The organism is Flavobacterium psychraerolatum (assembly GCF_025960985.1).
GTDB lineage: Bacteria > Bacteroidota > Bacteroidia > Flavobacteriales > Flavobacteriaceae > Flavobacterium.
In genome coordinates this window covers 1-46,754 of record NZ_JAOQMX010000037.1, presented here as the reverse complement: position 1 = coordinate 46,754, position 46,754 = coordinate 1, and the positions used below count along the sequence as shown (strand labels likewise).

34 protein-coding genes are annotated in these 46,754 nt (G+C 35.1%); 10 read left to right on the top strand and 24 right to left on the bottom strand.

Annotated features, from left to right (window positions below; translation table 11 throughout):
• Positions 1 to 270: 270 nt before the first annotated feature.
• The 8 genes from M2326_RS13330 to M2326_RS13295 all read right to left on the bottom strand — a co-directional run bounded on the left by M2326_RS13330 (position 271) and on the right by M2326_RS13295 (position 9,823).
• On the bottom strand, positions 271 to 1,671 hold the full coding sequence (locus M2326_RS13330; protein ID WP_264620049.1) for a DUF5723 family protein: 1,401 nt from the start codon (positions 1,669 to 1,671) through the stop codon (positions 271 to 273).
• A complete protein-coding gene (locus M2326_RS13325) occupies positions 1,668 to 2,222 on the bottom strand; it encodes a hypothetical protein (RefSeq protein ID WP_264620048.1) in 555 nt (184 codons plus the stop codon). Before M2326_RS13325 ends, M2326_RS13330 begins: the two co-directional genes overlap by 4 nt.
• A 30-nt stretch (positions 2,223 to 2,252) precedes the next feature.
• Positions 2,253 to 3,116 (bottom strand): hydroxymethylglutaryl-CoA lyase, encoded by an 864-nt coding sequence (locus tag M2326_RS13320; RefSeq protein ID WP_264620047.1) that lies wholly within the window; start codon positions 3,114 to 3,116, stop codon positions 2,253 to 2,255.
• 146 nt (positions 3,117 to 3,262) lie between these two features.
• On the bottom strand, positions 3,263 to 4,195 hold the full coding sequence (locus tag M2326_RS13315; protein WP_264620046.1) for a peptidylprolyl isomerase: 933 nt from the start codon (positions 4,193 to 4,195) through the stop codon (positions 3,263 to 3,265).
• A gap of 208 nt (positions 4,196 to 4,403) precedes the next feature.
• Positions 4,404 to 5,585 (bottom strand): MFS transporter, encoded by a 1,182-nt coding sequence (locus M2326_RS13310; RefSeq protein ID WP_264620045.1) that lies wholly within the window; start codon positions 5,583 to 5,585, stop codon positions 4,404 to 4,406.
• Between the two features lie 138 nt (positions 5,586 to 5,723).
• Positions 5,724 to 6,392 carry a peroxiredoxin-like family protein gene (locus tag M2326_RS13305; protein WP_264620044.1) on the bottom strand — a complete coding sequence of 223 codons (669 nt, stop codon included), beginning with the start codon at positions 6,390 to 6,392 and terminating at the stop codon, positions 5,724 to 5,726.
• A 109-nt stretch (positions 6,393 to 6,501) separates the two neighbouring features.
• Positions 6,502 to 7,497 (bottom strand): alpha/beta fold hydrolase, encoded by a 996-nt coding sequence (locus M2326_RS13300; protein WP_264620043.1) that lies wholly within the window; start codon positions 7,495 to 7,497, stop codon positions 6,502 to 6,504.
• A gap of 247 nt (positions 7,498 to 7,744) precedes the next feature.
• Positions 7,745 to 9,823, bottom strand: coding sequence for a M3 family metallopeptidase (locus tag M2326_RS13295; RefSeq protein WP_463671345.1), 2,079 nt, complete (start codon positions 9,821 to 9,823; stop codon positions 7,745 to 7,747).
• Positions 9,824 to 10,046: 223 nt separating this feature from the next.
• On the opposite strand from M2326_RS13295, the gene trmD reads away from it, so the two are divergent.
• The 6 genes from trmD (at position 10,047) to M2326_RS13265 (ending at position 15,982) form a co-directional block, all read left to right on the top strand.
• Positions 10,047 to 10,724, top strand: coding sequence for a tRNA (guanosine(37)-N1)-methyltransferase TrmD (gene trmD, locus M2326_RS13290; RefSeq protein ID WP_264620050.1), 678 nt, complete (start codon positions 10,047 to 10,049; stop codon positions 10,722 to 10,724).
• A gap of 209 nt (positions 10,725 to 10,933) precedes the next feature.
• Positions 10,934 to 11,284, top strand: a complete 351-nt coding sequence (gene rplS / locus M2326_RS13285; RefSeq protein ID WP_264620041.1) for a 50S ribosomal protein L19 — start codon at positions 10,934 to 10,936, stop codon at positions 11,282 to 11,284.
• Between the two features lie 513 nt (positions 11,285 to 11,797).
• Positions 11,798 to 13,726: a vWA domain-containing protein gene (locus tag M2326_RS13280; RefSeq protein ID WP_264620040.1), complete on the top strand. Its 1,929-nt coding sequence runs from the start codon at positions 11,798 to 11,800 to the stop codon at positions 13,724 to 13,726.
• 17 nt (positions 13,727 to 13,743) lie between these two features.
• Positions 13,744 to 15,000 carry a dihydroorotase gene (locus M2326_RS13275; RefSeq protein WP_264620039.1) on the top strand — a complete coding sequence of 419 codons (1,257 nt, stop codon included), beginning with the start codon at positions 13,744 to 13,746 and terminating at the stop codon, positions 14,998 to 15,000.
• Positions 15,001 to 15,327 (top strand): hypothetical protein, encoded by a 327-nt coding sequence (locus M2326_RS13270; protein WP_264620038.1) that lies wholly within the window; start codon positions 15,001 to 15,003, stop codon positions 15,325 to 15,327.
• Between the two features lie 4 nt (positions 15,328 to 15,331).
• A complete protein-coding gene (locus tag M2326_RS13265) occupies positions 15,332 to 15,982 on the top strand; it encodes an alpha/beta hydrolase (protein ID WP_264620037.1) in 651 nt (216 codons plus the stop codon).
• Positions 15,983 to 16,293: 311 nt separating this feature from the next.
• Here the strand turns inward: M2326_RS13265 and M2326_RS13260 are convergent, their stop codons facing one another.
• The 4 genes from M2326_RS13260 to M2326_RS13235 all read right to left on the bottom strand — a co-directional run bounded on the left by M2326_RS13260 (position 16,294) and on the right by M2326_RS13235 (position 19,380).
• Positions 16,294 to 16,650, bottom strand: coding sequence for a helix-turn-helix domain-containing protein (locus M2326_RS13260; protein WP_264620036.1), 357 nt, complete (start codon positions 16,648 to 16,650; stop codon positions 16,294 to 16,296).
• Between the two features lie 97 nt (positions 16,651 to 16,747).
• Positions 16,748 to 17,065 (bottom strand): type II toxin-antitoxin system RelE/ParE family toxin, encoded by a 318-nt coding sequence (locus tag M2326_RS13250; RefSeq protein ID WP_264620035.1) that lies wholly within the window; start codon positions 17,063 to 17,065, stop codon positions 16,748 to 16,750.
• Positions 17,056 to 17,298: a hypothetical protein gene (locus M2326_RS13245; RefSeq protein ID WP_264620034.1), complete on the bottom strand. Its 243-nt coding sequence runs from the start codon at positions 17,296 to 17,298 to the stop codon at positions 17,056 to 17,058. The genes M2326_RS13250 and M2326_RS13245 overlap by 10 nt, the downstream gene beginning before the upstream one ends.
• A 765-nt stretch (positions 17,299 to 18,063) precedes the next feature.
• Positions 18,064 to 19,380, bottom strand: a complete 1,317-nt coding sequence (locus tag M2326_RS13235) for a caspase family protein (RefSeq protein ID WP_264620033.1) — start codon at positions 19,378 to 19,380, stop codon at positions 18,064 to 18,066.
• Positions 19,381 to 19,797: 417 nt separating this feature from the next.
• On the opposite strand from M2326_RS13235, the gene M2326_RS13230 reads away from it, so the two are divergent.
• Positions 19,798 to 21,906 carry a thioredoxin domain-containing protein gene (locus tag M2326_RS13230; RefSeq protein WP_264620032.1) on the top strand — a complete coding sequence of 703 codons (2,109 nt, stop codon included), beginning with the start codon at positions 19,798 to 19,800 and terminating at the stop codon, positions 21,904 to 21,906.
• A gap of 87 nt (positions 21,907 to 21,993) precedes the next feature.
• Here M2326_RS13230 and M2326_RS13225 read toward each other — a convergent pair whose 3' ends face one another.
• The 12 genes from M2326_RS13225 to M2326_RS13170 all read right to left on the bottom strand — a co-directional run bounded on the left by M2326_RS13225 (position 21,994) and on the right by M2326_RS13170 (position 43,289).
• On the bottom strand, positions 21,994 to 22,509 hold the full coding sequence (locus M2326_RS13225; protein ID WP_264620031.1) for a GNAT family N-acetyltransferase: 516 nt from the start codon (positions 22,507 to 22,509) through the stop codon (positions 21,994 to 21,996).
• Positions 22,510 to 22,613: 104 nt separating this feature from the next.
• Positions 22,614 to 23,192 carry a hypothetical protein gene (locus M2326_RS13220; protein ID WP_264620030.1) on the bottom strand — a complete coding sequence of 193 codons (579 nt, stop codon included), beginning with the start codon at positions 23,190 to 23,192 and terminating at the stop codon, positions 22,614 to 22,616.
• A 644-nt stretch (positions 23,193 to 23,836) separates the two neighbouring features.
• A complete protein-coding gene (locus M2326_RS13215) occupies positions 23,837 to 24,424 on the bottom strand; it encodes a hypothetical protein (RefSeq protein WP_264620029.1) in 588 nt (195 codons plus the stop codon).
• Between the two features lie 432 nt (positions 24,425 to 24,856).
• A complete protein-coding gene (locus tag M2326_RS13210; RefSeq protein ID WP_264620028.1) occupies positions 24,857 to 26,140 on the bottom strand; it encodes an APC family permease in 1,284 nt (427 codons plus the stop codon).
• Between the two features lie 1,233 nt (positions 26,141 to 27,373).
• The gene (locus M2326_RS13205; RefSeq protein WP_264620027.1) at positions 27,374 to 28,345 is read right to left on the bottom strand and encodes a hypothetical protein; all 972 of its coding nucleotides are present in this window, start codon (positions 28,343 to 28,345) and stop codon (positions 27,374 to 27,376) included.
• A gap of 303 nt (positions 28,346 to 28,648) precedes the next feature.
• Positions 28,649 to 30,103, bottom strand: a complete 1,455-nt coding sequence (locus tag M2326_RS13200) for a RagB/SusD family nutrient uptake outer membrane protein (protein ID WP_264620026.1) — start codon at positions 30,101 to 30,103, stop codon at positions 28,649 to 28,651.
• Positions 30,104 to 30,125: 22 nt separating this feature from the next.
• Positions 30,126 to 33,302 (bottom strand): SusC/RagA family TonB-linked outer membrane protein, encoded by a 3,177-nt coding sequence (locus tag M2326_RS13195; protein WP_264620025.1) that lies wholly within the window; start codon positions 33,300 to 33,302, stop codon positions 30,126 to 30,128.
• A 108-nt stretch (positions 33,303 to 33,410) separates the two neighbouring features.
• Entirely contained in the window at positions 33,411 to 36,743 is a 3,333-nt protein-coding gene (locus M2326_RS13190; protein ID WP_264620024.1) for a VCBS repeat-containing protein, read from the bottom strand.
• Between the two features lie 134 nt (positions 36,744 to 36,877).
• Positions 36,878 to 38,515 carry a RagB/SusD family nutrient uptake outer membrane protein gene (locus tag M2326_RS13185; protein ID WP_264620023.1) on the bottom strand — a complete coding sequence of 546 codons (1,638 nt, stop codon included), beginning with the start codon at positions 38,513 to 38,515 and terminating at the stop codon, positions 36,878 to 36,880.
• Between the two features lie 33 nt (positions 38,516 to 38,548).
• Positions 38,549 to 41,584: a SusC/RagA family TonB-linked outer membrane protein gene (locus M2326_RS13180; RefSeq protein WP_264620022.1), complete on the bottom strand. Its 3,036-nt coding sequence runs from the start codon at positions 41,582 to 41,584 to the stop codon at positions 38,549 to 38,551.
• Between the two features lie 427 nt (positions 41,585 to 42,011).
• Entirely contained in the window at positions 42,012 to 42,512 is a 501-nt protein-coding gene (locus M2326_RS13175) for a hypothetical protein (protein WP_264620021.1), read from the bottom strand.
• A gap of 12 nt (positions 42,513 to 42,524) precedes the next feature.
• The gene (locus tag M2326_RS13170; protein ID WP_264620020.1) at positions 42,525 to 43,289 is read right to left on the bottom strand and encodes an MBL fold metallo-hydrolase; all 765 of its coding nucleotides are present in this window, start codon (positions 43,287 to 43,289) and stop codon (positions 42,525 to 42,527) included.
• Between the two features lie 98 nt (positions 43,290 to 43,387).
• Here M2326_RS13170 and M2326_RS13165 point away from each other — a divergent pair, with 98 nt between their 5' ends.
• The 3 genes from M2326_RS13165 (at position 43,388) to M2326_RS13155 (ending at position 46,483) form a co-directional block, all read left to right on the top strand.
• Positions 43,388 to 44,848: a TonB-dependent receptor gene (locus M2326_RS13165; RefSeq protein ID WP_264620019.1), complete on the top strand. Its 1,461-nt coding sequence runs from the start codon at positions 43,388 to 43,390 to the stop codon at positions 44,846 to 44,848.
• A gap of 64 nt (positions 44,849 to 44,912) precedes the next feature.
• The gene (locus M2326_RS13160) at positions 44,913 to 45,869 is read left to right on the top strand and encodes a hypothetical protein (protein WP_264620018.1); all 957 of its coding nucleotides are present in this window, start codon (positions 44,913 to 44,915) and stop codon (positions 45,867 to 45,869) included.
• Complete coding sequence (locus M2326_RS13155) at positions 45,866 to 46,483, top strand: hypothetical protein (RefSeq protein ID WP_264620017.1); 618 nt, start codon at positions 45,866 to 45,868, stop codon at positions 46,481 to 46,483. The genes M2326_RS13160 and M2326_RS13155 overlap by 4 nt, the downstream gene beginning before the upstream one ends.
• The last annotated feature ends 271 nt before the right edge of the window (positions 46,484 to 46,754 follow it).

Sequence of the window (46,754 nt, the reverse complement as noted above, 5' to 3'; positions counted from 1 at the left end):
TTACTCTTTGAAAATCCATATCTCAAAAGTACATTTTTAGAAGCTAAAAGCGAAATGCACTAAAGTACATAGTTTTAACTATTTTTGGGACCAATGAAGAAAACTTCCTCAGATGACCTAGTCCAGATGGAAATGGAAAGCCCGGAGCCAATAGCACTACTTTTTTCTTGCCCAAAATGAGCGACTGAAAGAAGCTCCTTTTTGGGCTTAGAAAAAGGGTGCTAGTGGTGAGGACTTGTAATGTACAGCTGGGAATAACTCCTAAAATTATTATTCATCTTTGCCTTTGAAAACAAAATTAATTCCGAATTGAAACGACAACGTTTTGGCTTTGGAGAGGTCTCGATAAGCCAGTAAGTTATCGCCCATAAGGTACATGTTGAATGCACCGATGTTTGCTGCGAACCCCAAACCGATATTGGAATAGGAGAAGGAATCAATGGTGTAAGTCGCCTTCATGTTGAGGCCTGTAAAAATGCGACGTTGGTAAAACCCTGTGAGTGCCACCATAGGAGTTTTGGGTGTTGTCATCATGAAGAGCTGTGCTCCTAGCCCATTTTGATAGTCTTTGTTACTTTTGCCTAGGCAGTCACAAGGAGCATTACTACGATGGTCGTTCCATGAATATTTGTAGGAGGCATTCATTTTTACAGGTCTCCAAGTTCTATATTTGATTCGTGTGGTATCTAATGGAATGGCATCTTGAAATTCTTGGTATGTACTACCCGAATTGTTGATATCGGTAAAATCTGGATTTACTCCTTGATAATCGTACACTCCTTTGTAGGTGTATGTTTTTGCATCTTTGCTGTGTGTTATAAAACCGATATCTAGAATACTACCGGTCCACTGAATGTTTTTCTTTGGGTTGTAGGTAAACCCAAGGTCTAAACCTAATCCCAAATCGGGACCCAAAAAGGCTTTTTGGGCAGTTTTTCGGCCGCCTTCGAATTTCGCGTCATTATCGATATAATTGGATAATCCTGAACTTTGTAGTTGTAAATTAGAGTTTACTTTCTGATCATATACCGCGGTATTTGAAGGAGCCGTATAAATATACCCTGAATTATTGATGGAATTAACATTGAAGCCACTGGTGTAGATTTTCCCTCTAACACCCAAAATAAGTTTCTCATTGATGTTTTTATGAAATCCAAGATGCAGTACTGAAATAGCTTCGGCACGTGCATTAATATCGCCTAGATTGAAGGATTTTCCAGGATATTTTTGATTTCCGTCTAAGGCCAACTGCAGCGGATCTTTGGGAACAAATACAAAAGCATCAAACTCTTGGTACATTCCGAACGAAACATAAGTATAATTATCTTGTTCTCCTATTCGGAATCCTCCGTTAAAGACCTCCAATTGCTCGTTGACCACTAATTTATCTTTGCTAGTGGTAGCGTTAACAACATCTCTAAGTTTGGTATTAAAATTCACACCATTGGCAGCAAATAAATCGTAGGCAGAGAAACCTGTTGAACCTAGATTTGCAGAAATCCCCGAAAGAAATGGGACTCCAAAATAAAACTTGTATGATACATCGGCTCCAGGATTGGTCATCATAGATTGTGGTACTGCAGTGAAATTGTAAAGAATTTGTTTGTTTTGTGCTGCCAGATCCAAAGAAGCTAAAATAAATAAACAATAAAGTGTTACTAACTTTCTCATTTTATGTCCATATAAAGGGTTGCACTTGATTTTAATTTTAAACTTCCAGTACTGTTTTCTGTTAGTGGGGTTCCTGGCATCATCTTAATTTCAAATTCCATTTTTTCAGTTTGTTTCAATAACACTAACTCATCTTCACTAAACATCACTGTTCGGGAGACAATTTGTGGAGTTCCATCTGAGGCAAGAACATTTAGTTTAATACGATATACTACATTATCTTCTTTATCATATAAAACAAAATTAACATCATATATTCTATTGATGGTATTAGTGATTTCAAAAAAGAAAGTAACTTGCTTTAAATTGTCTCGGAGAAATGGATCACGAAAAACATCAAAATTTTGCATTTCATCAGCTTCAATAGTTTCGACACCATCGGTAACAAAATCAGCTGCAGGTATGTCAAAATAGGTTAAATTGGCCTCAATTACAGGCTTTAAAACCAAATCACTAGTTTGATTAAAATCTAAATTACTGGAACATGACCAAGAGAGGGATACTAATAGAAATATGGGAATTATTTTTTGAATCGCAATTGATTTTTTCATTTATAATCTAATGGTTTAACGCTGTTACAATTATTTAAAGGCACCAAACAATTTTGAAGCTTCATTGTAGGATGACTCAAAACTTAACGGATTTAAATTGGTATTTATTTTATTACTTGTAAAATAAGAAAGTAATTTTTCGGTTGGCATATTACCAGTAAGTTCATCTTTGGCCATAGGACAACCACCAAAACCTTGAATAGCACCATCAAAACGAGTACATCCTCCTTGTGTAGCTGCCTCAATTTTCTCAAACCATTTATCATAAGTAGTATGAAAATGAGCACCAAATTCAATTTGAGGATATTTGGGTACCAAATGAGAATACAAATAATCAATAACCTCTGGCGTAGAACTACCAACGGTATCTGATAGGGAAAGAATTTTAACTCCCATTTTTGCCATCTTCTCTGTCCATTGAGCAACAATTTCTAGACTCCATGGATCACCATATGGATTTCCAAAACCCATTGACAAATAAGCCACGACCTCTTTGTTGCTTTGGTCGGCAATGTTAAGGATTTCTTCTAAAGTTATTAGTGATTCGGCAATGGTTTTATGGGTGTTTCTCATTTGAAAATTCTCTGATATAGAGAAAGGAAAGCCCAAATAGTCTATTTGAGAATGTTTAGAAGCGATTTCGGCACCTTTGGTATTAGCTATAATTGCAAGAAGTTTACTCGAAGTTTTGGATAAATCCAATAAATCTAGAACAGCAGCTGTATCTTGCATTTGCGGAATGGCACGAGGAGAAACAAAACTCCCAAAGTCAATGGTATCAAACCCTACGCGCAATAGTGCCTGTATGTAAGCTGCTTTTTGTGCGGTAGGAATAAATGTTTTGATGCCTTGCATGGCATCTCTTGGACATTCTATGATTTTGACTGTTCTCATAGTAACCAAAGATATAAAAACTTAGTTTGAAACCGATTTACTTTTAAAAAGATTTAGTGGATTTTATTACTTCTAATAAGCAAAAATCCCGATTACCAAAAGGTAATAGGGATTTTTTATGGTGTATTTAAAATAAGATTTGATCCTTATTTTACTTCCATTAATTCTACATCAAAAATCAAAGTAGCATTTGGTGGAATTACTCCTCCAGCTCCTGCTGGTCCGTAACCTAAATCAGATGGAATTACAAAACGAGCTTTGTCACCAACTTTTAATAAGGCGATACCTTCGTCCCATCCTTCGATTACTTGTCCTTGCCCCAAACGGAATTCGATTGGTTTTTTTCTTGGGTAAGAAGAGTCAAAAACTTTTCCAGACTCTAATGAACCTTCGTAGTGAACAGAAACTGTTTTACCCGCTTCAGCTTGTTTCCCATCTCCTCTTTGAATGAATTGGTAACGCAATCCGCTATCTGTTTTCTCAAAACCTGCTGCCAATGCTTCCATTTTTGCTTCAGATTCTGCTTTCAAAGCTGCTTGTTTTTTTAAACGAGCTCCTTTTAATCCTACAAATGCTTCGATAGCATTCCATTTTTGAGCTTCTTCACCTACTCTAACAATTTCTAGCGTATCCAATTTGTCTCCTTGCTCAACAGCATCAACAATATCTTGCCCTTCTACAACATGACCAAAAACAGTATGTTTCCCGTCTAACCATGAAGTTGGTACGTGAGTAATATAAAACTGAGAACCGTTTGAACCTGGTCCTGAGTTTGCCATTGCTAAGATTCCTGGTTTGTCATGTTTCAAACTTGGGTGAAATTCATCATCAAATTTGTACCCTGGATCTCCAGTTCCTGTTCCTTGAGGACATCCTCCTTGAATCATGAAATCTGGAATAACTCTATGAAAATTTAAACCATCATAGAATTTTTGTCCTTGAGGTTTGATTTTATTTTCCATATTTCCTTCAGCAAGAGCAACAAAGTTACCAACTGTACCAGGTGTTAATTCATGCTCTAATTTTACTAAAATAGCACCTTTAGAGGTGTTGAATTTAGCGTATATTCCGTTTTCCATCTTTTTTTATTTTTATTGAAGTGCAAATTTACAAATTAATTTTTAGAATCGAGTGAAACGTTAAAATCACACGTTTATTTTTCGACACGAATCACTCAAATTTCAACTAAAAATGTGAATTTAAATTAAAGTACTACATCATTAATCTGATGATTACTTTGTTTATAAGTCGTCATTGGAGGGATTCTTTTTGTTTAGTTTTTAAAACTTAAGCATTAGCGCTGCGTAGTTTTCTTTTTGATTTATAAGTAAGCCCGTAAACGGTGAATGCTAAGGCTGATAAAAACAAGCCCCCAAGACTTACAGCCTGCCAACCCCCAAATTGCCACATAAATAGACCGAAAGCGGTACCAACTGCGGTACCCAAAAAGCTAAAAGACATGAAGACCGTATTCATTCGGTTTCGGGCTTCTGGCAAAATAGAATACACTCTTGTTTGATTGGAAATATGTACGGATTGCAAACCAATATCTATCAACACAATTCCGCAAATAACTCCATACACATTTGTACTTGAGAAGTAAAAAACCACAAAACTAATCGCTATAAACAAACAACCATACCCAACGGCAACCCTTGAACCACCTCTGTCACTTAATTTTCCTAACAGAGGTGCTGCAAGTGCTCCCGATGCTCCAACAATTCCGAACAATCCAATAGTAGCACTATTGTAGTGAAAAGGGGAACCAGAAAGCAACAAAACCATTGTAGTCCAGAAAGCTCCAAACTGAGCAAAACTGAAAACATTGATTAATGTTGCTTCTCGTAACAAGGGTTGTTCCTTGATTAATGTAAAAAGTGAACCAATCAACTGCCCATAAGAGCCCTTAAAGACAGGTTTGTTATTCGGAAATTGTTTCTTGATAACAAAAAACAATAGCGTGCAAAGTGCTGCTGCAATCCAAAACATAGCGCGCCAGCCTAAAACATTTCCAACAAAGCCGCTTAAAGTTCTTGAAAGTAAAATTCCGACCAAAAGTCCGCTCATGATTGTTCCTACTACTTTACCCCGATTTTCGGGTGCGCTCAATGCTGCCGCAAGTGGCAAAATAAGTTGTGGAACAATAGAGGTAATCCCGATTAAAAGTGATGCGATTTCTAAGACAAAATAACTCTGTGCCGTTGCGGCAAGTATCAGCGCAATTATAGAAGCAAAGGTTGTATACAAAATTTGTTTTTTGCGTTCTAACTTGTCTCCTAACGGAACCATTAAAAATAAGCCGATTGCATAACCCGCTTGTGTGAGGTAGGCAATAGTTCCAGCTTCTGCAGGTGGGATCTTAAATTCCGCCGCAATCAAAACAATTAACGGTTGGCAATAATATAGATTTGCAACTATAATTCCTGTTGCAATGGCCATAAACAGGACATTTTTTTTGGATAAATTCATCGCGCAAAAGTACGTTGAGATTAAAGAATAAAGTTCTAAACAAAAGCTAAATTTTCAGTTAAAAAATAGCTGTAATTAAAAATACCCTCAAAAACGTTTCGCTTTTAAGGGTATCTAATTATCATTATAAAAGTATAACTATGATTGTAAACCGTCCAATGCTTTTAAGATGGGTTCAGCTTCAGCTCTATTTCTATATTCGGCATCCAAAAAGGTATAAACAATTTTACCATCTTGACCAATTACATAGGTAGCAGCCAATGGTAATTCATCAGATTCGTCACCGTTGTACCCATGCAAATCAAAACCTTTTTGATACGAATCGGCAACCGCATCGGTAAGTTTAAATACGATTCCGTACTCTTTGGCAACTTTGTTTCCAACATCGCTCAATACTTCAAATTGTAAGTGATGCTTTTCAGTAGTTGACATTGATTTGTCTGGCAATTCAGGAGTTAAGGCTAATAAATTGGCTCCTTTTAATTGAATGTTTGGTAATTGTTCTTGCAAATAATGCAAAGTCATGTTGCAGTATGGACACCATCCACCACGGTACCAAGTTAAGACAACTGGTCCTTTTTTTAGATAGTCACTTAATTTCACTTCTTTTCCTGTAGCATTTGTAAGTGCAAAATCTGGAGCTATATCTTCATTTTTCTTAGCATTGGCAATTACATTTTGGCGGGTAACATCTGCAATACCTTCTGCATATATTTCTTTTATTTGTTCAGGAGCTTTTGCTTCCCAAGTATTTTTTGCGTTATCCAAAGTGGCTTGTAAACTGATTGTATTGCTTTCTGTGCTCATTTTTATTTATTTTATTATTACTACAAAGGTACAGTTGTACCTACTCTACTGACTTATCAACTTTTCCCGAAAAGGTTACAATATTTCCCGACTGCCCTCTTATTTATTTTTATTTTTCTAAAAAAGTAATAAGGGGATGAATGAATTTATCAAAACTTTCAATATGAGGCATATGACCAATTTTTGGAATTTCGACTAATATAGCCTTCGGAATTTTCTTTTGTGTTTCTTTTCCTAAATTTTCATATTGTCCCATTGTTTTACGCACGGCTTCGGATACTAATGGTTTCCCTAAAGCTGTTCTATCTCTAGTTCCAATAATTAAAAGCGTGGGTGCTTTTATGTTTTGGAATTCATACACTACTGGCTGTGTAAAAATCATGTCGTACATCAAAGCTGAATTCCAAGCGATTTTTTTATAATCAGAATTGAGCGTCCAACCCGCCAAAAGATTTACCCATTGATCATATTCTAGTTTCCATTTCCCGTCATAATAGCTGTCTAGTTGGTGTTTTTTAATTCGGTCATAACTTTGTGTCAACTCACCTTTATACCACCAATCAACTGTTTGATACGGTACTTTTAATTTCCAGTCTTCTAAACCTATTGGGTTTTCTAGAATTAATTTCTCTGTAACTTCAGGATACATTAATGCAAAACGTGTGGCTACCATTCCACCCATCGAATGTCCTAATACAGCTGTCTTCTTGATTCCTAGCGTATCTAATATTTGCTTTGTGTTTTGTGCTAGTTGTTGAAAGGTATATTGAAAATTATCTGGTTTGGATGATTTACCAAAACCTATTTGGTCAGGAACAATTACACGGAATCCTTTTTTTGTCAATGCTAGAATGGTTGTTTTCCAATAGGCACCGTTGAAATTTTTACCATGAAGGAGTAGGATATTTTTTCCATTGTAATGATCTGGTTTTACATCCATGAACTCCATTTTGAGTTCTTGTTCTTGTACGTTTAGCGTAACAAAATGTATTGGAAACGGATAGTCGTAATTGGTTAAATTGAGATCAAGCCATTGCAATTTGTCTTGTTGTGCGAATGAAAAAACGGATATCATGATGAGACCCATCGCTATATTCAATTTCATATTGCCTTTCTTTTGGTTATAATTGTAAATTTAGAAAGAAACAACCCTACTAAAAAACTATTAGGAAAACTTTACAATTTAATAAACAGACTACAATCGTAACTCGGATCCCTAGCCCAGATTACAACGGCATCCTTTTCTTGCCTTTTTTTTGCAAGAAAAGATATAGTGGAAAGCTGGAAATAGCTCCCAAAAAAAAATGACATCCATTACGAATGTCATTTTATAGAAAGTAATACCTATTTGATTATTTTTCTAAAAGTCCAGAATTTCTTAAGTAAGGTTCGATTTCCATCTCATGTCCAATTAATTCTTTGAAAGCTTGATTTAAATCTACGCTGTTCCCTACAGATAAAATATATTTTCTAAAACGCTCGCAGTTTTCTCTAGTCAAACCACCATTGGCATTCATCCAATCAAAGACATTATAATCTAAAGTTTTGGACCACGTATATGCGTAATATCCAGCAGAATAACCACCTGACCAAATGTGTGCAAAATAAGGAGTATGGTATCTTGTAGGCACTTCGTTCACCAATAAACCATATTTTTCAAGAGCTTCTTTTTCAAAAATTAGGGTAGGTTTGAAATCAGCTTCGTTTTCTACACTGTGCCAACTCATGTCCAAGGTTGATGCTGCCATAAGTTCGGTCACATGATACCCACTATTGAACGATTCAGCTTTTTTTATTTTATCTATTAACTCTTGCGGAATTGCTTCTTTGGTTTTATAATGAAGTGCATAGTTCTTTAATACTTCTGAATCCAAAGCGGCATGCTCATTGATCTGAGAAGGGAATTCTACAAAATCACGTGGCACTGAAGTACCAGAAAGACTTGCATAATTTTGATTGGCAAACAACCCATGTAACGTGTGTCCAAACTCATGAAACATAGTTGTTACATTATCGAAACTAATTAAAGAAGGTGCACCATTTATGGGTTTTTCAAAATTATAGACATTTACAATTACTGGTTTTTGCTTCAAATAATGCGATTGCTCTACAAAACTACTCATCCAAGCGCCACCATTTTTATTGTCTCTGGTATAGAAATCCAAATAATAAATAGCCATTGATTTTCCGTCAGTGTCGAAAACTTCGTAAGCGACTACATCCGGGTGGTAAACAGGTAAATCTGTACGTTGTTTGAAAGTGATTCCGTACATTTTTTTGGCAGCAAAAAACACCCCTTTTTCAAGAACTGTTGTTAACTCAAAATAGGGCTTCACCTGACTTTCGTCCAAATCATATTTGGCCTTACGAACTTGTTCTGAGTAAAAATCCCAATCCCATGGTTCCAATTTGAATCCACCTTTTTGAGCATCTATTAGGTCTTGAATCTCTTTAGCTTCGGATTTTGCTTTGGCAACCGCAGGTACAGCAATTTTCGCCAATAAGTCCATCGCACGCTCTGGAGTTTTTGCCATTTGATCCTGTAGTTTCCACTCAGCAAAATTCTTTTTACCCATTAATTTGGCTTTTTGCAAACGTAGTTTAGCCATTTGTTCTAGTACTTGACGAGTATCTCCATCATCATTCTTTTCGGCACGAGTCCAAGATGATTTGAATATTTTTTCTCTAGTTGCTCTATTAGTTAAATTCTGCAATAAGGGTTGTTGTGTTGTATTTTGTAAACCAATTAAATATTTGCCATCATGACCTGCCTCGGTTGCTTTTATTTTTGCAGCAGCGAGATCACTTGCGCTTAAACCATCCAAATCGGAAACATTATCAAAAAGTATTGCTCCATTTTTGCGAGCAATTAATAATTTATTTCCAAAAAGAGTCCCTAAACTAGCTAACTCTCCATTGATATCTTTCATTTTTTGTTTATCCGCATCAGATAAATTGGCACCAGCCAATTCAAATACTTGCAAATAATACTCTGTCAACTTTCTATCTTCTCCTTTGAGTACTTTCAAATCAATCGCTTTAAAACGATTGTATAATTTTGAATTAAGATGCACTTTATCGTCGTGTGCAGAGAATATTGGTGCATAGTCCGTTTCCAAAGATTGAAGTGTTGGATTGGTATTCGAACCCGTTAAATTATAAAAAAGTACTTTAGCTCTTTTCAAATCTACTCCCGATAGTTCTAGTGCTAATACTGTATTTTCAAAAGTGGGCTTAGCTGGATTACTAGCTATCGCCAAAATTTCTTTATCGTGAACCTCCAACCCATACTCAAAAGCAGGCTTAAAATATTCCTCTTTTATTAAATTAAAACTGGGCGCTTGATATTGTAGCGTACTTTGTTGCAAAAGTGGATTTGTCATCTTGATTGATTTATTTTGGGCATTTGCGTATTCTAAGGAAGTTGCCATAATTAGTATCGAGCTTGATACCATTATGTTTGATAAAATTTTCATTGTATAATTATTATTTTGTATAAAAGTATAAAAAAACGAGCGTGTCAAAAGTTAACGATTGTTAAAATTTAAGTATAAAAAAAGGACTCCTACTAAGTTTTTTGCATACAATAAGGGAAGCTTAATTACTCCTAAAAAACTTTGTATCTTTGCCGTTGAAAAAACAGAAGAAAAAATCATGCGCATCGATATCATTACCCTTTTACCAGAATTATTAAGAAGTCCGTTTGAAGCTTCGATTATGAAACGTGCTATCGACAAAGGATTGGTTGAAGTTCATTTTCATAATTTAAGAGACTACACGACCAATAAACAAAAAAGTGTGGATGACTATGCATATGGTGGACGTGCAGGAATGGTAATGACGGTACAACCTATCGACGCTTGCATTAGCCATTTGACAAGTGAAAGAACTTATGACGAAATTATCTATATGTCGCCAGATGGGGAAACCTTAAATCAAAAAATGTGTAACACGATGTCAATGTATGAGAACATCATTATTCTATGTGGTCATTATAAAGGAGTAGATCAAAGGGTTCGTGATCATTTTATTACAAAAGAAATTTCGATTGGAGATTACGTTTTATCGGGAGGTGAATTGGGGGCTTTGGTTTTATCGGATGCTTTAATTCGATTGATTCCTGGTGTTTTAAGTGACGAAACTTCTGCTTTGACAGACAGTTTTCAAGATGGTTTATTATCTGGTCCTATATATACTAGACCCGCAGACTATAAAGGATGGAAAGTTCCCGAAGTATTAACTAGTGGTAATTTTGCCAAAATCGACAAGTGGAACGAGGATATGGCGTATGAACATACAAAAAACAGGAGGCCCGATTTATTGGAGGAGTAATGTCCCTAATTTCATAAAGGAGAACTTGAAATACTATGAATATTTTTTTTTATTTTCAGGTTTCAAGTAGCTATACAATAATGCATTAACTTAAAATAAAATAAATATTAAACTTTAATTTTTTTTACTTACTTTTGCACCCACTTAGACTAACCTCTGGCGAGATCCGTGAATGTTGCTCTAATCAAAAACTATAATTAGCATTTAAAATGGCAAATTTAATTGATTTCGTTAATAGCGAATATGTTGCAAAAAAAGATTTCCCTGAATTCGGAGCTGGAGACACAATCACAGTTTACTACGAAATTAAAGAGGGTGAAAAAACTAGAACTCAGTTTTTCAAAGGAGTAGTAATCCAAAGAAGAGGTTCTGGAAGTACTGAAACTTTTACTATTCGTAAAATGTCAGGTGCAGTTGGTGTAGAGCGTATCTTCCCAGTGAACTTGCCAGCTTTACAAAAAGTTGAAATCAACAAAAAAGGAGCTGTACGTAGAGCTAGAATTTTCTACTTCAGAGAACTTACTGGTAAAAAAGCAAGAATCAAAGACAAAAGAAGATAGTCACATATCCCTTTATCATAAAAGTCCCGACAATGTCGGGACTTTTTTTTTGGGGTTAATTTTCGCAACAGAATCATTTTATCTCCTCACTTAGCTCAACCTTTAAATACATTTCAGCAATATTTTAATAGCCAAATAACAAACAAAAATTTACGATTTTAAACTAAATTCATACTCCCTTGTTCATTCACATAAAACATTTTTACTTTAGAATTGGATGAAGTAACCTACCACTTAGAGCGAGATTTCAAGATTAATTAGACCAAACAACAACCCTAACATCAATCATTTTTCATCAAATACGTTATACCTCTTTTTAATAAGATGCTATAATGAAATAGGAATATGATTAAAAACTATACTATAGGTCTATCCTAAAATTATTAAAAAATACGATAACGAGCTCTGGAAAACGAAACTAAAAAAAACAGATACTCTCTATTCAAAACTCTTTACAAATTTGTATTTTTGGAGAATCAAGATTTCTTTTCAAATCAATAATTGAACTACTAAATGCACTTTAAAAATCCCGAACTATTATACTTTCTGTTTTTACTACTTGTACCAATTTTGGTGCATTTGTTTCAATTAAGACGCTTTAAGAAAGAATACTTTACCAATGTTCGGTTTTTGAAAGCTCTTGCAATTCAAACCCGAAAAAGTTCGACCATCAAAAAGTGGTTGCTTCTCGCCTGCCGAATGCTTCTCCTTACGTTTATAATTCTAGCCTTTGCACAACCTTTTTTCGAAGCAAAAGACAGTAAATATAGCAATAACGAATTGTATATTATTCTAGACAATTCTCTGAGCATGCAAGCCAAAGGTCAAAAAGGAGAATTGCTAAAACGTGCGGTGCAAGAATTATTGGAGAATATTCCTGAGAACACTACGTTTTCGTTGTTAACTAATTCTCAAACTTTTTGGAATACAACTAAGAAAGAAATTCAGTCTGACTTACAAAAATTACAGTATAGTGGCATTCCGTTTCAAGTGGAAGCTTTACTTACACAGGTACAAGCGCACAAATCGGCTTATAAAAAAGACATCATTATTATCACTGATGCTGTAGGATTAGAAAAAAAACAACTTCAAAGCATTCGAAAAGAAGATAACGCCTATTTTATAATTCCGAAAGCAGAACAAAAAAACAATATTGCCATTGATAGTGTTTCGATTCAAGAAACTTTAGAAAATTTCTATGAACTAAATGTCGAATTATCTAGTCATGGTGATAACAACCAAAAAAGTTCTATTGCGATTTATAACGGCAACAACCTCATTGCCAAAACTATTGTCACTTTCGATAAAAATAAAAAAATAGTTCCTTTTACAATCCCGAAGCAAGAATTTCATGGTAAGGTTTCCATTGAAGACAACGGGCTTACTTTCGACAATGATTACTTTTTCAGCATTTTAAAACCGAAAAAAACAGCAGTTTTGAGTATTGGAGAAGCCGAAAAAAGCAACTTCTTAGGTAGAATTTATACTTCAGACGAATTTGATTTTGTAAACAGTCCGCTCCCATCTTTGAACTACAATGCAATCGAAAAACAAAATGCTATTGTGTTGAACGAAATCGAAGCAATTCCTACAGCATTACAAACTACCTTAAAATCATTTGTGCAAAAAGGTGGCAATCTCGTGGTTATTCCTGCTCCTACAGCCAATGCAAACAACCTGAACGAATTATTGAATGCCGTTGGAAACATTCAAGTCAAACCGTTGGCAACTGTCGAAAAGCAAATTACCAAAATCAATTTTGCACATCCTTTGTTTGCATCTGTTTTTGAGAGTAAGGTGAGTAATTTTCAGTATCCAAAAACGAAAATCAATTTTGAGATTGTAGGGAATAATTCGGTTGCATTTTACTACCAAGACGGCAGTTCCTTTTTGACATCGGTAGTCAATGCAACAAATTCTGTGTCGGTGTTTTCATCACCGTTGAATACGACCAATACCAATTTTCAGCAGTCACCGTTGATTGTACCTACATTTTATAAAATGGCCACTTTACACAGTAACATTGGTATCAATGCTCGTGTAATTGGTGATAACAGTCCGTATTTGGTGGCTACTAAATTATACAAAGATGCGATTTTGAGTGTCAAAAATAAGGACGAAGAATTCATACCGATTCAGCAAGCAGTAAACGATAAAGTAAAACTAAGCTTTAACGATTATCCAGAAAAAGCAGGGAATTACGAAATTTTTAATCAAAAAATGCCTGTAGAAAACATCAGCTTCAACTATAATCGAATTGAAAGCCAACAAAATACTCCCAACGAAGCGAGTTACTCTGACTATAAAACCATAGAATCCATAGCTGCCGTGATCAACCAATTACAAACCGACCGCACAGACAGCCAAATTTGGAAATGGTTTGTTATCTTTGCACTGCTTTTTCTATTGGCAGAGATGGCAATTATTCGATTTTTGAAATAAAAAAAAAGCACTTACCTATGCAACTAATCATCCGAAACGCAAAAATTATCGATCCACAAAGTACTTTTGATACTCAAATTGTAGATATTTTAATTGAAGATGGCATTCTTTCGAAAATAGGAGCTTCACTCCCTAACCCCAGCAACATTGAAGAGGTTCAACTTGAAAATCTTCATATATCGCAAGGTTGGTTTGACTCAAGTGTTTCTCTTGGTGAACCTGGTTTTGAAGACCGTGAAACTATTGTAAACGGATTGCAAGTCGCTGCCAAAAGTGGTTTTACCGCTATCGCTTTGCAACCCAATTCCTTTCCTGTGATTGACAATCAATCGCAAATTTTGTTTGTAAAAAACAAAGCTCTCGGGAGCGCAACGCAATTGTACCCGATTGGCGCACTAACCAAAGGAAGCGAAGGAAAAGATATGGCCGAATTATTCGATATGAAAAACTCGGGAGCCATTGCTTTTGGGGACTATAAAAAAAGCCAAGACAATGCTAATTTGTTGAAAATCGCTTTGCAGTACGTACAAGATTTTGACGGACTTGTCATCGCTTTTCCGCAAGATGAAAAGATAAAAGGAAATGGAGTTGTCAATGAAGGCATCGTTTCTACACGATTGGGATTGAAAGGAATTCCGAACCTAGCCGAAGAACTGCAAATTGCTCGCAACCTGTTCATACTCGAATATACCGAGGGAAAAATGCACATCCCGACCGTTTCAACCGCCAAATCGGTACAATTGATTCGTGAGGCCAAAGCCAAAGGATTACAAGTAACCGCAAGTGCAGCAGTGCATAACCTGGTTTTTACCGACGAAAAATTAGAAGAATTTGACAGCCGTTACAAAGTGAGTCCACCATTACGTACCGATATTGACCGAAAAGCATTGCTTGAAGGAGTACTTGATGGAACGATCGATATGATCACGACAGACCACAACCCAATCGATATCGAACATAAAAAAATGGAATTTGACGTTGCTAAAAATGGAACTATTGGTCTCGAAAGTGCTTTTGGTGCTTTGTTGACCATTTTACCGCTAGAAGTCGTTATCGAAAAACTAACTGCCGGAAAAGCTACTTTTTCGATTCCATCACAACCCATTGCCGAAGGAGCAATTGCCAATCTAAGTCTGTTCAATCCCGAAGGAAAAAACACTTTTAGCACAGCAAACATCCTATCAAAATCAAAAAATTCTGCTTTCTTGGGTATGAAAACCAAAGGAAAAGCATACGGAATTTTCAATCAAGGACAATTAATATTAGGAGCATAAATGAACTCAACCACAGAAAAAGGCAAATCTGCCGCAATAGCAAGTTACATCTTGGGGGTAGGCGTTTTTATCGCCATGTCGATGAATGCCGAAGACAAAAGTAGCTTCGCCTCATTTCACATCCGTCAAGGACTAGGATTAACACTCACCTTTATTTCATTAGGCCTAATCATCAGTAATTTTGACAATTTAATGATTTCATCTTCCATGTGGATTTGCATCTTTGTTCTTTGGTCCTACGGCATAGCCACTGCTATCAAAGGCGAAACAAAACCAGTTCCATTAGTTGGAAACCTATATCAAAAATGGTTTGCCTCAATCTCATAACAACATGAATTTATCCTTAGAATACCTCATCAGAGAACCAAAAACTATTCTGGACAAAAATCCTTTGATCCTATTATTGCACGGTTATGGCAGTAACGAAGCCGATTTATTTTCGTTCGCATCCGAGCTTCCAGATGAATATTACATCATCTCTGCCCGTGCGCCTTATGACATGCAATACGGAAGCTATGCTTGGTACGCCATCAATTTTGACGCCGACGAAAACAAGTTTTCAGACTTGGATCAAGCACGTGAATCCCGTGATTTGATTGCTAATTTTGTCGAAGAGTTGATTGCCAATTTCCCAATTGACCAAGACAATGTAACTTTGTTAGGCTTTAGCCAAGGCGCCATTTTGAGCTACGCCATTGCCCTATCACATCCCGAAAAAATCAAAAACATCATCGCCTTGAGCGGTTATGCAAATGAAGATATCATGGAAACTAATTATACTAAAAACGATTTTAGTAACCTACGCATCTTCCATTCCCACGGAACCGTAGATCAAGTAATTCCAATTGAATGGGCACGCAAAACAGGACCTTTTTTGAAGAATCTAAACATTAACGCGACTTACAAAGAATATCCAGTAGGACACGGAGTTGCTCCACAAAATTTTTACGATTTCAAAAATTGGTTGGTAGAAGGAAAATAATTTGGGCATGACCCTCCGTAAAAACTACGGGGCGGGCTTTTCGCTATATCTTTTTGATCTGGCAAAAAAGCCAGTCCAAAAAGGATGCCGCTGCAATCCCTCATGCAGATTTGGGTAAACATTCACATTATTTATATACCAAAAAAAGAGTTTTACATTTATAGAAATGTAAAACTCTTTTTTTATACTAAAACATCTGGAATATAACAATCCGGCGTTACAAACGCTACGGTTTTTGGTTGTAGTTAAATAGGTACTCGAAGCAGTCAAGCACCAGATTGGAGGGCAAACGACCGATAGTTACGTACACTTTAATAGGTTTGGATTAGGACATCAGTTGGAATATGTAAGCTTTCATGAAGTTTTCGTATCATCTCTAATGAAAGTTTTCTTTTGCGATTCAAAATCTCACTAGCTCGACTTTTAAGGCCTACTATATTTGCCAAATCAGCTTGACTGTATCCCATTTGCTCCATCCTAAATTTGATGGCTTCGATTGGGTCAGGTAAACCTATAGGGAAATTTTCATTTTCATATTGGTCTATTAAAATCCCAAGCACTTCCAATTCGTCACCTTCTGGGGAATTCAATTTTGCATCAAAGATTACCTCAAGTCGTTCAAGAGCTTGATTGTAATCACTTTCTGTTTTTATAGGTTTAATATTCATCACAATTAAATTTCATTAGCATTAATCTTGTCATATTCAGCATGTGTTCCGATAAACCGAATCCAACATACTTGAAATTAAAGATTGGAAAGAAGCATTAATTGATCTCATTTATTTTTTCAGGATCTTGCCTTGTGTCAAATATATTTGCGATTTCAATTCGATTGAAATCATAATTTATCCAATATATTATTTTATAATTTTTAAAAACTAGATACCTGAACTCTTGTTTTCTGTGTTTTAAGCTAGTTTCAACTTGACCAATTTCTGGTTGTTTTTCTATTCCAATTGTTGCGTCTACAATTGCATTTACTAATTTTGCAGCAACTCTTTTGTTCGCCTTTATTGAATAGTAACTGTAAATGTCCTCAAGTTTGCTTTCCGCAAGTTCTAACCAATAAACTTCTAAATCCATTTTTGGACTTTAGCTTTTAAATCAGAGGCTTTTATCATTCGCCCATTTTTAGAATCCTCCATCGCCTGATCAATTTCAACATCATACTGTTCCATTGTCATTGGTTTGAAGTTGTTTTCAGTCAATTCAGCTTTTCTTTTGCGCAATAACTTTTCTAGCCCACTAACGATTTCTTCGTTTTGCAGCCTTAAAAACTCTTGTACAAATGTTATCTTTCTTGCTTCTAAATCCATTATAATTGATTTTTTTTCAAAGATACAAAATTAACGATTCAGTTATAAAATTTCATAAATTACCGAACATCATCTTCTTGTAGTCAATGTTTTGGGCATTTTATAAGGTGAGAAATTGAAGATTTAAAGTTGCTTTGATTATAATAATTGCTTTGATTACCAATACTTGTAATTCGCACATATCCATACTCCGCTAGCGCGAGCGTCTCGCTCGTGCCCACAAACTAATTCATATCAATTTCTAAAATTGTATGATCGTTATTCCCATAATTTCCTGCACTGCTATATTTCCAATCTATACTATCAGTTACAAATCCGGATATTTCCATTCCTTTATTCTTTCTACAAATTTCTAATGATTCTATTATAACCCAAAAATAGGCATTTCTAGTAAATATCTGTCTACCGACAAGCAGGTATCAATCCAGTTTACAGTAGCAAAACTTATAAAATATGCCCCTAATTTTTCTGTAAATTTGTATTTTCTACTCATTGTGTTTATAATAAAAAGGACTTGAATTTGATGGCGGGTACGAGCGGGACGCTCGCACTAGCGGGGATTTCTTGTAAATTGGAAATCCTTTCATTTAATTCGGTTATAGCATTACCGCTAACGTCTTGGGGAGGTTGGGGAGTAAAGATGCAAGATTTTTCCATTAAGCACAAAATTTCCAAATACAAAACCATCTTTAAATTAAGCCTAAAACCACAATCTCGCAAAACGGCTATTATATGTAGTTTTTCTTTTTTTGTTTCATTAGTTTTTTATAATTCTCCTTCATCAATTTCTATAATATCAAAGTAATTTTGAAAGTTTGGCACTTCTTTTTCAAAAGGTTCTCTCAATTTAAAATAGTGATTAGTGATTTCTGTAACTCTATTTCCGTTTATTACTTTAAAATTATAAATTTCTATATCATTTTCATTTAAGGTGATAATTATAGGTTTTAAAAAATGTTGATTTTCTATTACTGAAATATAAAAACAGAGAATTCCTTCTTTTCCATTAAACTTTATAAAATTCATTACTAATTGCGGAAATGAATCCTCAGGTAATTCCAAGATATTAAATCCAAAATTTACATTTTTTTCTATTGTTATTTTATCAAAAAGCTCTACATCGAAAATCTCTGAAGATTTATCCTCGCTTATTATTCTTTCCTGGAACTTAGGATAATATTTGTCAATTAAGATTTCATTAAAATAATCTTCATCAACAGTTTTTGAACTTAGATTTTCCTGCTCATTGGAAAAACTAATTTTGATTAATAACAACGTTAAAATTAATTTTTCAATTGACACAGAATCAAAAATATTAGAAGTAAAGAATGGCATTAATTCAGGTAGTGATATTTGCTTATTTGAAGATAAAAGTTGAATTATAAAATCTTCAATTCTTTCTTGTTTAATTTTTACAAAGGAAAAATCCTCTCCAAATAATGAAGATTCTTCCCAAGGAATTTGCTTTTCATTCGTATCTTTAATTACATCACTACGAGTATTTTTAAATACTAATTCGGCTGGCAAGTTTGGGGTTTGCATATTTTTCAGCAGGTACTTAGTATAAACTCCATTTCTTTCTCCAACTCTTTCTATTGAACTTGAATTAGGACTTGTAGAAAAAGCTATTAAAGTGCCTGCTGGAGCATTCATTTTAAGCAAACCGATAGAAGAATTTTTTAAACCACTGTAAAATGGATTATTTCGACAAGCATCAAGAATAAGTAAATGAAGATTTGTCTTTGAATTTCTTATCAGTAAATCATCGGCTAAGACACAATTGTATTTAATATCTTCTACAAATCTTACTTCCGAATCGGATGCTACTAAGTAATTAAATTTGTCATCTTGTAAACCGTGACCTGAATAAAATATTACTGAAACTGTATTTTCAGATATTGAACTTTTGAAATTTTTAATAGCTTTTATTAAATCAGAATGTGACGAATCTTTTAAAAGAGTGCTATCGAATCCATTTTCTTTCAAAAAGTTATGAATATCTTCTGCATCATTTATACAATTTTCTAAAGCTGAAAAATGTAAATATTTATTGATTCCTATTACTAATGATTTTTTGTGCATCAGGTTTTTTTTTAAAATTACACATAACTAGTAAATATACGCAAGTTTATGCGTATTTCTTCATTTAGAAAAAACAATCACTAAAGTTTTTTCTGTCTTTTATCATGTCTCAAAAATACTATCGATAACTTGCGTTAGGGATTGACGAGGAAAGCCCACAAACTAGTGTAGCAATAGCAGAACTAGTTGAGGACTTGGAACATCCCGAAACTTCGGGACCGGTCCACCAAAAAATAAGGGCTATGCGCAAACTACGTTGCCCTTATTTTTTTGGTGGAACGCCCAAATAACTAGAATGTAAAGGGTTTAGCTAATCTTCGCCTAGTAATACGGATTCGAAAAAGAGTTTTGCATTTGATACTTTGTACAAGTCTTTTTTTATACCTTTCCTTTTTTTAATATTGATAACCAAACCAAATGTTTCCTAAAAAATATTTCTTTCTATTATTCTGTTTTAGTTTGGCGCTGCTAGGTTGCAAACCATCCAAAGACGGCGATTTTAAATATACCAACGAATTGATCAACGAAACGAGTCCGTATTTGTTGCAACACGCGCACAACCCCGTGAATTGGCGTGCTTGGAATCCTGAAACCTTGGCTTTGGCAAAAAAGGAAAACAAACTGATTCTGATTTCGATTGGCTATTCGGCTTGTCACTGGTGTCATGTGATGGAGGAAGAGAGTTTTCAAAATGACTCGGTTGCCAAAATCATGAATGACAATTTTATTTGCATAAAAGTCGACCGTGAAGAGCGTCCTGATATTGACCAAATCTACATGAATGCGGTACAATTGATGACTGGAAGTGGCGGATGGCCGCTTAACTGCATTGCATTGCCTGACGGAAGACCGATTTTTGGAGGTACCTATTTCCCGAAAGACGATTGGACAAAAATGCTGCTCAAAGTAGCCGATTTCTATAAAAGCGACCCTAAAAAAGCAGCGGAATATGCTGATAAATTGACGCAAGGCATCAAAGAATCGGAGCAGATTGTTTTTAATCCGAGTAAGGAAGCTTTTAGCGGTAGCGAACTTACTGCTGCTTTGAAGAACTGGCAAAAAAATATTGATGTTACCCATGGAGGATTGGCAGGAGATCAAAAATTTCCGATGCCGGATGCGATGCATTTTTTATTGCGCTATGGCTACCAAAAGAAAGACGCACAATGGCAAAATCATGTCACTACGACGCTAAATGCTATGACCAACGGTGGCTTGTATGATCAAATAGGTGGTGGTTTTTCGCGCTATACTGTGGATGCGCAATGGCATATTCCGCATTTTGAGAAAATGTTGTACGACAATGCGCAACTTGTAAGCTTGTATGCCGATGCGTACCTAGCGACCAAAAACCCTACTTACAAACAAACGATTGAAGAAACGCTTACGTTTGTAGAACGAGAATTGATGGCCAAAAATGGTGCTTTTTATTCTTCGTTGGATGCGGACAGCAAAGACAGTAAAAACAAACTCGAGGAAGGTGCTTTTTATGCTTGGACGATTGCCGAATTGAAAGCAGTGCTTAAATTGGATTTTGACCTTTTTAAGGACTACTATAATGTGAACGACACGGGATTCTGGGAAAAAGACAAGTATGTATTGGTAAAAACAGCATCGGATATTGCTTTTGCCACGTCTCACAAAATTGCGATTGGAACCTTACAAACTAAAATCACGGAATGGAAAAAAATATTGCTAAGCGCTAGATCGAAAAGAAGCCGTCCACACCTGGATGACAAAACCTTAACGTCATGGAATGCCTTGATGATTAAGGGGTATGTACAAGCGTACAAGGCCTTAAAAAATCCGCATTATTTGGAAATGGCACAAAAAAACGCCGAATTTATTCGCACGACGCAACTGCAAAAAGACGGTAGTTTGTACCACAGTTACAAGGACGGAAAGAGTTCGATCAACGGATTTTCTGAGGATTATGCTGCTGTGATTGATGCTTACATTGCTTTGTACCAAGTAAGTTTGGACGAAAAATGGCTGAATGAAGCACATAATTTAATGAACTATACTTTGGCTCACTTTTTTGATGCCAAAACGCATATGTTTTATTTTACAGCTAATAACAGTCCCAATATCATCACTAGAAAAATGGAAGTGAGTGACAATGCGATTCCGAGTTCGAACTCTGTTTTGGCTGGCTCTTTGTTTCAGTTAGGTCATTATTTCTCGGATGCGAAATATAGCGCAATCGCCAAGCAAATGCTCAACAATGTTAAAAAAGACGCCATCGCCTACCCGACCGCTTACTATAATTGGTTGAACCTGATGCTCAACTATACAGATACATATTATGAAGTAGCAGTTTCTGGCCCTGCTGCCAAACAAAAAATTGGCGCGCTACAAAACTACTATTTACCAAATGTATTGTACGCAGGTGCAACCAAAGACAGCAAAATTCCGTTGATGGATAGCCGCTTTATGCCTGACGAAACCTATATTTATGTTTGTGTTGAAGGTGCGTGTAAACTCCCTGAAACAGATGTTGTGAAGACGGTGGAGAAGTTGAAGTAAAAAACAAGATGTGCTTGCTGTAGGTACGGGCAAGCACATGTTGTTAGACACCTGCAGCAAAGCAGGGTCAAATACTAATTACTGTTTTTAGCGTTTTTGTTCTAGCACTTTTTCGTATGCTCTTCTAGGCGTACCTCTAAAAAATACTTGACCGCAGTAGACATATCCCAAGCTATCAAATATTGCCATCATGGCATGATTATCAAAATTAGTATCGGCTTTGATGCTGTAAATATTATTATTGATTGCAAATGCTTCTATGAACTGCATTAGTTTTTTGGCTAATCCTTTTCCCAATTGGTTTTCAGCAATGGCGACTCTATGAAAAACTACAAAATGATCATTTGTAATCCACTGCCCTTCTATGTTTTGATATTCAGGCTCATCATTAATCAATAGGGCACAATAGCCCACGATTGTTTGTTCTTCGATCAAAACGTAGGCCGCATTTTTGTTAATATCTGACTGAATCACTTCAGGATTGGGGTAACCGTCTTGCCATTGATCACTGCCATCAGCTTTTCTGCGCGCAATGGCTTGTTGCAGAATAGTCCATATTTCGGGAATTTGGGTAACATTGGCTTTTTGGAAATGCTGACTCATTTATATTATGTTTGTATACAAAACTACTTTAAATATCCAAAAATAAACACTTCAAAGCTGCCTTTCGAACGAAGACATTAGCACCGTTTAAAATTGTTAAGTTGTTAAAAACGGTATCCAAGTCGAAGATTTAAATTTACCGTCGTCTGACCTTCGTTTTTCTGATAGCCCACACTTTTGGCAAAAATATATTGGTAACCAATTCCAATACCCGTTTCATAGGTAAAATGCTTTCCAACATTTCTTCTTATCCCCCAAGTTGGAACGAATGAGATTTGGTCGGCAATTTCTACATTATCATAATTAGAAATCACAAACCAATTGGGATGATAACTTGTTTTAAGTGATAGATAATTTCCGCTATTGCCGTCAATATTTCGTCCCTTTCTAACTCTTTTATTCAAGTTATAATACCATCTTGGTTCCAAGGTGATAACAGGAGTCAATAAAAAACCGTTTTTTGGGTAGAAGCTTCCACTCCAAAAACCACCATCAAAACCAATTTCTTCGCGCAACGCAATTTGATTAGTAAGTTTCTCTTCACGGTGCGCCCAGATCCCTAAGAGCCCCGTTTGAATTCCGTACGTAGTTTCTTCAACACTTGCCTCTTGTGCTTTTGCTAGAAAAGTACTGAAGCACACAGCTACCATCAAAATCGATTTTACAACCTTATTTGTTTTCATAAATCAAATTATTTATCAATGTTCGTTATTTTCCAATTACAGAAATCTCGTATACTCTTGTCGAGTGCAAGAATAACGTTTTATTCTTACTTTAAAAAATTTATTACCACCCTTTTATCTGTCTTTAGTACAGCTTATTTGTGTGAAATGACGCAATTTGTCCCCAATTATTAGAGGTCCGATTGCTTTGAAGATATCGTTTATAAAAAGTACAGCTTTCGGTTAAAAAATCGAGTAGGAATCAAGTACAAACAGGAGTTAGAAAAGAGATTACCCTCTTTATTTTGTTTTAATAGCATCATGGGCGTGACCCGCTAAAATACGCGGGTCGGGCTATGCTCTACAATCTTTTTGGGGGTAAAAAAAGCCCCAAAAAAGGATTTCCGTTCCTATCCCTCACGCAAAACTGCTGCTGTCAATTCAAAAATGTATTCCTTTTGTATTTCTATATCAGAATAACTATTTGCCATAAGCCGTTTTATTAGTAGCGTTATTTAGGCTATTTTTTTCTAACAATCTACTATACAAACTAAATAAGGCCGTTGATTATTTTCAACAGCCCTTTTTTTTATTTATTTAAAATCTTGAGAAACCTATGATTTTCAATCTTTGTGGTTTTAGCAACACCAGAGAATTCTCGAGAATTATTTTTTCTGCTTATTCAATTCATCCTGCAACCTACGCATCGCTTTCTGTTCGCGTTCCAATGCTTTTTCTTTATAGATTTCAAATTCTTCTTGGGACTGTTTTAATGCCAACTTGGATTGTACGGTAATAATGTTACTTCGCTTGTACATAAAAACTAAAAAGAACACTGCAGCAATCAATCCAATTACGATTAGAAAAAAAGACACTTTAAACAATGATTTTTCGATCTGAATACCTAAAACTGAAATACTTTCTTTTTCAGAAACCAATTCAGAAACAATCGTTTGTGAAGCTGCAGATTTATTTTTTAAACTATCTATAGTTTTCTTTTGAGACTCTTGAAAAGCTACATTGGTTATAAGCTTATTTTTTGAAACAGCAAGAGAATCGAGAATATTAGCTTGTAACTTTAGTAACGAAGTTTTTTTAATTACTTTATAATCCTGAAAGCTATTTGATTTATCAATAAGGTTCTCAAATTGAGATTGTAAACTACCCGAATTGGCAGGTTTAACTGTGGTTTGACTAAAAATGTTTGTAGTAAAAAGTAATAAGGCCGTTGCCGTAATTATTATTTTCTTCATGAGGTAGAATCCTTTTAATGTATAACTTATTATTGTTATCATAAACAACGAACGATCAAACAAGTTATTGCTATTGTAATAAGATTGAACCTTATTTAACGATTACTTAACATGTTATTTCTTTCATGTAGCTATATAGATTAACTTATAACCTGTCGTAAAGTCTGCGAATTTATTTATAAAAACTAAATTAATCTACAAAGATGAAATTTTCAAAGTCAATTGATTGTCTCTTTATTTTATCCAGTTTAGAAAGGTCTATCAACAAAGAAAATCTTTCAACTACATCTCCTAGCACTTAAGTGCGACGAGAACCATTTTTTAGTGTAAAATCATTTACAGCTATAGCAACGCTGCTTTTACCTTCAAGTAGCAATAGCCACCTTATAAAATTCGGTGATCCTATTATTTAGTACAATTGAAATAGAATAGTTATTGGATTTTCTTTTTTAGATAGAATCTCTCAAAAAGAAAACAAAATAATAGTAATACTGAAATCATTACTAAAGTAGTCGTTTGCCCTTGTTTGATTATATAAGCAAAGAACAAGACAACAGCTGCTAAATTGGAGAAAATAGCAAATAAGACTCCTGCTTTACTTGCTTTAGTTTCATTAATTATTTTATAATGTCCAATATGTACCGTCATCGTTACTAGTAAAGTTGCTATTGATCCCAAAGAAGCTATTGCAGTTAAATCTAAAAAATTAGCCATTAATAAAATTATTATGGCTATAATAAGTAATCCATCGGTGCCTTGTTTCCATATTTTTCTCATAAATAGAACCGAAATTTCTCCCTCTTGAGACTCTTGCTTACTCATGTTTAAAACAGAGAACATATTTGCATTTAAGGAAGACGATGTAGACAATAAAGCTGCTATTGAAATTACAACAAAACCAATAGTACCAAAAATTGGCATTGCAGCTTCTGCCAAGGCCGTTTCTTTATATTTAATTACATCACTTACAGATAGGTTTCCAAATACTACCAGTGATAAACCTACATATAATATTATAGTGAAACCAATTGCCAAAAATATGGCTTTGGGGAGTTGTTTAGAGGGGTTAGCCATGTCACCCGCAGTATTTGTTATCACAGAAAAACCAGTGTAAGCAAAATACGTTATGGCCAAACTTCCAAAAATATTAGTGGCTGCGGGGTATCCCGTAGTTGAAAATTCATTCCAATTAACATAGTCTAAACCAGCAACCATAAAGGTTAATAAAATAATTAATTTAATGATGACTATGACACTTTCTGCTTTTGAAACTACTTTACTTCCTACAAAGTTAAGTCCGACAAAAATGATTACAATTAAACTTGTGAACCCATTTTCTAATAATTTTGAGGGCTCAACAGTTATTAAACTTCGGGCATAACTTCCAAAAGTTTTAGAAACCATGCTCATTGAAATTATACTAGCTATTAAAAAAAGAACCGAGAAAGAGGCGGATAAAGTATTTTTCCCAAAACCTCGAAATAGATATTCAATTACACCTCCAGAGGATGGAAATTTCGAACCTAATTTAGCATAGGAATAACCCGAAGATAAGGCTACAATACCACCTATTAAAAAAGATAAATAAGTAGCTGTTCCTGCAATGGCTCCAGCCTCTCCTAATAATGCAAAAATACCTGCTCCAACCATAGAACCCACCCCTAACGATGCCGCTCCCAATACAGAAATTGTTCCTGTTTTTTTACTCTCTTCCATTTAATTCATTACTATATTACACTATCACCTTACTATCAGTATTCCTAAATTCACCTCGTGAAAAATTCATTTTAGCCCAATTGCAGATTAGATTTTCGCAACAGCAGTATCTCAATTCTAAACCCATTTGATCAATTCATTTTGGGCAGCAATTTTATTGGATTGCGAAGTTAATTTTTCGTACAACCCAATTAGAAGGCAAAGTATTTATCGTGTTTTATTGGCACCTATTCATTTAATAAACAGCCCAAATGTAGTCTCTGAAAACACCTTATTTATCTTTCTCAAAAATAATAAAAACAATGCAGTTTACACAACAATAGTTGTCTTTTAAGTAAGTAATTTAACAAATGAGTGCCCCTAATTAATTGTCTTTTTCGAGTTTATAAGATCACATTTAACAAAAAATATTTTGAATTGCAGAGTGTTTTATACTATTCTAGTTAGTCATTTATTCAAAGCTCTTAATAAATAACCGCATCGAAAAGGCTAAGCAGTTTGGGTATAATTTAGGTAAGTAATTTATGCCTTCGTGTATTATGAATACCGTTTCTTTTATTTAGTCCTTCCATTCGCCTTCCTCTTCTGCTTTCTTCCTAATACCATTAATTAATGATTTCTCATCAATTATAATTTTTTACTTTTTTAAACTCTGTAAATATTTGATATAAAATGAAATCACTCCAATTATGCCACTTGTTTAGAGTATGTTTTTGTTTGCACTTTTGAATATTAGCCTATATCCCATTATACTTCCTGATCTAGATATACGATTTCTAACTTGGATTTTAACTTTCTTAATTTCAAAAATTCCCAACCAATCATTGTCAAAATTACAAGCTAAACTATTTATTTTTTATTATCGAATTCAATTTTATAGAAAATTCTTTGATTCATTATAAGTTAAATAAACGAAAACAAATAAGATAAAGAGAATAACGAATAATGTAACTAAATTAAACTCACCGAAAAAATTGGGATTGTTTCAAATATTAAAAAAGCAAAAATTTTAATTCCAATGTTCTTTTTGCATTGTTCTTTAAATAGTTTTTTTTCGGTTTTGAATATAGTTTTTTTCCACAGATTATTTTGTATTAGTTCTTCGTTTGGACAGCTAATGAGGATTGTAAATTTGGAAATGCACCTTTTCAGCTTAATGGATACTTGATGCGAAATGTAAACTCTGCTAAAATGTAGCTAATTTAAAATGGTTATGATAGCCAATGGTTTATGTTATTCAGGATTTGTCGGTATATATTTTTCTACACAATAACTCTCCACTTCTGAATCATTTGCAAAGTATCCATCACACAATTCGTCAAGTTCTTTTTCTGCTCCGGAAACATATTTTTCGCTTGCTGTCATTAATTTTTCTGTTTGTTCAATAAATTTTTCGAATTCTTTATTCATTTTGCATAGTTTGTCAATTGTTTTAAAATCCAGGTCTCGAAATACGGAAGGGTAAAGAACTTTACTTTGGTATGGATTTGCATTTAATTCAATAATTCCTATTCCAAAAGATTGATTAAGTCTTGCCATTTCTTCAATTAAACTGTCGCTAAATTCTAATGCAACTAAATATCCGTAATTTGCCCAACTCGAATTGGAAACAGCTTGAAAGAATGCCTTCTTAAGTTCACTATCGCTATTGATTTCTCTTTTAAGTTCGTAGGATGTTAATTTAAAAGTATCAATTCGATTTATTGATTTTAGAAAGTTTTGACTTGCTTTGGTCTGCAAATTCAGAAACTTAATTCCAATCATATCTGGATGTGTCCATATTTGGTTGTTATCTTTACCATTTGATTGTTCGTGAAAAATTGTTTTTGAATAAGTATCAGCATTTTTCAGATAACTGCTTAAGAGTTTATGTAAGTCTCTTTCTTCGTAAGTTTTTATCTTATTACTTTTTGTTGTTTTAGCTATCGGAGTTATAGCGTCACCACTCAAAACTTCAATACCAATATTCTGCTCGTTTTTCGTTAAATAATAAGAATAAGTTGCTCCATTCTGTTTGATTCGTTTTACTCTTGTATCTCCATTTCGGATAAAATCACCTAAAACTGCCGAGATTGTAGATCCAGGAGTTTTTGCAACACCAAAATCGTAATAATTATTGACATTTATATGATTAAGAACAGTCAAATAATTGGTGATGTTATTAATGTCCTCTAAACTTTTTAATACTGCTTCTTTTAATGTCATTTTCTATATTTTATTTCGGAGGTTCGTGAGTTTTACAATTGGCTATAACTACCAAATATACACAATATCATACGTTTCTATCTCATTAAAAAAGCAATTAACAATGATTTTTCTGTCTTTCTAAAAAACGTTCTCTATGACTTGCGTTAGGGATAGCAGTGAAAAGCCCACAAACAAGTGTAGCGATAGCGGTACTTGTTGAGGACTTGCAACGAATAGCCCGCCACCAAAAAAATAAGGGCTACGCGCAAACGGCATGGCCCTTATTTTTTGGTGGAACGCCCAAATTATTGAACATATTTGTTACGGATTTGGAACTATTAATTTATTGGTGGCGATTTCACCACTCGGGATAGGCCAAATGTAATTGCTACTAGTAATCAGGACTAAAGGAGCGGTTCCGATGGCGCCTTTTTTTGATGGAATCGTCAGGAGGTTGCGCTGTAAGTCCATTAATCGAATACCTTCGCCAAGGAACTCAATACGTCTTTCGTTCAAAATGGTGGCGATCAAAGCAGTTTGGATATCTGTGGCACTAGACGGAAAAACGTAACTAGGATTGGAACGATTGCGAACGGCTTTGAGTAAATTTATAGCGGTGGTCAAATCGTTGTTTTTGGCTTTTGCTTCGGCATAATTGAGCAAAACCTCGGCATAGCGTAATACGGGTACGTAGTCGCGGAAGGGCGCCGTGGTAATATTGAATTTCTTGAGTAATTTTTGGTTGGCGCTATTAGTTGCAATTAGCGTTGCGCGAGCATCGGCTGTGGTGTTGAGTGCAGGATCTTTAGCGATGCCGTCTGTAGCCAAAACAATGATAGGTTGCCCCACATAATTAAAAGCCAAGCTACTTTGAGAAGCCGGTGTTTCAGTAGTACTGTTGGCAAACGGAATAGAAAACAGTGCTTCATTACCCGTGTAACTGCCGGTAAAAATAGCCGTGAAATTAGGTTCTAACTGATGTGTTAAACTGCCTGAACTGTATTGGTAGGGCGCAGTCAATGAAACTATTTTCTGCGCCTCCTCGATTACTTTGTCATAGTTTTGTTGTATCAAATAGACTCTTGTCTTAAGAGCTATTGCAGTGCTTTTTTTGGCTCTCGACACATTTAGCAAACTGCTGCTGTAATTGACTGGCAAATTGGTTTCGGCTTGGTCTAAGTCTGTTATGATTTGCTTGTATATCGCATCGATGCTGGAACGAGCCAAATCATTGTTGCCGGCGGTCGTTATAGGTGTTAGACGCAAGGGAACACCTAGTCCGTTTTTGTCGAGTGCGTAAGGCTTGGCATACGTTTGTACAAGACTTAGGTAGCACAACGCACGCACAAATTGCGCTTCGGCACGATAATTTTTGGCTACTTCATCGCTCAGTACGGTTGTAGTATTCAGCTTGTCTATCAAAATATTGGACGCATTGATCGCTGTGTAGCAAACCGACCAAACATTATTTACAAAATCATTGGTCGAGGCTACGTTTTGATTCCAGACCGCTGATCCTGCTGCGGCATTTCCGTCGCTTTGACCAAATTCGTCTGCTCTTTGTTCGTTAAAAACAATAAAACGACCGCCATACAAACTTTGATTTTGAAGCAGCTTGTACAAATAATTTACTTGAGCTGCCATTTTTCCTGGCGTGCTGTAGGCATCGGCTTCCGGAATACTGGTTTTGGGTGTTGTGTCCAAAAGGTCTTTTTCGCAACTGGATACCGCAAAAATAAGCAGTACTGCTAGGCTAGATAGGATGAATTTTTTCATTATATTATGCTAAATAAGGTCGTTAAAATCCGACGTTGATACCAAAAGTGATTGTTTGTGCATTGGGAGGAACATTTTGATCTTTTCCCGAATTGATCGAGTTTCCGTTGATAGAAACCTCTGGGTCAGACCCACGGTATTTGGTCCAAGTATACACATTACCAGCTTGCACATACAAGTAGGTACTCGAAAGATGGTCACGCAAAAACGTTTTCTGAATCGGAAGATGGTATCCTACTGAAATGTTTTTCAGTTTTATATACGAACCATCTTCCACTTTTGACGTGGTTGTAAAAGAGAATCCTGCCGAAACATTGTCACCATAATATAGTTTTTGAATATCGGTGATTTGGCCAGGTGTTGTCCAACGGTTTTTGATGAATTCACCATTATTAAAATAGCGCTGATCAGAGTTCGTCGCTCTCGTACCATTGTACAATTTACTACCCGATACAAAAGTAAAATTAAGAGTCATGTCAAAATTTTTGTACGCAAAACTGTTGTTCAATCCACCAAAAACTTTAGGTAATGAAGGCCCCTGAATCACACCATCGGTATAATTATCAATTGCTGGAGCTGCCGTACCGTCAAGAAAAGTCCATTTTGGCGAACCTATATGATTGTATTGCACTTCTTGTCCTTTGCTATTGATAAAGACCATTTGACCGTTGTTTGGATTAACTCCTTTGGTTGGAACAGCAAAAATGGACCCCACAGAATAACCTACACGAGTCATGTTTTGTACTCCAAAAACACTAGGAACAAACACATCTGTAGCGAGTGATGTTACTTCGTTTTTTAAGGTCGAAAGGTTCAAAGAGGCATTCCATGTAAAATCAGATCCCTTCAAAACCAAAGCATTGATGCCCAACTCGATTCCTTTGTTGTACATTCCACCAATATTGGCATTGATATAATTGTTCGGAATTCCTGCTGATAAAGCCTGAGGTGCTTTTAGAATTAAATCTTTGATGGTGTTTTTATAATAATCAAATTCGAATGTCACACGATTGTCTAGAATTGCAAAGTTCAGTCCTAGGTCCAATTTACTACTAGTTTCCCATTTTAAATTGGGGTTGGCTGTTTGCGAATACCCGAGCGTTGGCGTTCCCGCATACGTACTCGAACTGTAGGTTCCGCTAGCAGGATAATCGCCGATTTCGCTATTCCCCACGACGCCATAACTAGCACGAAATTTCAAGGAATTGATAAGCTTACTAATTCTTAATTGCTGATAAAATCGCTCTTGACTCAAGGCCCAACTTACAGACCCACTTCCAAAATTGCCGTATTTATTGCCGTCTGCCAGCGCAGAAAGTCCGTCTCTACGGGCATTGATACTTACAAAATAACGTTTATCGAAATTGTAATTTACATTCGAAAAATAAGAAGCTAATCCGTTTTCTCCAAAACTGTTTCCTATTGGCGAAATGTTGGTATAACCGCCTTGAAAATTGGTGTATGATGGATCGGTGATATTACTTTGTGATGCTCCCCAACTGTTGGTCGAGGTTTTAATTTGCTCCTGACCTGCTAAAATACTGATATGATTTTTGTTCGAAAAATCTTTGGTATACGTCAAGGTATTGATCCAATCCTTTCGAAGGTATTTTGTTTCGACGTTGGTCGCCACACCATTTGATGAAGCACCACCCCCATGAAGTGGATTCAGAAATGAGCTGTTGGTCACCTGCAAATTGTTCAGACCATAACTGGATTTGAATTTTAAATTTTCCGATAGCGCTATTTCGGCATATACATTACCAAGCAGTGCGTTATTTTGTGATGAATTGGTGTCTAAATTCTGTACCATCGCCAAATTGTAAGCGTTAATAGTCCCAATCACAGCCGGAATATTAGCTCCATAACCTACACTAGTCTTATTTTGAATACTGTACGATCCATCAGGAGCATAGACCGGAACGTTTGGTGGTAACACATAGGTCATACGCCCGATTGGTTCATTGGTAATGTACTCGGTATTGTAGGCAGATGACGAGCTTGTGTTACTAGCAATGGCACCTGTATTTGGGCTCTTGTTCAATCCGTTGCTATAAGATAAGGTAGCTCCAACCTTCAAATACTGATTTACTTTGTGGTTGATGTTTAATCGGGAAGCATAGCGTTCAAAGCTATTGTTTCGAATAAAACTATTTTGATTGCTATACCCTACCGAAAAATAATAGTCGGTAGTTTCATTGGCTCCCGAAATATTCAAATTGTGATTGTTTGAAAAACCGGGTCTATACGCCACATCGTACCAATTGGTATCTACTAGACTACCATCTGGATTGTAAGACAAGAAGTAACCTGGCGCTTTTCCAGCATTGACCAAGGCTTCGTTTTTGATCATCACATAATCTTCCGCTCCTAATAATTTGGGCAAATTATACGGTTTATTCACGCTGTACCAAGAGTCGTAGTTGAATTTTGTTTTACCAATTTTTCCTTTTTTAGTCGTGATTACAATTACACCATTTGCTGCTCGTGAACCATATATCGCCGATGCCGAAGCATCTTTTAAAACATCAATAGTCTGAATATCATTTGGATTAATGTCTGACAGCGGATTGTTTCCTGTCATCCCTCCTATCGAACCCACAAAAACACTAACCCCATCAACCACAACAAGTGGAAAAAGTCCTGAAGTAATGGTATTCAGTCCTCGTATGCGCATTACGGGAGTAGAATTGAGCACACCACTTGATTGCAAAACATCAATACCTGTGGCTTGCCCTCCTAGCAATTGGTCAAAACTAGTAGTGGGTCTATTCTGAATTTGTTTGGCCGAAATAGACGCTACAGCACCTGAAATTTCTGTTTTCTTTTGGACGATATACCCACTCGAAACTACAACCTCATCAAGTGAATTGTTATTGCTTTCGAGTAAAATTGTAACAAAATCAGCCGACTTCAAAGCAACTTCTTTGGTGGTATAGCCTTCCAAATGAATTTTTAATCGCAATGGGAAGGAAGGTTTTGTTCGAATAGAAAAAATTCCGTTACTGTTGGTCAAAGCAGCATCTTTGGTCCCGACAACAGTGATTAAAACAGACTCTAAGGGTGTATTTTCCTTGTTTGTTATACTTCCTTTAATGACATTTCCTTGTGCAAAAACAACTATAGTGCTACTAAAGAGACAAAAAAGAACAAGAACGAACATAGATCGAGGATCTAAAATGGATTGGAATGCTTTCATTTTATACGAATGAAAAAGGGGTTGGTTAATTTTTTTGGTTTGGTCTAAAAAAAAGCTTCAAAATCTTTTTACAGTTTTTGAAGCTTTTGATTTGAAAGTAAATGTAATTTATTTTTTAGATACAACTTTAAATAAATCGTGCGTATTGTTATTATTTACAACCAAAATATATTTATTACCGCTGTTTTTTATTTCGATACAATTTCTCACGTCCTTGTCTGCAAAAAACCCAGATGTTTTATTCGAAACATAACTAAATTTATTCTTTGCGTTTTTCTTCAAAAAGTAGCCCAAACCAGCATCTGATCGGGTAGTTTCAATTTCAGACTGGTAATTATTCCCTGCCATCACTAAATCTTTTTTTCCATCACCATCAAAGTCATCATAAATAATACTGTTGATTGGAGCCGTTTGCACTTCATTCAAAAAGGGTTCAAAAACAAAATTTTCTGCGCCATTATTTATGAAAATTCCAGATCTGAATTCGTTTACCGTATAATGCAAAGCCGAATTAATACTCTCCCCTACGATTCCTTTTAAATCTGCGTCTGCAAAGTTTTTGTAGCTCGTTATTTTATTTTTCAAATGTGGCATTTGCTGAGCCGTACAGCCTTTTCCGCGCACGGGTACTTGGGTGTTATTGTACTCATTGGCTAGAAAAATATCCTCTACGCCATCATAATCAAAGTCATGCGTGTACACATGGAATGGCTTTTTGGGAGTGGCATGAAATTTATAATTCAGTCCCAAATTCCCTGCAACCAAATCAAGGTCGCCATCATCATCAACATCCGCTACTAGCAGTTTATTCCACCAACCTTTGCTATCGGCTAGTGCTTTGTAATCGTTGGTCGGCACTAAGAATCCGCCTTTGTTCAGGAACACTTCTATCCCCATCCATTCACCACAAACTACCAAATCTAGTTTTTTGTCATTATTAATATCAAACCAAACCGCATCAGTCACCATGCCGATTGTTTGCAAAGTACCTGCTTTGGTTGGTGTTTCATTTGTGAAGACACCTTTATTATTAATTAATAAATAACTATTAGGTGCATAAGGATATTTATTTGGAACCACTCTCCCACCTACAAACAAATCCAAATCACCATCATTGTCATAATCAGCGGCAACCACTACTGAGCCTGCAGAAAACAGTTCAGGCAAATTTTTGACAGCGCGTTTGAACTGTCCTTTCCCGTCGTTCAGGTACAAACGATCTTGCAGCAATTTGGGTGTTTTATCAAATTCATAACTCCCACTCACAACATATAAATCTTGATCGCCATCATTATCAGCGTCAAAAAAACATGCGCCTACATCTTCAAATTGCTTGTCGTTATTAAAATCTGCAACGTTAAGAGCCGAAAATCCGCCCGCACTTGTGACCAAAAGCAATTGCCCAGCTTGACCGTGACCGCCTCCTAGGTAGACATCTTCGATTCCGTCTTTGTTGACATCCGCTTTGGCTACTGCAGGACCTGTCTGCGACAATTTATGTGGCAACAAAATTTGATCTTTGTAATCATTTGTTTTTGGATCAGTATGCTTGTAGCTAAAAGGCATTTTTTCGAATAAAATAGCGCCCGCGACAGCTTTGGTCTTTCCTGCAACAGCATCTTGATACTTCACAATCAATTGCTGATTGTTTTTTGGTGCTTTGATAATTTGCTTTTTACCGTCAGACCAAATAACTTCAAGATAATCAATCGTTTCCTCTTTCTTAAAACCAAAATGCAATTGATTGGAAACTGCAGACAAAAATCCTTTGGTATTAATTAATTGACGGGTTTGTTTTTCACCAGATTTCAAGACTAAATTTACAGTTGTTCCAACCCCAAAAGGATTGGTTGCAGGTCCTTTGAAATTAATTTCTAAAAACTCCCCTTTATCCAATTCTCTCGAATTATTTTTCAGTAAAGTCGCAGCTTCATTGATATTATTAACAACTAAATCTAAATCTCCATCGTTGTCCAAATCGGCATAAGCAGCACCATTCGAAAAAGTATTGGTTCCTGTACTCCATTTTTTCGAAGTATCTTCAAAAGTTAAATCTCCTTTATTTCGATAAAAATAATTAGTCAATTTTTGCTGTGGCAACATTTGTGCAAAGCCCAAGAAATCTTCTTTGGTTGGTTTTCGATTATTAGCTCTTAAAATGGCTAAAATTTCATTGTTCTTATCCTTGTCAATTACATCTCTATAAACGCCATTGGTCACATAAACATCATTGAACCCATCCAGATCAAAATCGGCTGACAAAATAGACCAGCTCCAATCGGTATTGGCGATTCCAGCCATTTTACTGATTTCGCTAAAAGTTCCGTTACCATTATTCAGTTGCAACATATTGTGCATGTATTGGTGGTGGTACCCTTCGTCAACCATTTGATCGAAATTTTCTTTAGAGGTCATTCCCATCGTGGTTTTGGATCGAATGTAATCTTCGGGATTCATATCCAACGTCATGATATCCAAATAACCATCATTGTTGATATCGGCAATATCGCCTCCCATACTATTGAAAGACATATGCTTAACTACAGCCTCACGCTGGTCGGTAAACGTTCCGTTTTTGTTATTGAGATAAACAAAATCGGGAATATTAAAATCGTTGCATACATAGATATCCAAATAGCCATCATTGTTCAAATCTCCAATTGTTGGGTTGAGTCCGAATCCTGTATCTGGCCCAATTCCGGCTTTTATAGAAACATCTGTAAAATGTCCTTTCCCATCGTTTTCATACAAGCGGTCACTTCCTTTTTTGGTAATCGTATTTGGATTTGTTTTCAAGCTCTTGAAATCTCCCAACTCTGGTTTGCTAGTCATATCGGGTGTATTCGATACAAATAAATCCAAATCATTGTCATTGTCATAGTCAAAAAACACAGAATTGATTCCGCGGTTGGCATCTGCAATTCCGAACTCTAGTGCTTTTTCGGTGAAAGTCATGTTCCCGTTGTTGATGTACAACATATTGGCAAACTTATTATCAGAGTCGTCCCAACCACCTCTTGTGATATAAATATCCATGAAACCATCATTATTAACATCTGCAACTGTTACTCCTGCATCAAAACCGGCCCTTTTGGTAATTCCTACTTTTGCGGTTATGTCTTCAAACTTGAAGTCACCTTTGTTCAGGTATAATTTGTTGTCGTGTGTATTTGACGTAAAAAACAAATCAATTAGTCCATCATTATTAAAATCGGCAGTAGCCACACCCCCGCCTATGTACATGTAGTTGTACTGAAAATAATTTAGATCAAGATCTTCTTTGAGTTCGTTTACAAAAGCAATACCCGATTCTTCTGGCGTAATAGTGGTAAATAATACCGCATCATCATCTGAATTGGTGTCTTTGTTTTTGCAGGAATGTAAAAAGGAAAACAATAAAATACCTAGAGAAAGGTATCTGAATGAAATAGTTTTGAACATAGGGTTTAAAAAAATTGGTTAGCTATTGAAAAGTATTTAAAAATACAATAATTAAGAGAGATATGTAAATAAAAAACGTAAAAACGGTACTACCAAAAGAGGTAATACCGTTTTTCTTAAATAAACCAACTTACTTATTTCAAACTAGGATATAAATCAACTTCAGATTGTGGAATTGGTGCATAATAATTTGTATTATCCAACGAACCTAAAATTACATTAACTGGTTTAGTCAATGCCATAGGCGATTTACTTCCATCTGCATTAAATTTGGTACCAATGGTTACTTGCGGATTCCTAGCAGTTCCACCAAGAGCTTCTGATACTTTTTCTTTACGAACTAGGTCATTCCAACGTACATATTCTCCCGCAAACTCCCATTTACGTTCAGTAAAGACAAGATCAACTATATTTCCAGAAATTAAATCGATCAGTGGAGCTGGTGTATTCATAGGTAAATTGTTTGCTCTACGACGTACTTTATTTAATGCTTCCCAAGCATCAGGGGATACTAGTCCTCCTGCAGCACCAGATGCTTCTGCATAAATTAAATACACTTCAGACATTCTCATCCAATAATCACTTCTAGAGGTATTAAAGTTAACTCCAGAACCTTCAGATAATAGACCAATCACTTTTCTAAATACTGGTGTTTGCACATCCTTAGATTCTCTCCAACTCCAAGTAGAAACTGGTGCCGTTACCGCAGCAGCACTTGGTTTCCCGTTAGCATCTAAAGGAAGTGTTTCGTAATAAGTCGCATTTTTTCTATAACTATTAAAGTTAGTATAATTTGTTCCTTTATCGAAATCTTCATAAAAACGGACTTCAGCAAAAGTCTCTCCCCATCCGAAAATATCTCCTGGAATTCCTAACATACCATATTTGGTATTTTGAAGTCCACAAGCTTGACAAAACTCTACTGTAAATACAGATTCTGTATTGTTTCGCCCCGCTTCACTCCATAAAGAGTTCAAATCAGTTACCATTCCGAATCCAAAAGAGGTTTGGTTATCAATTACTGTTTTTGCACTTGATGCAGCAACAGCATTTTTAGTAGCATCTTTTACAGGAAATCCAGCCCAATCCAAATATAATCTAGCTAACATTGCTCTAACAGATCCTTTGTTAGGTCGTGCCGAACCAACAGTAGTTTTGGTTGGTAACAATGTTTCCGCCAAAAGCAAATCTTTTTCAATTTGCTTGTACACATCAACAGTTGGTGACAAAACTGGGTTTTCACTTAATTTAGTATCCAATTTAATAACTATTTTACCGTGAACACGTACTAAATGGTGGAACATAATTCCTCTTAAAAAATACGTTTCTCCCAACAGTACGTTTTTCCTAGCTTGCTCTGTAGAGGCTAAAGTTGAAGAAGCTGTGTTTTCCAAAACTGTATTGGCAGAACGAATTAGACCATATACATTTCTCCAAGTATCTAAGGTTCTTGTATTATAAGGTGTTAAACTACGTTGATCATACTCTCTAAAGTCAGACTTATTACTCAAAGGATGTGTCGTAATATCATCACCACCCCAACCACTTACATAAAAAGTTGTCTTTTGGGCCGCATCTCTAAATTTACCATACATTCCTGTAACAGCCAATTCCATTTCGTTAATAGTCGTATAAGGAGCTACAATGAATTGCGATTCAGCGGGATTTTCATTCAAGTCAAATTGCTCACAACTATTAAATGATGCTATGGATACTAGCGATACCAAAAAAGCACCGGTAAAGCGTTTTATTATTTTATATTTTGATTTCATACTTTCTATAATTTTTTAAACAAATGATTACTACTACAATTGAAGTTTAAGTCCCAATGTGTATGTTCTTGGAGTAGGAAATGCTCCTGCATTTATACCAGCTGTAACGTCTGAAGTACCTTGCTCAGATCTAGTTGTAGTATTTTCTGGGTCATATCCTGAATATTTAGTAATCAAGAATAAATTCTGTCCTGATGCATATACTTTAAGAGATGTGTTTTTAAAACCAGCAAATTCTTTAAAAGTATATCCTATATTCAAGTTACTCAATCTGATAAAATTCCCATTTTCTAAGAATTTAGAAGAGTTCGAAAAAATTGAATTAGTAGGAACATCTGTTTGATTGGTTGGCGTCCATTGATTGACTTGTTCTGAAGACATGAAACTTCTTGAATCTCCAGCACCACCGTTGATACCTGCTTGTGTCATGTTATAAATATCTGAACCGGATATACTTTGAATAAAGATGTTACAATTCCAGTTTTTATAATTTAATGTGTTATTCCAACCTACAAACATTTTTGGCGTACCGTTACCAATTGCACCAAAGGCAACATTATTATTATCATCAAGTAGATATTTTGCTTGACCAGGTACACCTGCAACAGTACCTGTAGTTTTACTTACCGGGATAACATCTCCAGTTTTCCAAGTTCCTAAAAAGGTTGCACCATATAATTGTCCTAAAGATTTCCCTAATTCAATAACATTCAACACTCTTGATTGTCCACCTGGAGCAATAAACGTTCCGTCAATTTTAGTCCTACCTTCACTCAATTTTTCTACTCTATTTTTCACATAAGAAACAGAAACATTTGAATTCCATGTAAAATCACCATCCTTAAATAGATCGTACCCTAAATTTACATCGATACCCTTGTTACTTACTTCACCAACATTATTAGTGATAAATCCACGAGCCGTACCACCAGCACCTCCACCACCATCTAATCCAGATAAAGGATTATTAAGTAATAAGTCTGTTGTTAATTTTTTATATACATCAACACTTAAGTTACCTCTTCTATCATGGAAACCTAAATCAATACCCAAATTTGACTGTGATGTTGTTTCCCAATTCAATTGTTTGTTTCCGTAGTTCAATAAATAAACACCTGGAGAAGCAGTCGTTCCATCAAATGAATAAGAGACATTGTTATATTTTGTATCAGTAGCGTAAGCACCAATATTTTGATTCCCAACTCGTCCCCAACCTAATCTTAATTTCATAGCGTTTACAAAACTTTCCTTTGGCAAGAATTCATCTAGACTATATCCCACAGCTGCAGAAGGAAAATAACCTACTCTATTGTCTTTAGCAAAAACAGAAGAAGCATCACGTCTTGTAGTAACAGTTACAGATAAGTTGTTGTTAAAAATATACTCTCCACGAAGCATAAACGATTGAAGCTCTTGTAGCGCGAAGTTACTTGAATAAGTTTTACTAGATGCATCTGCAAATTGTCCATAATAGTATCCCTTTGGAACTGAAAGATTCAACCCAGCAAATGAATTAATGTAGTTTCTAGAGTTATTATACTCTTGAACCCCTGTAATTTTCAAATCATGTTTTCCAAATTCTTTATGCCAAGTCAATATATTTGACATTTGATATGAAGTGAATTTATTAGTATTAAAACCAACAGATGGAATGTTATTGTTATTCTCTACAAAATAGTTTTGAGCATTATTGTTATTAATCGCAGATCCAAGAACTAAACTATAAGTAAAGTCTTTTGAGATGTTATAACTTAAATTAAAAGTAGCATTCAATACATCTTTAATTTCTTGAAAATTACTATTATTCAAGGTGTAAACAGGGTTTTGATTCAAAGAAGCAACACTCCTTATGGAACGTAAATTATACTCTCCATTAGCATTGTAAACCGGTGTTGTTGGATCCCAAGTTAATGCTTTGTAAATTAAACTTCCTTGATCGCTTCCAAAAGTCTCAAAATTATTGTGATTTTGAAAACGGTTTACAAATAAATTTAAACCCACTTTCAGCTTGTCATTCACCTGAGCTTCAACATTTGAACGCACAGCAAACTTTTCGGCATTTGTATTGATTACAATACCTTCAATATTATTGTAGTTACCAGATATAAAATATCTTAATTTCCCTTCTGAACCACTTGCCGATATTTGTAGATTTTTTGAAATACCTGTTTTCAATATTTCTTTTTGATAATTTGTACCTCCTTGTGCTTCAATGGCAGCGATATCTGCGGCTGTATAAAAAGCAGTCCCTCTTCTTTCGTTTTCAATTCGAGCAAAATCCCCCACATTATCTGCCAATGTTGGTAGGTATTTTGGGATCGTTGCAATAGACGTAAAATAGTCTACATTAATTTTCCCTTTACCAGAACCTTTTTTGGTAGTAATCACGATTACACCATTAGACCCACGTACTCCATAAACAGCAGTAGCAGAAGCATCCTTCAAAACATCCATCGAGGCGATATCATTTGGATTTAAAGTACTTAAATCTCCTCCAATCATACCATCAATTACAATAAGCGGATCATTACTTCCTGTAATAGAGTTCACCCCTCTCACGCGGACTTTGATTTCTCCACCCGGAGCTCCACTAGATCTAGAAACCATTACACCAGATGCTCTACCTTGCAGCGCTTCTTCCACTCGTACAACGGGCTGATCTGCAAATGACTTAGCAGTAACCTGACTTACAGCACCTGTAACATCTTTTTTCTTTGCTGTTCCGTAACCAATTACCACTACTTCATCAAGTGTTGCAACATCTGGAACCAACTTAATATCTATTGTTTTTGACTTTCCTACTTTAATATTTTGGGCATTATAACCTATAAAAGATATCAATAAAATATCACCCTCTTTGGCGGAAATGGTAAACTTTCCATCAATATCAGTTGAAACTCCTGATTTCGTTCCTTTTTTGAGTACGTTAACTCCTGGAACTCCTTGACTGGTTTCGTCTGTCACTTTACCTGAAACTTGCTGGGCATAAAATTCTTGTACACTCATTAACGCCAAGAAAAGTCCTAAGTAGGAGCTTTTTTTCAGATACCTTGAAATTCTTTTTTTCATAATTTTAGTTATTTGGTTTTTAATATGGTTGTTGTTTAATGTTGTTTAATATCAATAGTAACGTTATAGTACAAAGTGGTTTTATTACTGTAAATTTAACATAAAGCTAATATTTTGCATTTAGGTATAAATCAATCATCATCACTACTATCTTATCTTCAAATTATATCAAATAGGAAAAACAAGTAAACAATAGACTAACAGCAATTTAAAAGGTTAAAACGACATAATACTAGTCATTTTAGCTATTCAAAAAATGATGATTAAATTCAAATAAGAAACGTTTTTCATTATTGAACAGGGTAAATGTATGTAAAAAAATGTTAACACAATTAAGAAAAATAGAAAAAATCATAAAAAAATCATAAAAAAATAGCAGCTAACACAAAGGCGTTAGCTGCTATTTTAAACCTATAAAGTTATTTTCTTACTTCTGATACAACAATGACTGAATAACTTCAAAAGATATACTCTGATCATCATTGACAAAATATTTCAATAAAACTTCTCCCCAAATTTCACCATCACTATAGTCTGCAATTATCCAACGGTGATTGAGGATTTTAACTTTGTTAATCACAAACTTATTTGCCCCAATTTGGTCTTGTCCCGTATAAGGATTCCCTTTTGGATTGGCATTCAAATCCATCAACTGCTCCTTAACATAAGGAAGTAACTTTTCGTACTGAATAGTTTTATTTAAATCACTATTTTCAAAATAATTTTGGGCATTTTCATTTTTCTCTAATGAAAAATAATCAGCATCTGCCAATTTTGTACTGATAGAGGCTAAGCTATCTTTGAGTTTTTTGGTTACTCGTGTATACCGTTCTTGCTCGAATTTAACTTCGCCACTGTAGTAAGCATAGGTAAAAACATTTATAAGTACCAACAGAATGAAGGCATAAAGTAAAAATGATCTTTGCATATTGATAGGTAATTAAATAGTAATTTCTAATTCATCATAAGCCAGAAAAACATTTTCTGGTAATTTTTTTTGTACGTCTTCATGAAAGCCCATAATATGACTAATATGTGTCAAATAAGCTTTTTCAGGCTTCACCAAGGCTATAAAATCCAAAGCTTCCTGTAAACTAAAATGAGAAAAATGAGGCTCCTCACGCAAGGCGTTTACTACCAGTACCTTAAGGTTTTTTAATTTGGCTATCTCCTTATCTTCGATCGTTTTTACATCAGTCAAATAAGCAAAATCATCAATTCGATACCCAAAAACTTGTAAATCTCCATGCAAAGCATTAATCGGAATGATTTTTTTTCCTCCTAATATAAAGGGGGAATCATTGATCACTTCATAAGTTTTTACAGATGGAGCTCCCGGATATTTATTTTCGGTTTGAAAAATATAATCAAAACGATTTTTTATATTTTCGATTACCCTAGGATGTCCATAAAATGGCATTTCGCCCATTCGAAAATTAAAGGGACGTATATCATCAATTCCTGCTGTATGGTCTGCATGCTCATGTGTAAACAAAATTGCATCTACTTTTTTACAGTTGGCTCGTAACATTTGCTGTCTAAAATCGGGACCACAATCGATGACGTAAGAACAGTCGTCCCACCGTACCCAAATTGAAACACGTAGTCTTTTATCTTTATTATCCGAACTCAAGCAGACTGGATGATCGCTACCAATTATCGGAATTCCCTGAGAGGTACCAGTACCTAAAAAATTTACTTTCAAATCACTTTCATTTTTTTACAAAAATAACATTAAATCCCTTTCATTAGTTATCAATTTCATTAACTTTGTGACATATAAGCCAATTTTACACAAAAAAAATGGGTACTGAGATAAAATTAAAGGGTGATAAAGTCATCGAGCAAATACCTTCCGTCAAGGATAAGGCGCTTCGCATCAATTTAAACGAAAATATTTACGGAACTTTTGCCGAAATTGGAGCTGGACAAGAGACAGTTAGACACTTTTTCAGAGCAGGAGGGTCTTCGGGAACCATAGCAAAGGCAATGTCAGCATACGACAAGGATTTTAGCGATGCCGTTTACGGAGATGAAGCAGATGGTCGTTATGTTACAGAGAGTAGGCTAAAAAAAATGCTTTCACATGAGGTTGGACTTATTGAGCAAAGACTAAATCGTGAAAAACATCCCAACAAGATGTTTTTTAGTTACGCAAACACTGTAGCAACTATTGACTTTGCAAAGCAATTCAAAGGGCATGGGTGGGTTGGTATTAGTTATCAAATAGAACCTGAGGAAGCATATAACGAAATCATCCTGCATATTCGTTTTAAAGAAACAGATGTAAGACTACAACAAGAAACCCTAGGAATACTTGGAGTAAATCTAATTTATGGTGCGTATTACAAATATAACGACCCAAAAAAATTATTACGATACCTATACGATCACCTAGACAAAGATCAGCTCGAAATTGATACCATCAATTTTTCTGGACCGCGTTTTGCAGATGTTGACAATCGTTTAATTAGTTTACAATTGGTTAAAAATGGAATGACTGATGCCGTGATGTTTAATCCAAAAGGGAAAAACATTCTTCCAGCTGCCATTTTATATAAAAAAAACATACTTGCCTTAAGAGGAAGTTTTCGCCCTGTTACCAAGGTAAATATGGACATGTACAAGAAATCCTTGAATATGTTCCTTAAAGAAAATAAAGTTGACGAGAAAAACACTTTGGTGATTTTTGAAATTACTCTTTCAAACTTACGTTCAGACGGTGAAATTGACGAACGCGATTTTATGGATCGAGCAGAACTACTTTGTGCCTTGGGTCAGACTGTTATGATCTCTAATTTCCAAGAATATTATAAGGTAGTTGAGTATTTCTCTAATTATACCAAGGCTCGAATGGGACTTGCCATGGGAGTTAATAATCTAGTTGATATCTTTGACGAAAAATACTACCGCCATTTAAGTGGAGGGATTTTAGAAGCATTCGGTAAACTATTTTTCCGTGACATGAAAGTATTCTTATACCCAATGCTAGATGAAAATGGAGAAATAGGAACTTCGTTAAACTTAAAAGTTCACCCAAGAATGAAAGAACTTTACAAGTTCTTTAAATTCAACGGAAAAGTGATTGATATTGAAGATTACGATCCAGACAATCTAACCGTATTCTCTAGAGAAGTTCTAAAAATGATTCATAGCGGACAACCAGGATGGGAGCGTATGTTACCCGAAGGAATCTCGGAAATCATTAAAGAAGGACAATTATTTGGCTATGAGACAACAAAGTTCTTAGAAGAAAACAGTTAAAAAAAATACCACATAAAAGCGAGGACAACAACTGTTCTTGCTTTTATACTTACATAATCTTTGGATGAAATTATTCATATATCCAAAGCTAAAAATAAGCATTCTGAAAACCTACTGCATACATCACCCTTTCATACTAGCAACAGTCCTATTTCTGTCTTGCTTAAATATTCATGCTAGCAATAATTTAATTGCTATTGATACCACAGGATCAAAAGAGCATAATGATCGAAATTTAACAACTGAATTTGAAAACACACCTCTTCGCTCCTATTTTGATAAGAAACTAGACAGTATTGAATCGAAAGAAAAACAAAAGAGTATCCTAGTTAAAAAAAGTACTATTGTTACTTATAAAATTTATCAAGATGGTACTATTCACAAAGTTATTCCTAAAACAATAGCCAAAGAATTCAAAAACAAGTACCGATACATTTATATCGATAAAAAAGGAAAGAAATACGATTTAGGCGATTTTACCTTTTATAAAACCCAGCTGTATCGAGGTATCGAAGGAGAAATGATAAATCTTATCAACCTTGAAGAAGTTCCTAAAACGTATAAAAAAGGGACTCATCAATATCATTTTAATATGGATTCTCCTAGGTCCTATGTAAACGAACAAACCTTGGCCAGTTTTTTTGGTGCCATGCTTGAGGTTAATTATCTTGACATTGGATGTAATGGTTTTAGTCATAAAGACGGATCATCCAAGCCGAGCCGCAGTCATATTAATGGTAATAATGGTGATTTTAAATACCTTCGAACCGATAAAACTTTAAAATGCGGTCCTGGCACCAGTTTAAACCTCAATAAAGCACCCGATTCCTTAGATTATATAAGACAAAATAAATGGAACGAAGCTTTGTACAAATTCGGATGGAAAAGCATGTTGGGATGGACCGTTACAATTAATAAAGAAACAAAATATTTGCAACATATTTCACATAAAACAACCAACCACCATCACCATTTGCATGTACAAAACTACGAACCACAATTTAAAGAAATAATACAATGAAAAAAATAACCTTCCTGATCTTGACAGTATTATTTTTTTCGTGTAAAAAAGAGAGCGAAAAGCCTATTGTACCTGAAACAAAAAAAATAGAATCTGATAGTCTTTTTTACAGTTCAAAAGACTTTCAACCCTATTTAAAATTCAATTCTGAATATACGGAATATGAACTAACAGGTCTTGAAACTCCAAAAGAATTCACTTCAAGCGATCTCTCTTTTAAAGTGAAAGAAAATGATTATAATTTTGATAAATCTGCAGATTTTAAATACTTTACAACAGCTGCATTTAATTTAGATAAAATAAAGTACAAAGTAATCGCATACGCAACCTATGGAGAAAATGATGGAAAAGTAATCAACCTACAATTAAACAGTTATGTTTCAAATATTCAAGTTGATGCCTTACTCCTCGATTGCAGATTTACTTTTGAAATAGAGTATTATCGTAAATTTGAAATTAAGAAAGATGGAAATATTACTATAAAAAAATACTCCATTGATGGTTATACTTATAACGATGCTGGTGACATTATTGGTAAAAGAGCTACAAATGACACCGTTACAACTATTTCTAGATATAAAACAAATACTAACGGGCAGTTTATAAAATATTAACAGGTTTGAACTAAACTCTGGCTGTAATAAGGTCTCCTCTATATAATAAATTACTTTGAAGTATCGTATTTAAAACTTCATCCAATCAAAAAAAATTAATAAAGTCTAAATTTAGCGGTGTTGATCAACACTTTTACTAGCACAAATTCAGGATATAAATTAGGCGGAATTGGATCTAAGTAATAAGAATAAAATAATGTCGTATTTTATTGTGGATATGTAAAAAATTTAATATATTTATCTCATTATGAGATATGTAACACTAAAAGAA

What these genes read in the sequence shown, in the direction of transcription:
- M2326_RS13215 (WP_264620029.1), bottom strand. Translation starts at nt 24,424, where the DNA reads ATGAAGAAAATAATAATTACGGCAACGGCCTTATTACTTTTTACTACA.
- M2326_RS13180 (WP_264620022.1), bottom strand. Translation starts at nt 41,584, where the DNA reads ATGAAAAAAAGAATTTCAAGGTATCTGAAAAAAAGCTCCTACTTAGGA.
- M2326_RS13270 (WP_264620038.1), top strand. Translation starts at nt 15,001, where the DNA reads ATGAACTCAACCACAGAAAAAGGCAAATCTGCCGCAATAGCAAGTTAC.
- M2326_RS13295 (WP_463671345.1), bottom strand. Translation starts at nt 9,823, where the DNA reads ATGGCAACTTCCTTAGAATACGCAAATGCCCAAAATAAATCAATCAAG.
- M2326_RS13250 (WP_264620035.1), bottom strand. Translation starts at nt 17,065, where the DNA reads ATGGATTTAGAAGTTTATTGGTTAGAACTTGCGGAAAGCAAACTTGAG.
- M2326_RS13220 (WP_264620030.1), bottom strand. Translation starts at nt 23,192, where the DNA reads ATGAAAACAAATAAGGTTGTAAAATCGATTTTGATGGTAGCTGTGTGC.
- M2326_RS13305 (WP_264620044.1), bottom strand. Translation starts at nt 6,392, where the DNA reads ATGAGCACAGAAAGCAATACAATCAGTTTACAAGCCACTTTGGATAAC.
- trmD (WP_264620050.1), top strand. Translation starts at nt 10,047, where the DNA reads ATGCGCATCGATATCATTACCCTTTTACCAGAATTATTAAGAAGTCCG.
- M2326_RS13200 (WP_264620026.1), bottom strand. Translation starts at nt 30,103, where the DNA reads ATGAAAAAATTCATCCTATCTAGCCTAGCAGTACTGCTTATTTTTGCG.
- M2326_RS13300 (WP_264620043.1), bottom strand. Translation starts at nt 7,497, where the DNA reads ATGAAATTGAATATAGCGATGGGTCTCATCATGATATCCGTTTTTTCA.
- M2326_RS13155 (WP_264620017.1), top strand. Translation starts at nt 45,866, where the DNA reads ATGAAAAAAATAACCTTCCTGATCTTGACAGTATTATTTTTTTCGTGT.
- rplS (WP_264620041.1), top strand. Translation starts at nt 10,934, where the DNA reads ATGGCAAATTTAATTGATTTCGTTAATAGCGAATATGTTGCAAAAAAA.
- M2326_RS13205 (WP_264620027.1), bottom strand. Translation starts at nt 28,345, where the DNA reads ATGACATTAAAAGAAGCAGTATTAAAAAGTTTAGAGGACATTAATAAC.
- M2326_RS13175 (WP_264620021.1), bottom strand. Translation starts at nt 42,512, where the DNA reads ATGCAAAGATCATTTTTACTTTATGCCTTCATTCTGTTGGTACTTATA.
- M2326_RS13165 (WP_264620019.1), top strand. Translation starts at nt 43,388, where the DNA reads ATGGGTACTGAGATAAAATTAAAGGGTGATAAAGTCATCGAGCAAATA.
- M2326_RS13310 (WP_264620045.1), bottom strand. Translation starts at nt 5,585, where the DNA reads ATGAATTTATCCAAAAAAAATGTCCTGTTTATGGCCATTGCAACAGGA.
- M2326_RS13225 (WP_264620031.1), bottom strand. Translation starts at nt 22,509, where the DNA reads ATGAGTCAGCATTTCCAAAAAGCCAATGTTACCCAAATTCCCGAAATA.
- M2326_RS13210 (WP_264620028.1), bottom strand. Translation starts at nt 26,140, where the DNA reads ATGGAAGAGAGTAAAAAAACAGGAACAATTTCTGTATTGGGAGCGGCA.
- M2326_RS13230 (WP_264620032.1), top strand. Translation starts at nt 19,798, where the DNA reads ATGTTTCCTAAAAAATATTTCTTTCTATTATTCTGTTTTAGTTTGGCG.
- M2326_RS13320 (WP_264620047.1), bottom strand. Translation starts at nt 3,116, where the DNA reads ATGAGAACAGTCAAAATCATAGAATGTCCAAGAGATGCCATGCAAGGC.
- M2326_RS13265 (WP_264620037.1), top strand. Translation starts at nt 15,332, where the DNA reads ATGAATTTATCCTTAGAATACCTCATCAGAGAACCAAAAACTATTCTG.
- M2326_RS13280 (WP_264620040.1), top strand. Translation starts at nt 11,798, where the DNA reads ATGCACTTTAAAAATCCCGAACTATTATACTTTCTGTTTTTACTACTT.
- M2326_RS13325 (WP_264620048.1), bottom strand. Translation starts at nt 2,222, where the DNA reads ATGAAAAAATCAATTGCGATTCAAAAAATAATTCCCATATTTCTATTA.
- M2326_RS13195 (WP_264620025.1), bottom strand. Translation starts at nt 33,302, where the DNA reads ATGAAAGCATTCCAATCCATTTTAGATCCTCGATCTATGTTCGTTCTT.
- M2326_RS13330 (WP_264620049.1), bottom strand. Translation starts at nt 1,671, where the DNA reads ATGAGAAAGTTAGTAACACTTTATTGTTTATTTATTTTAGCTTCTTTG.
- M2326_RS13235 (WP_264620033.1), bottom strand. Translation starts at nt 19,380, where the DNA reads ATGCACAAAAAATCATTAGTAATAGGAATCAATAAATATTTACATTTT.
- M2326_RS13190 (WP_264620024.1), bottom strand. Translation starts at nt 36,743, where the DNA reads ATGTTCAAAACTATTTCATTCAGATACCTTTCTCTAGGTATTTTATTG.
- M2326_RS13275 (WP_264620039.1), top strand. Translation starts at nt 13,744, where the DNA reads ATGCAACTAATCATCCGAAACGCAAAAATTATCGATCCACAAAGTACT.
- M2326_RS13185 (WP_264620023.1), bottom strand. Translation starts at nt 38,515, where the DNA reads ATGAAATCAAAATATAAAATAATAAAACGCTTTACCGGTGCTTTTTTG.
- M2326_RS13245 (WP_264620034.1), bottom strand. Translation starts at nt 17,298, where the DNA reads ATGGATTTAGAAGCAAGAAAGATAACATTTGTACAAGAGTTTTTAAGG.
- M2326_RS13160 (WP_264620018.1), top strand. Translation starts at nt 44,913, where the DNA reads ATGAAATTATTCATATATCCAAAGCTAAAAATAAGCATTCTGAAAACC.
- M2326_RS13315 (WP_264620046.1), bottom strand. Translation starts at nt 4,195, where the DNA reads ATGGAAAACGGAATATACGCTAAATTCAACACCTCTAAAGGTGCTATT.
- M2326_RS13260 (WP_264620036.1), bottom strand. Translation starts at nt 16,650, where the DNA reads ATGAATATTAAACCTATAAAAACAGAAAGTGATTACAATCAAGCTCTT.